We start from the raw sequence: 57,671 nt of genomic DNA, 5'->3' as shown, positions 1-57,671 counted from the left end.
GGCCGACATCGAGAAAGGCAACCTGCTGTGGGGCGTGGTCACCAACAAACCGGTGCGCTTCGCCGAACCGATCATGCAACGCCTGGGCCTGGCCGAGCGCTCGGCACTGCTGATCTGCCCGGACCACGTGAAGAACAGCAAGCCCGACCCCGAGCCGCTGATCCTGGCATGCAAGACGCTCGACCTGGACCCGGCCAGCGTGCTGTTCGTCGGCGACGACCTGCGCGACATTGAGTCCGGCCGCGACGCCGGCACCCGCACCGCGGCGGTGCGCTATGGCTATATTCATCCAGAGGACAACCCCAACAACTGGGGCGCCGACGTGGTGGTGGACCACCCGCTGGAACTGCGCAAGGTGATCGACAGCGCGCTGTGCGGCTGCTGATTTCAAGTCGCAAGCGTCAAGCTTCAAGCCTCAAGAAAGAGTAGCTCCAACACTGATCCGCTTTCTCTTGTAGCTTGCCGCTTACAGCTTGCAGCTCATATTCAAGGACAGACCTATGTTCGACTACACCGCCCGCCCCGACCTGCTCAAGGGCCGGATCATCCTGGTCACCGGTGCCGGCCGCGGTATCGGCGCCGCCGCCGCCAAGGCCTATGCCGCCCTGGGCGCCACCGTGCTGCTGCTGGGCAAGACCGAAGCCAATCTGAACGAGGTCTACGATCAGATCGAAGCTGCGGGCCACCCGCAGCCGGTGGTGATCCCGTTCAACCTGGAAACCGCCCTGCCCCACCAGTACGACGAACTGGCGGTGATGATCGAGGACCAGTTCGGCCGCCTCGACGGCCTGCTCAACAACGCCTCGATCATTGGCCCGCGCACGCCGCTGGAGCAGCTGTCGGGCGACAACTTCATGCGCGTGATGCATATCAACGTCAATGCCACCTTCATGCTGACCAGCACCTTGCTGCCACTGCTGAAGCTATCCGAGGATGCCTCGGTGGTGTTCACTTCCAGCAGCGTCGGGCGCAAGGGCCGCGCTTACTGGGGCGCCTACGGAGTGTCGAAATTCGCTACCGAGGGCCTGATGCAGACCTTGGCGGATGAACTGGAAGGCGTCGCGCCGGTGCGCTCCAACAGCATCAACCCGGGCGCCACGCGCACGGCGATGCGCGCCCAGGCCTACCCGAGCGAGAACCCGCAAGACAACCCGCTACCCGAGGACATCATGCCGGTGTACCTGTACCTGATGGGGCCGGACAGCAAGGATGTGAACGGGCAGGCGCTGAACGCACAGTAAAACCGACAAGACTGATCGCGGGGCAAGCCCCCACGCCTTGCTACGTGGGAGCGGCGGTGCGCCGATGCGACTTGCCCCGCAACGCTTCAGCCCGCCGCCAAGGCCGGGCGCAGACGCCCCTGCTGGCGCCCTTCGAGCTGCATGCAACGCTCCAGGAACAGGAACATGCAGTCGTAGCTCTTGCAGATTGCCCGGCGCAATTCGGTGCGCAGCCCCAGGGTCGGGCTCTCGCCCGCCAGGGTGCAGATGATTTCCAGCGCCTCCCACGGGTGCGCGTCATCATACTGCGCATGCATCTTCAGCCATTTCATAGCGCGCTTGCGGGTGTCCTCGGGGAAGCCCTGGGCATAGGTGTCCTCGGCGCAGACCACCGCTGACCACTCGCCGGTGGCCCCCTCGATGGCGTAGTTGGTGGCCGCCATGGCGATGGCCAGCGACTCGGTGGCGCACACTCGCCAACACCAGTCGTTCAAGCCATTGAGCTCGGGCGGCACTTCCTGTGATTGCAGTTCATGCAGGTGCACGCCATGAGCCTGGCACCAGTGCACCCAGTAGTCGGCATGGTTGAGCTCGACGCGGATGTTGCGCATCAGCCAGCGGCGCGCCATGTCCTCGCCGGGATGCCGGGCGTAACGGGTCTTGGTGAGATTGTGGGCCATATAGAGGGAGAACTGCTCAACCACCGGCCAGCCACCGATCAGGTACTGGCGGATGGTCGACTGCTTGAGCTGGTTATCACGCAGGCGTTGGTAGAACTCATGCTCCACCACCCGGCGCTTGCTTTCGCGGCAATCCTCTATCAGTTGTTGGGCCCACTGCGGATAACTGGCCGGATCCATCAATGGTCCGATCCTTACGAACGCGTCGATCACTGTCAGCTCCTTGATTCCCTGTGATTTCCGGGCGTTGTTCAGCGAAAGGTCCCCGGCGCCCGGTGCAGAAGGGGCCTCGCGGCAATCCGTTGGCGCTGCAGGCTGTCGCAGGTGAATACCTGCGGGCGTTCGATGAGGTATCCCTGGGCGTAATCCACGCCGATTTCCTGCAAGGCCTGCTCGATCAGCGGCGTCTCGACGAACTCGGCGATGGTTCGCTTACCCATGACGTGGCCGATGTGATTGATCACTTCGACCATCGCCCGGTTGATCGGGTCATCGAGCATGTCCTTGACGAAACTTCCGTCGATCTTCAGGAAGTCTACAGGCAAATGCTTCAAATAGGCGAATGACGACATCCCGGCGCAGAAGTCGTCCAGCGAGAATCTGCAGCCCAATCCTTTCAATTCATTGATGAACCGAATTGCACTGCCCAGATTGGCGATAGCGCTGGTTTCAGTAATTTCAAAACAGATCAGCCGCGGCGGGATATCGAACTCGCCAAACAGGCGCTGCAGGTACTCAAGGAACTTGTCGTCGCCGATGCTTGAGCCCGACAGGTTGATGGCGCACATGGCCAACGGTCCCTCCCGCCCCTCATCCAGGCATTGGCGAATCACCTGGAACACACTGCGCACCACCCAACGATCGAGCGCGGTCATCAGGCCATAGCGCTCGGCTGCAGGAATGAAGCTGTCGGGCAGGATGGTGCGCCCGCTTTCATCGTGCAGGCGCAGGAGGATTTCGATGTGCCCCGGGCCCTCGTGAGGATGCAGCGGGGCGATTTCCTGGGCGTAGAGGCAGAAGCGGTTCTCCTCCAGCGCCACGTGCAGGCGCTGGATCCAGGCCATTTCGCCGAAGCGCATGGAAAGCTCGCTGTCGTCGGCGTGATAGACCTGCACCCGGTTGCGCCCTTTCTCCTTGGCCATGTAGCAGGCCATGTCCGCCGCGCGCAACGACGCCTCCAGGGTGCTGGGCACCTGGGCGATATGTACCAGGCCGATGCTGACCGTTGTGACGAAGGGCCTGCCCTTCCACACGAAATGCAGGCTCTGCACGGCCTGGCGCAATTGCTCGGCGATGCGCTCGCCCTGCTCGGGGGGGCAGTTCTCGAGCAACACACCGAACTCGTCGCCACCCAGACGCGCCAAGGTGTCGCCCTCGCGCAGGCCCGACTGCAGCACCGCGCAGATATGCCGCAGCAGCTCGTCGCCAGCGGCATGGCCACAGGTGTCGTTGACCAGCTTGAACTGATCCAGGTCGAGGAACATCAGCGAATGCCGCCCGGCCTGGCGCGCCAGGCCATTGAGCGCCTGCTCCAGGCGATACTCGAACTCGCGGCGGTTGGCCAGCCCGGTCAGGGCGTCGTGGGTGGCCTGCCAGGAGAGGTTGGCGATGTACTGGCGCTCCTGGGTCATGTCGTGCAGCACCACCACGATGCCACTGACCTGCCCCTCGGTAAGAATGGGCGAGCCCACCAGGTTGACCGACACCGTGCTGCCGTCCAGGCGCTGGATCAGCCGGGCGTGCTCGGCGCCGCCCTTGAGGCTGCCGCTGAGCACCTGCTCGACCAGTGTCCGACTGTCGCCTTCGGCATTCTCGTCGAGCAGGCTGAACAGCGCCGCCAGCGGCAGGCCCTGGGCCTGCACCGCCTGCCAGTGTGTCAGTTGCTCGGCAGCCGGGTTCATGTAGCTGATGCAACCGTCGACATCGGCGGTGATCACCGCGTCGCCGATCGACTCCAGGGTGATCTGCGCCCGCTCCTTTTCCTCTTGCAACGCACTGGCGAACGCCTGGCGCTGGGACAGCAGCTTGCTCGAGCGCCGCCAGGCCATGGCAATGAGGAACAGCGCGGTGGCCAGGTTGGTAAGCATCAGCACTTTGAGCAGCATCCGCGAGCCTTCGCCCAGGGCATCGCTGAACGCCTTGGCGGCAGGGGTCACGCCATCATTGATGGCGACGATGCGCGCCTTCCAGTTGGCTATCTGCTGAGCGTCGGCCTTGCCGCCGGCAAACCCTTCGCGCATCTGCTGCGCCAGCACGTCGAGCTGGCGCAGGTAGTCATCACCGATGTCCCAATAATCGATGGCGGTTTCCATGTAGCTGATATGGCGAAAGTTGCGGTAGAACCAGATGATCCGGGCGACGTCCTCGGGATGGTTGCCACCCTGCAGCACGCCTTGGCGCGCTGCCTCCAGGTCCGGCTCGGGCCGATCCAGAGCCAGACGCAGATTGTGATCGCCCTGGGGCACCAGGATGGCCCGGCGATAGCGGGCATAGGTCAGCGGATCGCGATCATCGGCATAGAGGTTGAGGTAGTAGATGGCGTCCTTCTGCGCCTTGGACCACAGGCTCTCGCCCGCCACATAGGCGCGCACGGCGGACAATGCATAAAGACTCAGACTGCCCAGCAGTACCTGGAAAACCACAACGGCGACGAAGGGCCAGATGATACCCAGCAGCCTTGGCGCTTCGAGAGTCCGATTTCCCTTCATGTAATCCCTGTCATGGCGGCAGATAAGGCACGAATCGACCTAGACAAGCACAGCGTAGGCCATTTGCCATGAAGCAGCGACCAGGGAAAAGCGCCAAGCGGCAAGAAAAAGCCTGCTCGTTTCGACTTGCCGTTTGAACCTTGAAGCTTGAGGCGGTTTTTCAGGTTTGCTGCAGGTGGCCGTAGAGCTTGGCGTACAGGCCACCTTCGGCGATCAGCTGCTGGTGGTCGCCATCTTCGGCGACATGACCGCCATCGAACACCAGCACCCGGTCCGCCTGCTTCACCGCCGACAGGCGGTGGGCGATGATCAGCGTGGTGCGCCCGCTGAGGAAGCGCGCCAGGGCCAGGTGCAGGTTGTATTCGGTGGCCGCGTCCAGCGCAGAGGTGGCCTCGTCGAGGATGACCACCTTGGGTTCGGCCAGCACCATGCGGGCGATCGCCAGGCGCTGGCGCTGGCCACCGGACAGGCGCACGCCGGAGCGTCCGACGATGCTGTCCAGGCCCTGGGGCAGCGCGGCGATGGTGGCGTCCAACTGGGCAATGCGCAGCGCCTGCCAGCAGGCGTCGTCGCTGCAGTCACGACCCATGGTCAGGTTGGCGCGCACGCTGTCGTTGAACAGTGACGGGTGCTGCAGCACCACCGCGACATTTTCGCGCAGGGTCTCCAGGCCGATTTCCTGCAGGCTGGCGCCACCGAAGCGGATGGTCCCGGCCTGGGCGCTGTACAGACCCAACAGCAGTTGCACCAGAGTGCTCTTGCCACCGCCACTGGCACCGACGATGGCGACCTTCTCACCCGGGGCGATGGTCAGGTTGAGCTGGTCGAGCACCGGCTCGTCGGCATAGGCGAAGCGCAGGTCGCGCACCTCGATACCGACCGTGTCGCGCCCGGCGAACGGGTCGGCGGCCGCCGGATACTGCGGCTCGTCGGCCCGCGCCAGCAGCTCGTTCAAGCGGCTCAGCGCACCACCGGCGGCATAGTAGGCATATTGCAGGTTCAGCAACTGCTCCACCGGGCCGATCATGAACCACAGGTAGCTGAACACCGCCAGCATCTGGCCGATCGACAGGTCGGAAAACAGCACCGTGAGCATCGCAGCGGCACGGAAGATATCGATGCCGAACTGGAACAACAGGCCACTGGCGCGGCCACTGGCGTCGCTCTTCCACTGCGAGGCCACCGCGTAGTCGCGCACCTCGCGGGCGCGCAGACCCAGGCGGCCGAGGAAGTAGCCCTGGCGGTTGCCGGCGCGGATCTCCTGGATCGCGTCGAGGGTCTCGGTCAATGCCTGGGTGAAACGTGCGGTGCTATCGTTTTCGAGTTTCTTAAGGTGCTTGACGCGCTTGCCCAGCTGCACGGTGAAATAGATCACCAGCGGGTTGAACAGCAGGATCAGCAGCGCCAGCTGCCAGTGCATCCAGATCAGGATGGCCGCGGTGCCGGTCAGCGTGAGCACGGCCACCAGGAAGCGGCTCAGGGTTTCGCCGACGAACTTGTCGAGGGTGTCCAGGTCGGTGACCAGGTGGGTGGTCACCGTGCCGCTGCCCAGGCTTTCGTATTCCTTGAGCGAAATGCGCTTGAGCCGCTCGATCAGGCGGATGCGCAGGCGGTAGACGATGTCCTTGGCCAGGCCAGCGAACAGCTTGGCCTGGACCACGTTGAACGCCAGTGCCGCCAAGCGCAGACCCAGCGTGGCGCACAGCATCAGGCCAATGTAGCCGGCGGCCACCTGCCAGCCCGCGGGCAGGAAATTGTTCATCCACTTCAGCGCCGCGTCGCCATGCCCCAGCAGCACTTCGTCCACCAGCAACGGCAGCAGCAAGGGAATCGGTACGCTGCACAGGGCGGCGAGCACGGCCACCAGGTTGGCGGTCCACAGGGCTTTTTTGTGGTGCAGGGCCAGGCGGCGGATCTCCGCCCAGCTCAGGCGATCGGGCACAGCGGGGGACTTCCCTGGCACAGGGTCTGGCGACCCTGGCAGATCAAGCACAGGCGGCCTGCTGCAGCCAGCGGCCGAGCAAGGGTTGCAGGCTATCCAGCGGCTGGTAGCCATTGGTCAGCAGGGCCAGCTGGCCATTGCGCTCGGCCAGCAGCGTCGGGAAGCCAGCGATGCCCAGATCCTGCACCCAGGCGAAATCGGCACTGGTGGAAACTCGGGTGTCAGGGAGGGTGAAGCGCTGGGAGAACTGCTCGCGGTCGAAGCCGGCCTGCTCGGCCAGCTCCACCAGTTGCGGGGCGCGGGTGACATCCACGCCCTGCTCGTAGAACGACGCCTGGATCAGTTGCAGCAGGCGCCAGGCCCGCTTGTCGTCCAGCTCGCGTGCCGCCACCAGAGCGCGGCACGCCGGCTCCGTGTCGTAGACGAAACCGTCGGGCATGGCGCCATCGAAGCGAAACGGCTGCCCGGTGGCGTCATGCACCGCCTGCCAGTGCTCGAGGATGTACTTGCGGGTCGAGGCGTCCAAGGCGCTGCCACCGGTCCGCAGGCCTCCCGGCACCAGGCGGGTCTCGACACCCGCCTCACGGGCCTGGGCGATCAGCGTCTCGGCCACCGGGGCAAAGCCCCAGCACCAGGAGCACATCGGGTCCATCACATAGAGCAGGCGTGCGGACATGCATCAGGCCTCGGCTTTGTAGTTGAAACCGATCGGGTGCGGCTGGTTGCGCGCCTTGGCCAGCTCGATCTGCTTCTGGCGGTCGATGGCGCTGCGCCGGGTCTTCTCGCTCAGGCTGTCCCAGCAGTGCGGGCAGCTCACGCCTGGCGAATAGTGCTCCGACTCCCGGTCCTTCACGTCGATCGGGTGGCGGCAGGCATGGCACTGGTCGTACTCGCCCTCGGTCAGGTCGTGGCGCACCGTGACCCGGTTGTCGAAGACGAAGCAGTCGCCGTCCCAGAGGCTTTCTTCCTGGGGTACTTCCTCGAAGTATTTCAGGATGCCGCCCTTAAGATGATAGACCGCTTCGTAGCCCTCACTGAGCATATAGCTGGAGGCCTTCTCGCAGCGGATGCCACCGGTGCAGAACATGGCGACCTTCTTGTGCTTGCTCGGGTCGAAGTGGGTCTTGATGTAGTCGGGAAACTCGCGGAAGGTCTCGGTCTTCGGGTCGATGGCGCCCTTGAAGGTGCCGATGGCCACTTCGTAGTCGTTGCGGGTGTCGATCAGCAGCACTTCCGGGTCGCTGATCAGCGCGTTCCAGTCTTGCGGATCGACGTAGGTGCCGACCGCCTTGTTCGGGTCCACGCCCGGCACGCCGAGGGTGACGATCTCTTTCTTGAGCTTGACCTTGGTGCGGTAGAACGGCTGCTCGTCGCAGTACGACTCTTTATGGTCGACGTCCACCAGGCGTGGGTCGTTGCGCAGCCAGGCCAGCAGCGCGTCGATGCCTTCGCGGGTGGCCGAGACGGTGCCGTTGATGCCTTCGTTGGCCAGCAGCAGGGTGCCTTTTACGCCGTTGTCGAGCATGGCCTTGAGCAGCGGCTCGCGCAATTCGACGTAGTCTTCGAGGGTGACGAACTTGTACATCGCCGCCACGACGATCGGTTGGGTCATTGCGTTGAATCTCCAGGTGGTTGCCCTCGTAAGGGGCGGACCGGAATGACAAATGCAATCATGGCGACGCCATCGCGGGACAAGCCCGCTCCCACGCAGCGTTCAGTGGCTGGCGTGGGAGCGGGCTTGCCCCGCGATGGCGTCGACAGGATGTCTGTGAGGCGTGCAGTCTACCAGAATCCCGGAAAGGATTCAGTGCTTGCCGCCGCCGGCGCATACCGGCGAGGCCGGCGCCACACCGACCACAGCCCATTCCTCGGGTGTGTAGGTGTGAATCGCCAGGGCGTGGATCTGGCCCATCAGATCACCCATGGTGGCGTAGACCTTCTGGTGGCGCTTGACGCTGTTCAGCCCGGCGAACTGCTCGCTGACCAGCACCGCCTTGTAGTGCGTTTCCTGGCCACGGCTGTGCATGTGGCTTTCGTTGTGCACTTCGAGGTGTTGCGTGCCCAGCGGCGCCAGCTGCTGTTCGATACGTTGCTGCATGCTCATCGCTTCAGGCTCACTTCTTCGCCGGGGCCTTGCCGGCGCTTGGGTCGAGTTCCTTGGTCATGTCGTCGAGCAGCTTGTTCACCACCGGTACTGCCGGCTCAAGGCTCTGTTGGGTCAGCTGGGCGGACTGCTGGGTGACCTTGGGCATTTCACGCAGCACTTTCTTGCCCAGCGGCGATTCGTAGAACTTGACCAGGTCGTTCAGCTCGGCCTCGGTGAAGGTCGCGGTGTACAGGTTGACCATCTGCGGCTTGAGCTTCTTCCAGCCAATGGCGTTGTCCAGGGCCGCGTTGGCCTTGGCCTGGTAGCTGTCGAGCACGGTTTTCTTGGAGGCCGGCGCCTTGGTCTGCTCGAAGCGCTGGGCGAACATCTGCTGGACCTGCATGTACACCGGGGTGCCCAGCTTGTCGGCATTGGCCAGGGTCAGGAATTTCTCGGCGGCAGCGTTGTGCGCTGGAGTGGCGGCGAGTACCTGGCCGCTGGCGCAAACCAGGGCAACGGCGGCACAGAGGACACGGAGACGGGTCATTGCATTTCCTTCAAGAAAGGGAGGCGAGTACCTCAGAGTAGAGCATTCTGCGCTGTGATGGCGAAGTGCTCAAGTGGCACGACGAGCGACGGAACCGCTCTGTCGAATCAGGGCCTAAACTGCGATTTCGAACCACAAAGGAGTGAGCGCAGCATGAGCCGTATCGAGACAGACAGCCTGGGCCCGGTCGAAGTTCCGGAGGACGCCTACTGGGGTGCGCAGACCCAGCGTTCGCTGATCAACTTCGCCATCGGCAAGGAGCGCATGCCGCTCGCGGTGCTGCACGCCCTGGCGCTGGTCAAGAAAGCCGCTGCCCGGGTCAACGACCGCAACGGCGACCTGCCCGCCGACATCGCCCGCCTGATCGAACAGGCCGCCGACGAAGTGCTCGACGGCGAGCACGACGAGCAGTTTCCGCTGGTGGTGTGGCAGACCGGCAGCGGCACCCAGAGCAACATGAACGTCAACGAGGTGATCGCCGGGCGCGCCAACGAGCTGGCCGGCAAGGGCCGTGGCGGCAAGCTGCCGGTGCACCCCAACGATCACGTCAACCGCTCGCAGAGCTCCAATGACTGCTTCCCCACCGCCATGCACATCGCCGCCGCCCAGGCTGTGCACGGCAAGCTGCTGCCGGCGATCGCCGAACTGTCAGCGGGGCTGGCCGAGCTGTCGGCGCGCCACGTACACCTGGTCAAGACCGGGCGCACGCACATGATGGACGCCACGCCGATCACCTTCGGCCAGGAGGTCTCGGCCTTCATCGCCCAGCTGGACTACGCCCAGCGCGCCATCCGCGCGACCTTGCCGGCGGTTTGCGAGCTGGCCCAGGGCGGTACCGCCGTGGGCACCGGGCTCAATGCCCCGCACGGTTTCGCCGAAGCCATCGCCGCGGAGCTGGCGGCCTTGTCCGGCCTGCCGTTCGTCACTGCGCCGAACAAGTTCGCCGCCCTGGCTGGCCATGAGCCGCTGACCAGCCTGGCCGGCGCGCTGAAGACACTGGCCGTGGCCCTGATGAAGATCGCCAACGACCTGCGCCTGCTGGGTTCCGGGCCACGCGCGGGGCTTGCCGAGGTACGCCTGCCGGCCAACGAGCCAGGCAGCTCGATCATGCCCGGCAAGGTTAACCCGACCCAGTGCGAGGCCTTGTCGATGCTGGCCTGCCAGGTGCTGGGCAACGATACGGCGATCGGCTTTGCCGCCAGCCAAGGCCATCTGCAACTGAACGTGTTCAAGCCGGTAATCATCCACAACCTGCTGCAGTCGATCGAACTGCTGGCCGATGGCTGCCGCAACTTCCAGCAGCACTGCGTGGCCGGCATCGAGCCGGACGCCGAGCAGATGGCGGCGCACCTGGAGCGTGGGCTGATGCTGGTAACCGCGCTGAACCCGCACATTGGCTACGACAAGGCAGCGGAAATCGCCAAGAAAGCCTACGCCGAGGGCAAGACCCTGCGCGAGGCGGCGCTGGAATTGAAGTACCTGACCAACGAGCAGTTCGACCAGTGGGTAAGGCCAGAGAACATGCTGGCGCCCGGCGGCAAGGGCTGATCCGGCGGCCTCATCGCGGGGCAAGCCCGCTCCCACGCAGCGTTCAGTGGCTGGCGTGGGAGCGGGCTTGCCCCGCGATGGGACCCTCAATCAACCTGCACCCGACGCGCTTTCCAGCCAGCCACCAGCGCCGAGCCCAGTACAACGGTCACTGCCCCGACATACCCGAGGCCATTGATCTGCTCGGCATGCACGTAGTCCGGCCAAAGCCAGGCCGCCAGCGCTACCGCAACGAACGTCACCAGCGGTGTCAGCGCCAGGGTCGCGCTCACCCGCGAGGCCTCCCAATGCGCCAATGCCTCGGCGAACGCGCCATAGGCCACCAGCGTGTTCAGGCAGCAGGCCAGCAACAGCCAGCCCTGCAATGGGCTGAGCTGCAACGCCTCCAGCGGATGTACCCAAGGCGTCAGCAGCAGCGCGCAGCAGACGTAGATCACCATCATCACCTGCTGCGAGTTCCACACCGTCAGCAATTGCTTCTGGCTCAGGGCATAGAACACCCAGATGCTGGTCGCCAGGATGATGGTCAGCACACCGGTGGTGTAGGTGCCGAGTGACGTGAGCAGCTCTTCCAGACGCTGATTGAAGAACAACGCGAACCCCGCCAGCAGCACCAACAACCCCAGCCCCTGTCCCAAGCTGAAACGCTCTTTGAAGACAAAGACGCTGGCCACCAGCAACAGCACCGGCCCCAGCTGTACCACCAGTTGCGCGGTGCCGGGGCTGAGCAGCTTCAGCCCGACCAGGTACAACACATAGTTGCCCACCAGGCCGGCCACCGCGACGGCCACCAGGCCCTTGCCCTTGACACCGAGGCCGCTGAACGACGGCAGTCGCCGATTGGCCGCCAGCCAGGCGAACAGCAGGCCGCCGGATACGCTCAGGCGGTACCAGGTGACGGTCACCGGGTCCATCACCTGCAGCACCTGCTTGAGCTTGATCGGCAGGATGCCCCAGAGAAACGCGGTCAGCAGCGCCAGCAGCAGGCCCTGGACCCAGCGTCCGGAAGAAATGTGCATGGTGTCCTCGAATCAGGCCTTGGCGGGGGAAGCTGCAGTCTAAAGGCTTGCCGGGAAGGATGTGGCGGGAAAAGATTTCATCAGGTCATTCCCTGAATGCATGCTCGATGCGTGGGCGGGCTTTCGTGGGAGCTGGCTTGCCCTGCGACAGGGCCAAGCCAACACCCATACACGATCCGCCTACTTCTTGTCCTTGGCGAACGCCGCCTCCAACGCCTGGTTGATCGTACGCAGCACCTTGACCCGCGCCCAACGCTTGTCGTTGGCCTCCACCAGGGTCCACGGCGCGATCTCGGTGCTGGTGCGGTCGACCATGTCGCCCACCGCCTCGGAATAGACGTCCCACTTGTCGCGGTTGCGCCAGTCTTCCTCGGTGATCTTGTAGCGCTTGAACGGGATCTGCTCACGCTCCTCGAAACGCTCCAGCTGGGTCTGCTGGTCGATGGCCAGCCAGAACTTGACCACCACCACCCCGGCGTTGCTCAGTTGCTCCTCGAAGTCGTTGATCTCGCCGTAGGCGCGCATCCAGTCCGCCGGGCTGCAGAAGCCCTCGACCCGCTCCACCAGCACACGGCCATACCAGGAGCGGTCGAAGATGGTGAACTTGCCCCGCGCCGGGATGTGGCGCCAGAAGCGCCACAGGTACGGCTGGGCACGCTCTTCCTCGGTGGGCGCGGCAATCGGCACGATGCGGTACTGGCGCGGGTCCAGGGCCGCCGCCACGCGACGGATGGCCCCGCCCTTGCCGGCCGCATCATTGCCTTCGAACACCGCCACCAAAGCGTGACGGCGCATGCGCTTGTCGCGCAGCAGGCCGGCCAGGCGTGCCTGTTCGGTGACCAGCTGTTCCTGATAGTCGTGCTTGTCCAGGCGCAGGGTCATGTCCAGGGCGCCGAGCAGGCTCTTCTGGTCGATGCTGCGCCCCAGGGGCGCGACATTGCCCTGGTGCTTGCCCTTGGGATTGTTGGCCAGCGCGGCCAGCAGGCTTTCGAGCAGGATGCGCCCGACCGCCAGGCTGCGGTAATGCGGGTCGACGCCCTCGACCACATGCCAGGGCGCATAGTCGCGGCTGGTACGGCGCAGCACCCGCTCGCCGAAGCGCACGAAGCGGTCGTAGGTTTGCGACTGCTGCCAGTCCAGCGGGCTGATGCGCCAGTTGTGCAGCGGGTCTTCCTTGAGCGCCTTGAGCCGCGCCTTCATCTGCTTCTTGGACAGGTGGAACCAGAACTTGATGATCAGCGCGCCCTCGTCGCAGAGCATCTGCTCCAGGCGCTCTGCTCCGGCGATGGCCTGGTCGAGCACGGCGTCCTTGAACTGGCCGTGCACCCGGCCTTCGAGCATCTGGCTGTACCAGTTGCCGAAGAACACGCCCATGCGCCCCTTCGGTGGCAGCGCCCGCCAGTAGCGCCAGGCCGGCGGGCGGGCCAGCTCTTCGTCGGTCTGCTGGTCGAAGGTGCGTACCTCGATCAGCCGCGGGTCCATCCACTCGTTGAGCAGCTTGACCGTCTCGCCCTTGCCGGCGCCCTCGATGCCGTTGATCAGCACGATCACCGGAAAACGCGCCTGCTGCTTGAGTTCGTACTGGGCTTCGAGCAAGGCCTCGCGCAGGGCGGGCACTTCGGCTTCGTAGGTGTCCTTGTCGATGCTGTGACCGATTTCGGCGGATTCGAACATGGAGGGCTCCTTCAATGGACCAGCTACAAGCTACAAGCTTCAAGCTGCAAGAAAAAGCAGGTCGTGCGACTATTCACTTTTTACTTGCAGCTCGAAGCTTGCAACTTGCGGCTTAATACGACCATGTCCGACACCCTCCTCCCCACACAGGCCCAGATCGACTGGGATGACCAGGGCCGCCCCCACTCCCGGCAATACGACGATGTCTACTTCGCCATCAACGAAGGCATCGACGAGACCCTGCATGTGTTCATCGAGCAGAATCACCTGCGCCAGCGCTTCGCCGAGCTGCAGCCGCATGCCTGCCTGGTGATCGGTGAAACGGGCTTTGGCACCGGCATGAATTTCTTCTGTGCCTGGCAACTGTTCGCGGAGCTTGCGCCCGCCGACGCGCGCCTGCATTTCGTCAGCGTCGAGAAGTACCCACTGGCTCGCGACGACCTGGCCCGCGCCATGCAATTGTGGCCGGACCTGGCCGCCTTCACCCAGCCATTGCTGGAGCAGTACGTGGCGATCCACCCGGGCTTCCAGCAATTCAGCCTCGACGGTGGCCGCGTCACCCTGACCCTGATGATCGGCGACGCCCTGGAACAGTTGCCTCAGCTCGACGCCCGCATCGACGCCTGGTTCCTCGATGGCTTCGCCCCGGCGAAGAACCCCGACATGTGGACGCCGGGACTGTTCGCCCAACTGGCGCGGCTGTCGCATCCCGGCACCACTCTGGGTACCTTCACCACCACCGGCTGGGTGCGTCGCTCGCTGATCGAGGCCGGCTTCACCATGAAGAAAGTGCCGGGCATCGGCAAGAAGTGGGAAGTGATGCACGGGGTCTACAGCGGTGCGCCCGTCGCTCGCGCAGCGCCCTGGTACGCACACCCGGCACCCGCATCGGGGCCACGCGAAGCGCTGGTGATCGGCGCCGGCCTGGCCGGCAGCGCCACGGCCCGAAGCCTGGCCACACGGGGCTGGCAGGTCTGCATGCTGGAGCGCCACGACGGCCCGGCCCGGGAGGCCTCGGGCAATCCACAAGGCGTGCTGTACCTGAAACTTTCCGCCCACGGCACCGCCCTTTCGCAGATGATCCTTGCCGGCTTCGGCTATACCCGCCGCTGGCTCGAGCACCTGCAGCGTGGCCAGGACTGGGATGCCTGCGGCGTGTTGCAACTGGCTTTCGATGATCAGGAAAAGGCGCGCCAGGCCAAGCTGGCAGCGGCCTTTGACAACAGCTTGCTGCAGCGCCTGGAGCGCGCCCAGGCCGAAGCCATCGCCGGGGTCGCGTTGCCCAGCGGCGGCCTGTACTACCCCGAAGGTGGCTGGGTGCACCCGCCTGCGCTTTGCCAGGCACAGCTGGATCACCCGCGCATCCGCCTACTGACCCACGCCGATGTGCTGGAGCTGCGCCGTACCGCTGGCCTGTGGCAGGCCTGGGAGGGTGAGCGCCTGCTGGCCAGCGCACCGCTGGTGGTGTTGGCCGGCGCCGCCGATATCCGCCGCTTCCCGGCGTGCGCCGGGCTGCCGCTCAAGCGCATTCGTGGGCAGATCACCCGCCTGCCCGTGACCGAAAGCAGCCGTGAGCTGCGCACCGTGGTCTGTGCCGACGGCTATGTGGCGCCCCCGCGAGGGGACGAGCACACCCTTGGCGCCAGCTTCGACTTCAACAGCGAAGAACTGACACCGACGGTGGCCGAGCATCAGGATAACCTGGCGCTGCTCGATGACATCTCCACGGACCTCGCCGCCCGCCTGCGCACCGCCGAGCTGGACCCGGCGCAGTTGCAGGGCCGGGCGGCGTTTCGCTGCACCAGCCCGGACTACCTGCCCATCGTCGGGCCGATGGCCGATGTCGAGGCGTTCAACGAGGCCTACGCCATGCTGGGCAAGGATGCGCGGCAGGTACCAGATGTGGCCTGCCCGTGGCTGGAGGGGCTGTATGTGAACAGTGGGCACGGCTCACGGGGCCTGATCACCGCGCCGCTGTCCGGCGAACTGATTGCAGCCTGGGTCAGTGGCGAGCCGCTGCCGGTGCCCAGGGCAGTGGCCGAGGCGTGCCATCCCAACCGCTTCGCGCTGCGTCGGCTTATCCGCGGCAAGTAGCACCGGGATTGGGCGAAGCGCTCCCGAAAGCGCGCCCCTTGAACGCAAAAGGCCGCCGCATCGATTGGATGCGGCGGCCTTTTGCCTTGTGGTCAGCGCCGACGCGGCTGGCGCTTGCGCTGTTCTTCGTCGGTCGGGATCGGCACCGGCTGCAACGGTGGCGGGAGCAGGCCCAGGGCGACGGCGAGGTCATGGAGCCAGTTGTACATGCGTTCGTTCATATTGCCCCCTTGACGGGTCAGCCTCACGGTCAATCAATCTTGCGATGCGTCATACAGATCATAGTCCGATGTCTTGTATTGCGCATGCCTCTGTTCTTACAGATATGGGCGATTCTGACCCGGATCAAGCGCAGATGGCAGCTTCCGACGGTCGGTCAATCGTTTCGCTTTGTTGCAAATCGATCCAGGCCTGCAGATTGGCCCCCCGTTTGCCTTGGCGCCACATCAACCAGGTCATGGCATGATCGAACGGTGCCTGCAAGCAGTGGGCGCGCACCTGGTCACGCCCCGGCAGGCTGTCGAGCATGGATTGCGCCATGAGTGCCACCCCGGCCCCGGCGATCACGCAGGCCAGCATGCTCTGGTAGGACTCGATCTCCATCACCCTGCCCATGGGCGTGTGAGCATGGGCATACCAGGCCTCCAGGCGCATGCGGTACGAGCAGCCCTGGCGGAAGGTGAACACCGCCTTGCCGGCAACGTCACTGGCGCTGTGCACCTCCGGGTGTTCGGGGCTGGTGATCAGCACCAGCGTTTCCTCGCACAGTGGCACCCCATCCAGCCCGGCCAGGTTGAGCGGGCCGTCGACCAACGCCGCGTCCAGCCGATGGCTGAGCACGCCCTCGAGCAGTTCGGCACTAGGCGCCGCCTGGACCTGCAGGTTCACTGCGGGATAAGCCTGGTGGTAACGCGCCAGCAGCGCCGGCAAGTGGATGGCCGCCGTGCTGTACATGGTGCCCAGCACGAAATCCCCCGCTGGCTGGCCGCCCTGCACCGCCGCAAGCGCCTCGTCGCGCAGGTTGGACAGGCGGTTGGCGTAGTCGAGCAGCACCTTGCCGGCCGGCGACAGCTGCAAGCGCTGGCGCTCGCGCAGGAACAGTTCCACGCCCAGTTGCTCCTCGAGCTGACGCAGGCGCGTCGACAGGTTCGACGGCACCCGGTGCAGGCGCTCGGCGGCACGGGTCACCGAACCTTCCTCGGCCACGGCCTGGAAGATGCGCAGTTGGCTGAACTCCATACGACTCTCCAAAACAGAACAACTTGATCATCATTATTCAATTTTATTGAAAGTCAATGCGCCCTACCCTGCCATCCATCGCATCCCTTCGTGCAGGAGACTTTCCATGTCGCCCTTCGTGCAACTGCTGGCCAGCGCCGTGGCGCTGATGATGGCCATGGGCATCGGCCGCTTCGCCCTGACCCCGCAACTGCCCCGGCTGATCGCCGAGGGCCAGTTCGACCTGACCGCCGGCGGCCTGGTCGCCGCCGCCAACTACCTGGGCTACTTCCTTGGTGCGGTGGACGCCATGTTCGCCCGCCAGCCACGCCAGGTGCGCCTGCGCCTGAATGGCGGGCTGTGGCTGTGCGTAGTGCTGACTTTGGCGTCGTGGGCGGCCGACGGGTTCTGGAGCCATTTGCTGCTGCGCTTTGGCACCGGCGTGGCCAGCGCCTGGGTGCTGGTGATGATCGCCAGCCTCAGCCAGCAACTGGCCAGTGCCCATGGCCGCCAGCGCCTCGGCGCACTGGTGTTCGCCGGACCCGGTGTCGGGATTGCGGTGACAGGCTTCCTGGCCTTGGCTGCGCACATGTTGGGGCTGGATTCGGCGGCGCTGTGGCTGGTTTATGGGGTCGCCGCACTGGTCATGCTGCTCGCGGTGCTGCCCTGGCTGCCGCAAGCGCTCGAACCCGTCACCTTGCCCCCTGGCACCGACCGCGGCCACAACAATGGCATCGGCCGCCTGGGCCTGGTCTACGCGCTCTACGGGATCGGCTACATCCTGCCGGCCACCTTCCTGTCGCAGATGGCCAGCCAGCAGTTCCATGGGCAATGGCTGGCCGACCTGTTCTGGCCGGCGTTCGGCCTGGCCTCGGCGCTGGGTGTGATGATCGTCAGCCTGCGCCGCCCAGGCCGCACCTCGAACTGGCTGAGCATCACCCTGTGGTTGCAAGGGCTGGGTGTACTGGCCTGCCTGCTGGGCGGCGGCGTCGGCCTGGCATTGGGCGTACTGCTATGTGGCGGGCCGTTCCTGGCCTGCATGCAACTGGTGATGCAGCGCTCGCGGGAGCTGGCGCCCCATGCCACGCAGCGCAATGCCGGGATGTTGACCGCTTGTTTCGCCCTTGGGCAATTGAGTGGGCCGCTGCTGGCGGCGTTGAGCAGCCATTTCAGTGGGGGATTACAGCCAGCATTGGTACTGGCGGCGACAGGGCTGGGTCTGGCCGGCGTGCTGACTGTAGGCTCCTCACGGTCGCAACCTTGCGCCAGCGTTGAACAGGTGGGTTGAGCGTACCGGCCTGTCTTACGCTTACCCAACCACCCTGCGCAACTGCTGCCGCACCCACGCCTCGGCGCTGACCATGATCACCCCAAGCAGCACCATCACCGCGCCGATCACGAAGTTCAGGCTCAGCGGCTCGTCCAGCAGCAACACGCCAAAGGTCACCCCGAACAGCGGCGTGATAAAGGAAAACACCGCCAGGTTCGACGCCAGGTACTTGCGCAGCAACCAGAACCAGGTCAGGTAGCTCACGAACGACACCACGATCCCCTGGAACAGCACGCTGCCCACCGCCAGCGGGGTCAGCGAGAAGTCTGCGATCTGCCCGCTCAACAAGGCGATCAGCACCAACCCGACAAACCCCACTGCCAGCTGGTAGAACAGGGTCAAGGTCGCCGGCGCCTCGGACAACCGCGAGCCGCGCACCACCACCGTGGTCGCGCCCCAGGCCAGACCCGCGAGGATCGCCAAGGCATCGCCCAGCAACATGCGCCCATCGAGGTGTTCGAGGGAAACCCCACCGGCGAAAGCCAGGGCAATCCCCCCGAACGCCAGCAGGATCCCCAACCACTGCAACAGCCGCAGCCGCTCGCTGGGCATCATGAAATGCAGCCCCAGGGCGGTGAAGATCGGCGCGGTGTAGAGGAACACTGACATGTGTGCCGCCGAGGTCAGCTTCAGCCCTTCGGCGATGAACAGGAACTCCAGCCCGAACAACGCACCAGCCAGCAGCCCCGCGCGCCAGGTGCTGCCGACCTGGCTCCAGCCACCCCGGAAGCACACCAGCAGGCCCACCAGTACGGCAGCGATGCCATTGCGAAACGCCGCCTGCATGACCGGCGCAATGTCCACGGCGGCGGACTTGATCAACACTTGCTGGCAGCCCCAGACCAGGCACAACCCCAGCATGACCTGGAAAGCGAAGGCGTCGGGGTGCTTGCGGACCGCAGTCATAGGCGGCCCCGTTTCGAGTTGAGCGTCATGGCAAGGCTCGGCAGTGAGAATGGATCCCGATTATCGGGTGACCGGCCTTGCCGATGCCAGCCTAAATTGACCCGCCTGCGATCTGCGCCTTGGCCGAGACGTGCTCAAAGGTGGCTTCGTCCAGGGCATCGGCCTGTTCATCGAGCACCTGGCGTGGGTGTTCGAAGCCCGGAATGCTGCTGTCGATCAGGCTGAGCAGGCGCGAACCGCGCGGGCTGAGGACGAAATTCTCGCCGTTGCCGCCTTCCGCTTCAGGCCGGCTCTCGATGAACCCCCGTTTCAAGAGGATCTTTTCGTACTCGCAGGCCTGGGCCTTGATCTGGTTCAGATCGCCCGGTGCCTCGCCATCAGCGGCCAGCGCGGCGGCATGCTGCTCGGCATAGGGGCGTGGCGTGAAACTGTGACCGGCGCCGTTCTGCACTTCGTGCAGCAAGCGTTCGATCAGGTCCCAGTCGTATGTGCTCATGGGGTAAGCCTCCTGCTGTGAACAAGTAGGTACACAGCGTGGGACTGACAGAGGTTGCCAGGTGTTCAATCAGAAACCGAAGGGCTGCCCCATTGCTCTTCGAAGGCTACAAGTCGTTCAGCATTTCACGTATGTACTCGGAAAAACTGTCCGCCACTTGATTCGCCTCACGGCTTACCGGGTCGATATCGACAACCAGCCAGCCATTGTTCGTATCGAACCCCGAGCAGTACCCCTGCATGTCATCCCCGAACAGGAGGATGCCGTCCAGGGGGAGTTCATCATCTTCATCGTAGACCTGGTTTGGGGTCAGCAGGCCCTCATACAACATGTAGGCAGCCTCACCCACTTCACCCCAGCCAAGCTCCTTCATGAAGGCAACATAATCGGCCGGCACTTGCGAATGATCGGCAGTCAGTGCCGCGAGCACCTGTGCATTGGCTGTCTCCAGTTTTGCAAGCAAGCCGGATGCCTTGTCCGGCTGCAGATCTTCATACCTGTCCACGACTGCTCCTTCCATGTCACGAATCAGCCGAAACTCGATCACGACGACGCCGGGGTGGCGAACATGCTTTTTACCCCAGGCTTAGGCACTGTACGAAAAGTAATGTCGTAAACACCGCCGCCAGCAAGCCAGCGTGACCATCGCAGCAAAGCTTTCCGCTAGCTTGCAATAGCGCGTACCCAGGCGGCGGTGCTCCTTTAACCAACCAAATAGCCGTTCGATAGCGTTCCTCTGCCGATACTTGCGCTTGTCAAACAGACGCGGTAAGCCCGGCTCATGTGAATTTTCGTCGTCAACCCGCCCCGGCTTCGTACAAGTGCGTGGTCCGTTGGTTCTTCAGCCCCCCTTTTTTGCCTGCTCCGGCAGAGGCACGGGTGGCCCTCACGGCGGTTGAGTCGATGCACCAGGTGGTCAAATCAATCTGGCCCTGTGCATTGAGTTTGAGGTGTAACCGCTTGAGCATCTTGTTGAAGGTTCCTTGGTTTCGCCAGTCTCGAAATCGTTGATAGACCGTCGACCAAGGCCCGAACCGTTCCGGCATGTCCCGCCAGGTTGCGCCTGAGCACAGCACCCACAACACGCCGTTGAGCATCAGGCGATCATCGACTCTTGGGCGTCCTGTACGTCGATGTGCGGTGAAGAGGTCCGCGACTATTTCCCATTCTGCATCGGAAAGTTCGTATCGCTTGGACATGGCAGAATCCTTCGCCTAAAAAGCGAGAACTCTACGGAAAATCAGGCTTCCAGAGGCTCCGGTGAGGTTTCAAAGGTTTTCATACAGAACCTACACCCGGAGTATATTTCTTGAACTTTCATAACATGTAAAAGTGGCAACTTGGCCATTCTCATACCCGTAACGGGATAGGTACATAGACAGCTTCTACTATCGCACTCTTGCCACTTTCCAAATCTGGAGCATAGAGCCCGATCTCGAGACCATCCGTCAGCAATTTCATACCGGAGCCATCGTCCTCGAATTCATAATTTACATGTATCCGTTGGAAAAATCGCTCCAGCAAATCGACCGAAACCCCGAGAAGTGTCTGCCCCTGAAAGTCCAGAGTTGCTTCAGGATAGTAAAGTTGCACCCCGCTCAAGCTATCGTGCTGGTCATACCATGCCTTCATCAGAGCGTCACCAAAGACATCCGTCGAATTCTCGGAGAAAGCAGTCTTGGCAAACACCTTGTAGGGGAGCTTTAACTTGGCCCGGACTTCATCGCGCCCGCGCACCCCAGCAAATACATCAAGCCCATCTTTCGAACTATACGTGAAATGCATGCCATCACCTTTTGATGAAGTCGCTGGGATCCAGTGTGTTCGCGTACTTTAACATCTGTTCGATCGCCGCATCATATTCACTGCCAAAGCGAGAGCGGATGTCATCCACATCCATCTGGATAGCGTCCTTCAATCGCCCCTCCTGCAATAGTTCCTCTTGCTTCGCCCGATAGGCTTTGGCTTCCGAAGAACTGCCGTAGCTGGCAGTGAGCCGATGGTCAGACGGGTCCATCTTGATGGCGGGTCCGTCCATGCTGCTGATAGGCGCCGATGCATAGCAACATAAAGCAACATAAAGGGGACTGATCTATTTTCCATACTCTAATTTTGACGCCACCAGGATTTCCTTACCGACACCTTAAGCAACGGCCTTCAACGTCGTTTTGGCCATGCATAGACAGAAACTAGAGTAGAAAAATAAATCTGTCCCCTTTTCTCTTTTTTTCTCTTCACGCCAATGTGCATGATGATGAAAGAGGGACGAATGTATCCTGCATGTTCCGGTTCTTGCGCACACTGGCTCGACATACTTGGCATGTGCTTTGGAACGTTTGAGCGGGCGCCCTTCACATCTACCTCATTTCCCCTCATCTCTTCGCCGGACTGCGCCCTGGGCGACGGGATCGAATCCTGCCGGCCATCGGGTACTGTCGTCGAACATGGCCAACAGGAATGCAGCCTTCTCTATCCTGCACACGCGTAGATCAGCACCGCACAGATTGCTCCCATTGAATACCGCCCCTCCGATATCAGTCTCTGTCAGGTTTGCACCGCGCAGGTCGGCCCCACTGAAGTCGGCGAAGGCAGCCAGCGCCCGAGAAAGATCTGCATTGCGCAGCCGGGCGCCATTGAACAGGGCATTGGCCAACGTTGCTCCTCGCATGTCGGCTGCGCTCAGATCCGCCTCGATGAACGATGCGTTTCTGAGATCGCTACCAATGAACGTCGTCGCCCTTGCATCCAGGCGGTCGAACTCCGCCCGGTGCAATGAAAGGCCATCGAGGTTGGCGCCAGGCAATTTGTCTTGGTCAAACACCCTGCAAGTCCCCCGTTTCAAAGCACATCTTCATCGTCCCTGTAAAAATCCGAAATCAGAGCAGGTTAGATAGATCTTTCACTTTCCGCCCAACCCGCTTACCTGAGCCCTACCCATACAACTTAGGCGCTGCACGAAATCTATCTGGACTCGCCCATAATGCGTTGAAACGAGGCTCGGAATGCTCATACTCCAGCACACTGCACTTCCTCCCCCTTTTCTCTTTGTCTGGCCTTCGCGCAGACACATTCGTACAGACCCTAATCAGTTATCTGCTCCACAGCATAAGTCGTGAAACTATTTGTACCTTCCTCCAAATGCAATCGCCGGCATTGGGGGCAACGATAAACTGTCATAGCAGTTATTTCAATCGCCTCGTAAAACTGCTTCGAAGACATTGACTCTACATCCAGGCGCTCTGCAACCTGCTCTATAACTGACTCAGGCATTAGTGTCATTTCATAATCTGACCAGCCATGCGACAATTTCATGACGCACCCACACCTACACAAGAATTTTGGCATTCTGATTTTCCGAATTTTTATCTATCGGTACACGCCATGCCGTCCAGAAGCGCCTGAAACCTTAGTGAATCAGCAATGCAGCAAAACAATATTGCCCCCGCTTTTTCGACTGCTACAGTTCCATCAGCCCAGTGGATGCTCTCTGACATAGGCCCGCAAATCCTCAAGTGCTATACCCGGCGCGCCTGATGCCAACCATAGCTGGAACTCTGCGGGGTAGGGTGACAATACTTGGCCACCGGCGACCTGATGCTCCGTCACTGCTCCATACTTGGCGACAAATCTGAGATGCGTCACAACAAGCACCCAGATTCGTCTCAGCGCAGGTGATTCGGGCACCCCTTGTGAAGCATCGGTCAGGTATACCGACTCCCCCTCGACGAAAGCGAGAAGATCATCTGCCCTGCCCACTTGAATCAAAGCACGAATCAACTCACTCTTTTCCATATTGCTCTCTAATCACGAAATTCAACCGAGCAGTGTGATACCACCTCGACGCTCCTGAAACCGAGCAAGGATATTGCTTTAACTAACGGAGCAGCCCATAGCCGTCGTCTTGGCCATGCAACAGCAAAGAGTAGAGCAAAACAAATAAAACCGTCTCCTTTCCGCACCCAACTCAGCTATATATATTGAGCAGTCACATACCATCCAGAAGCACCTGGAGCTTTAGCGGGTCAGCGACAGTACCAAAGTAGTATACTCCCCCTCCAGTCGCCGAAAAATCCGGCGACTTCATCTTCAGATAAGGGACAAAATACTCAGCATCCAATAAATACTCCAATCTCTTGCAATCTTCAAGCCCTGCAATACGTACGAAAGGCCCCTGCTCCGGATCCAAACAAACTTGAATTTTTTCACCGATTATTGTATCGATCATAACCACCTTCGTTATCCGAACATCTCGAGAACCACCTACAACTCTATACTATCGAGCAGCTCTTGAAGCTTGATCGGATCAGCAACGGTACCAAAATAGTACTCGGTCCCACCATGAACACTAAGATCTGGGCACGGCCCCAGCCAATAGAGAACATTGAGCTCATCATCAAACAGATCCCTGAGCGCCCCACTGTCCTGAAAGGAAAAAATCCTTATATAAGGACCATAACGAGGATCAATAAGAACCTGAACTCGCTCCTTAGTAATGCAGTCAATCATTTTCCACCTCGCCGCTCACCACTACAAACTCAACCCGATTTATTTTGCACATATTCCAAGAACCAATTCAGCTCTTTCTCGGTTGGAGCTCTCTTCTTGCCGCTGTTGTCAAGGGCGTCATCGTACCTGACAGGTCGCGTTTTGCCAGGTACATAAGGGTTCGGCTCCGTTTCTTTCACTCGCGTGCGAGTCATATCAAAGCTGGTGCCATCCGCAAACTCAATATGCACCCCGGGCTCCCCCCCTTTGTCCCCCAGCCGAGTCTGGTTACTGGTAGTTCGTATAGTAGCTTTGGAGATTTCCTTATCTCCAAAGATGCTGAGCATTATGCCTGGATTAAGCTGGTCTATCGGTGTGACATACCCTCCAACGCCCCCAACGCCGTCCAACTGCTGACCGCCAGTATGCGTGATAATTTCATGTTGCCCATTTCCATTGTAGCCATCACTGACCGGATGCTTACCATCCCGCACGGCTGGATTTTCATATACCGTTTTGGTATCGAACGGGTTAATCGGGAAGCCTCCCCTGCCCTTGCCGTGAAGCCACAACCAAATGTCCACAGCCTGCTCGAAATCCTCAGTGGATTTCTCACGTAGTTCCCCCATGGCAGTCATGAAGGAAGCATTAGCTTTTTCCCACCCCTCCTGAGAGTTCGGCGCAGCCAGGTAAACCGATGAAGCCGCCGCCAACGCCACCAGCACTTCCGCCGTAGCGACTGCACCAGCATTGAAGTTCTGTCGAAGCGGATTCCCCCGGCTCAAACCAAGCAGTTTGAGCATGACCATCTGGGCCGCCTCTGGTGAGTCGGCAGACAACCGGTTGACCAACAGCTTGACCTGTTCCGCTTCAGGGCTCTCGTGTCCTCCTGTGACCTTTGTCATCAGGGCGGCGATACCTGCCTCGCGTGTTGCGGAGTCAAAGCTATCTAACCGGGTGAGACTCTTCGCGAACGCCAAAGCGTTCTGGCGATCTTCCTCATTGCTGGCGAGACGATCCACGACCGCGCGTGGCGACTCTCCTGTAGCCAACGCGGTCATCGACACTACCATGTCAAACAACTGGCTCGCGGTAGTAAAGGAACTTACCCCGTAATTACTGAGATCAACCTGCCATTTAGCCAAGGTCTCCTTAGGATGCAGCACATCGTTAACAGAGGTGTCCGACACATACAGATCGGTACGTGATTCCCTGTCCCGGGTGATTTCGTAGGCTTTGCTCAAATCCCTGTTCAGGCCAGATTTGGAGTCCTTGCCGTACTCAGCATCCTGGCGCACGTTAATCTCGCCGGCCCCCACCGTGGCACGGACAATCTGCTCACGGTCCTTTTCATATTCCCAGCCACTGAGGTTGCCGTGGGTTTCGGACTTGCCGCCGCTTGGCTGCGACCAACTGCCGCCAACGTTGAGGTAATAACCGTGCTCCTTGTCCTTGCCGGCGATATCGCTGTAGCCCAGCGTGCCGGTGTCGAGCTTGAGGTTGCCGTTGTCGGCGGCGATCAACGCGCCATCGAGCTGGGTGTGGTGTTCGGTGCGAATGTCGACCTTGCTCCCACCGGTGATGCGTGTCTGCTCCTGGACCCAGTTGGTCTTGCCGGTCGTCTGCCCGTAGCCCACCGAACCGCTGACACTGGCGCCGACGCCTACGGAGACCGTTGCACTCAGGTCGAACTCCTTGCCCTCGACCTTGCCGGTATCCGCTACGGAAGCAACCTTGAGATCGCCTCCCACACGGCCGATCACCTCATCGCCACGCAATTGCGCTCCGGCGATGGTGGTGTCCTTGCCACTGCTGAACTTCAGCTGGTCCCCGGCATACAGGTAGGCCTGTTGCTGCTGCTCGGCTTCGCGCTTCAGGTCGCCCTTGCCGATATCGACGCTGGCGTAGAAACCGACCTTGCCTTCGCCAAACGCCAACCCTGCCTCGCCACCACCGTTATGACGAGTGTTTTGGCTGTTGCTGTCGTTCTGCGCCGAGCGGATGTTGACGTCGTTGGCAGCAGCAACATCAATGTCGCGTCCGGCACGGACCTGCCCGCCGATGATGTTCACGTCATGGCTGGCATCGAGCTTGACATCACGACCAGCGTTGAGTTGGCTCGCTGACGAAGTACCCTGCATGCTGTCCTGATCAGCGACGCCATAACTGCCGCCCGCTCCCAACTTGATCCCGCCAGTGGTCCCGCCATGGATCCCCCCCCAGCTCTTGGTCTGCTGGTTTTCCTGGCTGAAGCTGCCCTTGGCTACATCAAGGTTGATGTCCCGACCGCTGATGCTGATGTCCCGCCCCGCCTGCAACTGCCCGCCCTTGATGGTGACATCGTTGCCGGCCTTGACGTTGACGTCGTGCCCGGCATCCAGGGTGGAACCACGCTGACTTTCCTCGACCACCCGCTCGCGGCTGCCTTGCTTGGTGGTACCCAGTTTCACATCGGCGGTAGGCCCGGCGAAGAACTGACTGACAGCGTCGACCGCGCGCAAGGTGCTGGAAGTCTGGCTGACACCGTTCTCACCTTTGCCAGCGCCTTCGAGCGCGTCCTTGGTGTTGCCCAGGTTATGGTTGATCGTGACCCCAAGCCCTTGGCTCTTCTGCTCGCGCTCGTGTTCCACCAGCAAGCGCTCGCGGGCGGCATCGATGTTGATGTCGCGACCGGCTTCAAGATTGATGTCGTGCTTGGCCTTGAAGTCGGAACCAGTCTGGTTGATGTCACGTCCGGCGCGAACATCCAGGTCCTGGCCTGCCTGGATCTGACTGGCGGCGGCCAGTTGCTGCTCCAGGCGATCCTTGGCCTTCTGCTGCTCGCTGCCGAGGAACAGGCTGACGCCATTGTCATCGCCGGAGACGCCGAAACCTGTGCGTTTCTCGCTCGACCACTGGTGCTCGCTGTGCTCGTTCTGCGCAGCTGCCACGTTCACATCGCGCCCGGCGTTAAGGCTGACATTGCGCCCTGCCGCAATGCCACTGCCGGTCACATTGATATCGCGTTCGGCGGTGAGGCTGGCATCCTGCACGGCTGTCAACTGGCTGCCCACACTGGTACTGCTCTGCGCCTCTTGGCCGGCCTTCTTCGCCGAGCCCACGGAGATGAAGCCCCCTGACACCGAGAGCCCGGTCTTTTTCTTGTACTGCTCCGAGTGGCTGTAGGCGGTATCGTTGGCCGACACCAGGTTGATGTCACCCTCCTTGTCGATCAACCCCGCACGCAGCTCGACGTCCTTGCCGGCATTCGCCTCGCTGGCGCGCAGACGCACATCGCTGCCTGCGGCGATGACGATGTCGTTGCCGGCATCGAGCTCGCTGCCGACCTGCGTGGCGCGGGTCTGCAACTGACTCTTGCCGCTCTTCGACAGACCCAGGAAGCCGGACTTGGTCTTCTTGCTGTACTCGCCGTGCTCCTCTACACCGGACAGCACCGCCACATCGCCGGTGGCACCGAGCATGACATCGCCGCCAGCCTTGAGCTGGCTACCGATCACCGAGACATCGCGGCCACCATCCAGGGCGATGCCGCCATCGTCCTTCTTGCTGACGTTGACGGTCAGGTCGCCACCAGCCTCGATCACCGAGGCGACGTTGGTGCTGTGGTAGCTCTCCTGCTGCTTGGAGCTGCCGCGCCCGAACGAGCCTTTGCTCTTCTTCAGGTAGTACGAAGCGCTTTCGTTCTGGTCGGAGGCAATGGTCAGGTCGCGCTCTGCGTCGATGTCGACATCGCCCTTGCCCTTGACCTGGCTGGCGACGATGGCCATGTCCTGGCCCGCGGACAACGACACATCGCCACCGGCCTTGAGCGTGGTCGAGACCTGGGTGACCTGGTCCTGGGACTGAGTGACCTTCTTGCTGCGGCTGAAACTGTGCGCTTTATTGGCGGCGGAGCTCAGGTTCAGGTCTTCTCCCGCAGCCAGGGTGAGGTTGCGGCCCGCGTCGATCTGGCTGGCCACGGCGGTGAGGTCACGGCCTGCGCCGACGCTCAGGTCGCGGCCGGCCTCAAGGCTGGCGCCATGTTGCTGCACTGTGCTGCTACGCTGTGATCCGGTATAGAACCCCTCACGCTGTTCGACCGCCAACAGGCTCACGTCGCGGCCGGCACTGAGCGACAGGTCCCCCTCGCTCTTGATCACGCTGCCGATGTTCTTGATGTCCTGGCTGGCCTTCAGGGTCAGGCCATTGGAGGCCTCGATACGCGCGGCATTGTCGAGATAGTCCCATTGATTGGTCACACCGCCATAGGACATCGCATGGCGCACTTGGTCGCGCTGGTTGATGATGTCGCCGCTGACTGCGGTCAGGCTTACATCGCGCCCGGTGATGATGCCGCCGGCGCTATTGCTCAGGTTGTTGCCGGCCAGCAGTTCCAGGCGTTCTCCCGCCTGGACCAGGCCGGTGTTGACCAGGTTGTTGCCGGCGGTGGCGGAGAGCTTGCGGCTGGCCTGCAGGATCCCGACGTTGGTCAGGTTCTCGCCGGCGATCAATTGCACGTCCTGGCCGGCGATCAACGCCCCGTTGGGCGCCAGGCGGTTGTTGGCCTGGGCTAGGTAAAGCACCGGAACCAGGACTTCCTCACCGTTGACCTGGTGTTTTTCCATCCACACGATGTCATGGGTCAGCGCCGCTACCTGGGAGGCCGTCAGACCCACGCCCAGGCTGAGCTGGAGCTGGTCCTTGCTGCGAATGGCGTTGTCCATCAGGTACTTGAACAGTTGCTCACCGGAGGTCTGGCCATCGATGAACTGCTGGCCGGTGCGGGCCACCACCGCTTGCTGAATCAGGCGCTGTTCGTAAAGACCATCACCCAGGCGCTTCCAGCTCTGGTCCGGGTCGTAGCCCAAATTGCCGAGCAGGTAGTCGGAACTCATGAACTGCTTGAGCTCGGTGAGGACCGGGTTGGTCTCGATCAGATACTTGTGCGGCTTGCTGACGTACTGATTGCCTACCGTCGGAGTCAGACCGGGAACTCGCGGCATGCCGCTGATACCCAAGTTGCTGGTAACGCTCAGCGCTTGCCCTGTGGCGCCGAGGGAACGTTGAGGCACCTGGACATCCACGGATCCACCAGCCGGTGCGAGAACAGCAATGCTGCTGGCTTGCCCGGCCAAGGTGCTGGCTTGATGGCCGACACGCTCGATCTGGGAATCGAAAATCCTTGTGGATACCGCATCGCCGGCTTGCAACGTTCCTGTCCCGACCACAGGCGTCAGCGCTTCACGCTCTCTTGTGGAAATCGCGGACGTCGCAAACGTCCAGCTTGGGGAGGAAGCCATTGCCGAGTTGCCGCTCACCCCGCTCAGTCGGAACATTCCATTCTGTCCGGTAGGTAACGTAAAGCTGCCTAACGTCAACGGATTGACCTGCTGGCGAGCGAGATCGGGAGGCAACTGCGCATGCAGCGAAACCAGGGCAGTGCCCGTGGCGCCAGGCAGCGCCGGATCGAAAGGCTTGGCCACCGGGCTACCGATGGCCTGGCTCTGTTGGATGACGCTGTTGGTCAGGTTCTGCGTGGCATTGATCTGCACGCGGCCACCCGCTTGCACGACCGCGTTGATCACGCCAGCCTGCCCAGGCAAGGCAACGGTACGCGTATCAAAGAAGTTCTGTACCTGCGCCGGCAGCGCAACGCGAGTGCCGCCGGCACTGTAAGCCGGAGCAACGTTCAGAAAGCTCACGCCGTGTCGCCAGCCCCAGCTATTGATCCAACCCAGTTTGAAGCTCTCTTCGTAGGCTTGAGGCGAACCGGAAATTCTCGGGACGGCAACAGACTCATTCCATCCGGCATCCCAGTGCCTGAAGTTGGCCACGGGCCCGCGGGCCCATCGGGAATTCAGGGTGGTCATGGAATAGCCGGGATCATTCGCGGCGTTGTACTGGGCAGCCGCAGCGAGCCAGTCCCGCCCGCCAACGCTTACGTTGAACGATTTGAGCGTCTTGAACGAACCGAAGCTCGTCCCGACGTTGTTGAAGGTAGCGAAGTCAGCGATCAGATCACCGCGCGCCGACATGACCGAGTTTGAGTTGGTGAGCGTTTGCCCCTGCATTTGCAGATGCCCACCCGCTGCAATCATCGAGGCGGGCGTATCGATTTCGAGCTTGGTCTCATAAGACTCCTGCAGGACGTAGTGGCCTGAGGCACGTCCGGTGGAGCGCAGGCCGATCGCACCCGAGATCAAACGGTCGGTAGTCTTGATGAACTCCTTCCTGTTATTGATCGTCGCAGCGCGCAAGGACATGTCTGCGGCACTTTCCAGACTGCCGGAAATGTTTTCCAGCAGGGTAGCCCTGTTACCCGCGCCATCCCGCGCCACCGTCAGCCCAGCCAGGCTGTAAACGTCGCCGTAGAAGTTGGTCAGGCTGTCGGTATACAGCTGCATGTCTGCACCGCTGAACAGCAGCCCATGGTCATTGCGCAGGCTGCCGGTGGTCACCCGCACCAACTGGTTGCCACCCAAAGTCCCCAGGTTGTTCACGCTGCCAGCGTTGACCAGCAGATCGCCCGCCGAACTCAGCCGCCCCTGGTTGGTCAGCAGGCCCGCCACATTGAACGTGGTGTTACCTACGCCCGTGATGCTGGCGTTGCTGCCCAGGTTCATCTGCGCTGCGCTCACCCCAAGGGTACCCAGGCTGTTCACCCGCCCATTGGCGCTGCTGTAGGTTCCCCCCAGGTTGAGGCTGAGCGCGCCGTCACTGGCGATCAGGCCTTCGTTGCTCCAGTTGCCGCCGTTGCCCACCAGGCTGTCGAATGCCAGCAACTGCCCGCCAGCGGTCTGGGCGAGGTTGTTGACGTTGACCGTCAGGCGCCCGGCCTGGATCACGCTGCCGTTGGTCCAGCTGTCGGCAGTCAGGGTCAGGCCGCCGCGGGTAATCAGGTTGCCACCGGCGCGGGTCAGGTTGAACGTGTCGATGTCGAACACGCCCTTGCCCGCATGCAGCACCTTGCCGCCGACGTTCTGCAGCAGGCCCGCGCCGAGAGTCAGGTCACTGTTGCCGATCTCCACCTGGCCATTGCGGTTGTCGAACAGCCCGCCAATGGCGAACTGACTCTTGCCACTGGTGCCCACGGCACGCAGTTGGCCCGCCTGGTTGTCCAGGCTGTCGGCCGTGATGGCGAGGGTACTGGCGCTTTCGATGATGCCGGAGCGGTTGTCTAACGCGTCGGTCAGTCCGATGTCGATACGCTGGCCGACCATCTCACCGCGCACGTCGCCACCGTTGAGCAGGCTGGTCCCGGTGACCTTGAGCAGGCCACTGGCGGAGATGCCGCCATCGCGATTGTCCAGTTGCCCGGTGCGGATCAGCGCGTCACCGCCCAGCGCGGCGATGCGTCCGCCGTGGTTGTCGAAGCTGGCGCTCTGCACGTCCAGGCTCAAGGCCTGGAGAATGCCGCGCTGGCCATTGGCGTCGCTGCCGTTGCGCAGCACGCCGGTGGTGTGCACCGTCAGCGCCTGCTTGAGGCTGGCAAGTATGCCGCCACGGTTGTCGAGGGTGTCGGCGGTCACGGTCAACGCGCCGTCCTGGGCGATCAGCTTGCCGCCCTGGTTGTCGAGCACGCCGGTTGCCTGCACGCTGATCGCGCCCTTGGCCTGCACGGTGCCCTTGGTGTTGTTCAGGCTGGCCGCCTGCAGGCCTACGTCAGCCTGCAGGCTGTAGATCAGGCCATCGCCCGTATTGCTGAGCGCCCCGCTGCTGTTGAGCACGAGCGCGCCAGTGGCGGCCAAGGTGCCACGCTGGCTGTTGTCGACGCTGGCGGCCAGCACCTTGAGCAGGCCTTGACTGGCGATCTGGCCAGCCTGGTTGTCGACCAGGCCGGCGCGCTGGACCAGCAGGTCCTTGCCGGCGAACAGCGTGCCCTTGCGGTTGAGCAAATCGCCGAGCAGGTCGAGGGTCAGCGCGCCCTGGGCGGCGAGGCTGCCCTCGTTATTGTTCAGGCTCGCGGCGGTCAGGCCCAGGTCCTGGCGGGTGGCCACGCGGCCGCCGTGGTTGTCGAAGGAACCGCTGGTGATGACCAGTTTTTCCCCGGCATCGATCAGGCCGCCGTCATGGTTGTTCAGTGCCGCCGTGATGGTCAGCTGCTGGCCGCCGCCGCTGGAGAGGATGCCCTTGACGCTGTTGTCCAGGCTGGCGGCCTTGACGTCCAGGCGCTGCTGGGCGACCAGCGCGCCGCCGTCGCTGTTGCGCAGCGCGCCGGTCACGGTCGCCTGCACGGCGCCGGCGCGGCTCGACAGGGTGCCCTGCTGGCGGTTGTCCAGGCTTTGGCCGGTCACGGTCAGGCCCTGCCAGCCCGAGATCAGGCCGTTGCGGTTGTCGATGGCGCCGCTGGTGATGCCCAGCGTCTGCTCGCTGATCAGCTTGCCGTCACGGTTGTCCAGTTCGCTGACGTCCAGCTGCAGGGCCTGGGCGGTGGAAATCTCGCCGCCCTGGTTGTTCAGTTTGGCCAGGTTGACCAGGGTCAGTGGCCCGGCGGTGGTGATCAGGCCCGCACCGTTGTCCAGGTCGGCGCCGCCCAGGTCCAGCGCGAGGCTGCTGCCGAGCAGCTTGCCGGCGTGGTTGTCCAGGCCCTTGCTGGTAAGTGCGAGCGCGTCCTTGGCTTCGATGCGGCCGCCGTCGCGGTTGCTCAGCGCGCCGGCATGAATCTCCAGCGACTGGGCGCCGATCAGGCCCTTGAGGTTGTCCAGGCGCTGGCTGACCCGCAGCAGCAGGCGCTGGTCGCTGAGCAGGCGGCCGTTGCCGTTTTCCAGTTGCTCGGCAGCGACGGTGAAGGCCTGGGCGCTGGACATCTCGCCGCCCTGGTTGGCCACGGTCTTGAGGTTGTCCAGCTGCAGCGACGGCGCATTGATCAGGCCGCCACGGTTGTCCAGGTCGCCGTGGCCCAGGTCGAGCTTCACCGAGGTGTCGCTGAACAGCTTGCCGCCCTGCTGGTCGAGGCCGGTGACCGTCGCGGTGAGTGCTTCGCGGCTGCCCACGCGGCCGCCGTCGCGGTTATCGAGCTGACCGGCCTTGAGATCGAGGCTACGGTTGCTGCTGATGCTGCCCTGGCGGCTGTTGTCCAGGTGGCCGGTGCTGAGGGCCAGCGCGCCCTTGCTGGAAACAACGCCCTTGTCGGTGTTGTCCAGGCGGGCGCTGGCCAGGGTGATGTCGCTGTCGCTGAGCAGCTCGCCGCCCTGGTTGAGCAGCGCACCGCCCGTGGTCAGTTTCAGGTTGCCGGCGCTGTCCAGTTTGCCGGTGCTGTTGTCCAGGCTTAGCGCGGCCAGCACCAGCTGACCCTCGGCGCTGATCAGGCCGAGGCGGTTGAGGGCCGCGCCGGTCAAGGTCAGGGTCATGTCCCGCTGGCTGGTCAGGCGGCCACCGTCGTTGTCCAGGGTCAGGCCGGTCAGGGTCAGGCCGGTCTGGGCCTCGAGGCGCGCCTTGTTGCGGTTGAGCAGCGATTGCAACACCAGGGTCATGCCGGTGCCGGCGACCAGCAGGCCGCCGTCGCTGTTGTCCAGCGAGGTGCCGGTGACCGCGACGGCGGCCTTGCCGGTGATCTCGCCACCACGGTTGTCGATGCGCTCGACCTCCAGGGTCAGCGCGCCATTGCTACCGAGCAGCCCCGCCTCGCGGTTGTCCAGCTCACCGCCCTTGATCCGCAGTTGCTCGAGGCTGACCAGCGAACCGGCGTTGTTGAGCAAGGTATCGGCCTGGATCTCGCCCTGGCCTTTGCCGGAGACCTTGCCCTTGCTGTTGTCCAGCGTCACGGCCACAAGGTTGAGGGCGGTGTCGCCCACCAGGGTGCCCTGGCGGTTGTCCAGGCGACCGTCGACGGTCAGCACCAGGCCGGCGCGGCTGCTGACGGTGCCCTCGCGGTTGTCGAGGCTGGCGGCATGCAGGTCCAGGCCCTTGGCCGAGACCAGGCCTTTGGTGTTGTCCAGCGCCTGGGCGATGCGTACCGTCAAGGCCTGCTCGCTGAGCAGCTTGCCCTGGCGGTTATCCAGGGTATTGGCCGCCAGGGTGAAGCCTTGCGGGCTGGTGATTTCGCCGTTCTGGTTGTCGACGCTGCCGAGGTTGTTCAGTACCAGCACCGGGGCCTTGATCAGGCCGTGGTTGACCAGCGCGCCCTGGCCCAGGTCGAGGGTGATCGAGGCCTTGCTCAGCATCCGGCCGGCCTGCTGGTCGAAACCGCTGGCGGTCAGTTGCATGGCGCCATCGCTGTCGATGCGGCTGTCGCTGCCCGCGTTGTTGACCTGGCCGGCCTTGAGGGTCAGGCGGTCGTTGCCGACCACATGGCCGCTGTCGCGGTTGTCGAGGGTGCCGGTGGCGATGTCCATGGCCCCCTGGGCGCCGACCTCGCCGGCGCGGTTGTCGAGGCTGGCACTGCGCAGCTCGAGGGCGCCGTCGGCGGTGATCGAGCCACGCTGGTTGTCGACCTTGCCAGTGGTGGCCAGGGTCAGCTTGCCGGCGCTGCTCAGTTCGGCGTCGCTGTTGTCGAGGCTGGCGGCACCGATATCGAGGTCGCCCTCGCTGGTCAGCAGGCCCTTGCCGTTGTCCAGCGCCTGGCTCAGGCGCAGGCGTGCGCCCTGCTCGGCGGAAACACGCCCGTTGCGGTTGTCCAGGGTCTGGCCTTCGAGGGTCAGCTGGCCCTTGCCGCGCAGCAGGCCCTGGGCCTGGTTGATGACCTCGGTCACGGTAAGCGACAAGTCGGTATCGGCAAGGACCTGGCCGCCACTGTTGTCCAGGCGCTCACCAGTGAGGCTGAGCACCTTGGCCGCGGACAGTTCGCCGCCGCGGTTGTCGACGTTGCCCACGGTCAGGCGCATGCCCTGCCCGGCGCCGATCACGGCGCCCTGGCGGTTGACCAGCGAGTCGCCCTTGAGGGTCAGCGTGCCGTCGGCGGACAGCTTGCCGCCCAGTTGCTCCAGGCGCGTGACCTGGCCATCGAGATCGCCGCCGCTGGTCAGGCTGCCACCGCTGTTGTCCAGGTGCGCGGCGACCAAGTCGAGGTTGCCCTTGGCGCCAAGGATGCCGAGCTGGTTGAGCAGTTCGCTGCCGCTGTAGCGGGCCCCGGCCTGGCCGCTGACCAGGCCCTGGTCGCGGTTGTCGAGGTGGTCGATGGTCAGTGTCAGTGCGCCGTCGGCCTCGATCTTGCCACCGCGGTTGTCCCAGCGCTGGCCCTGCAGGGTCAGCAGGTCCTTGCCCACCAGGCGGCCACCGCGGTTATCCAGCTGCCCCACGTCGATATGGGTGGCGCCCACGCCGTTCACCAGGCCCTTGGCCTGGTTGTCCAGCAGCCCGCTGACCTTGGCGGTGAGCGTGCCGTCGCTGAGCAGCTTGCCTTGCTCGCGGTTGTCGAGGCTGGCGGCGTTCAATGTCAGCGCCTTGTCGGCAGCCAGCACGCCTTGGCGATTGTCCACCGCCTGGGCGATGGCCAACTCCAGCGTCCCGCCAGTGACCGTACCCTCACGGTTGTCGAGGCTGTCTGCCGTTACCTGGCCGAGGCCAGTGCTGGAGATCTCGCCGTGGCGGTTGTCGATGGCTGCGCCCGTGACCAATGCCAGGCCCGACTTGCTGGTGACCACGCCGCCCTGGTTGTTCAGGGTCAGGGCCCGGATATCCAGGCCGTCGGCCGACACCAGGCCATCAAGGTTGTCGAGCAACTGGTCGAGGCGCACGGTCAGGGCCTGTTCGCTGTAGAACTTGCCGCCCGTGTTGTCGAGGCTGCGGCCCGCCAGGGTGAAGGCGCCCTTGCCGAAGATCTCGCCACGCTGGTTGTCGATATCGGCGATCTGGCGCAGGCGCAGCTGGTTGGCGGCGATCTTGCCGTCGCGATTGTCCAGCTGGCCATGGTTCAGGTCCAGGGTCAGCGCGGTGACGCTGCTCAGGTGACCGCCTTGCTGGTCGAGCCGGCCGACATTGACACTGACTGCCTGGTTGCCGCTGACATGGCCGCCCTGGCCGTTGTTCAGCGTTTGGGCGCTCAGGTCGAGGGTGGCCTGGCTGGCGATCCGACCGGTGCGGTTGTCCACCAGCCCCTGGCTGGTGACGGTGATGCCGCGGTTGGCCAGGACCTTGCCAGTGCGGTTGTCCAGGCTGCCGAGATTCAGGGCCAGGGTATCGAAGCTGGACAGTTCGCCGGCCTGGTTGTCCAGATGGGCCCAGGTGGCGTTCAGCGCGCCCTGGCTGGTGATCTGGCCACGGTCGCCGTTGAGCAACTGGCCACCGGTGAGAGTCATGCGCCCGTCGGCAAGGACCTTGCCCTGTTGGCGGTTGTCCAGGGTCGCGGCGTTGACGCTGAGGTCGCGCCCGGCACTGAGGCTGCCGCCCTGGTTATTCAGGTGGGTGCCGGTGGAGACGGTCAGGTCGCCGCTGGCAATCAGGCGTTGGTTGCGGTTGTCCACGGCACCGGCGCTGATCTTCAGGTCGGCGCCGGCCACGCGCTCGCCATCGATGTCGATACCCGCCTGGATACCGCCAAGGTTGCTCAGTTGGCCAGCCGCGTCTAGTTGTACCGAACCTGCAGCGGTCAGCCCCTGCCGGTTGACCAGCTCGCCGCGGCTGTCCAGCTGCAGTTGCTGGCCGGCATGCACCGGGCCCTGCGCATCAATACCAGCTGCCTGAATCCGCACATTGCCGTCCGCGCTGGCCTGGGCCATGCGCAACTGGCCGTTGGCCTCCAGCTGGATATCGCCGCCGCTGGCGATCATCCGCCCGTCCAGGCGCACGCCGACCCCGGCCTCGGTGCCCACCAGCCTGACCGCGCCGGCATACATGCCGCCCAGCGCGCTGGAGTCGATCGCCAGGCTCGGCTTGGCGCTGCCGTCATCAGCACGCGCGGTGGCCGCCAGGGTACGCGCATCGACGTCGTTGCGCCCGGCGACGATGGCCAGGTTACGCGCCTGGATCTCGGCGTTGATTTTCGTGCTGCGGGCAATCAGCTCAAAGCTGTCGACGTTGCTGGCGTTGACCCCCGCCCCTTCGATGGCGATGTGGCCCTGGTCGACCTGGTAACGGCTCAGCTGGCCGTTCTCGATTACCGGCTTGCCGGTGCTGAGCGTGGCCTGTGGCGTGTTGATGAAGCCGCAGCCATCGCAGGTGATGCCGTGGGGGTTGGCAACGATGACATGCGCCCCACGCCCGGCCACTTCGGTATAGCCACGCAGCTGGCTGGCGTTGGCGCCGTTGACCTCGTTGAGGATGACGCTGGCCGCGGTGCCCTGCAGGTTGGGGTTGCCGAAGATGATGCCGCCCAGCTGGGTGGCCTGGGTACGGTCGGTGGCGTTGTTGAGGATCAGCCCTTGGTGGCCGACGTTGTAGTCGCTGAACTGGTTGTGCGACAGGCCACTGCCGTTGGGCGCGGCGATATTGACGATGGGCACGCCGTTGCCCGCCTGGCCGAGGCTGGTGCCCGGCCCGCTGACCACCACGCCTTCGGCGGCCTGTGCCCACAGCGGCTGCCAGAACATGGCGTTGGCCAGCAGCAGCGCCAGGCCGCGCTTGGGCAGGCCGCAGAACTGCTCGCGCGGCTGAATTACGGCCGAGCGTTGGCGGGCCAGGAAGGCAAACAGGCGGACGTCCATGTCAGGTCTCATGAGTCAAGCGGCCAGGGGATCATGCTTGCCAGCAGACCGGCACGCATAAAAAAAAAAGAGTGAACGATATTATTTAGCCACCATATGGGCGTCAAATTAATATCGTCAAAAAAACATGTCGATAAAGCGACACCGGTTCCGCCAGTCGCCCGCGCTGAACTTCCGGCCAGCCAGCGATCTCCACCGCAGGAATCGACTGACAAGGGAACCAAAGGATGAAACCGCTACCCTGCATCCTCTGCGCGACAGCCCTGCTCTGCGCGCAGTCCATCTGGGCCTGCACACCGGAAGAGGCCACGCAGAAAAGAGAGCAACTGGCAGGCTTGGTGAGCCAGCTGACCGAGCAGAACGCTCAAAAGGCCAAGGAGATCAATGAGGAGCTCCAGCACATGGACCTCGGCACCGCCAGCAAGGACTTGCCGGACAAATGCCAGTTGATCGACAAGCGCATCCAGGAGCTGAAAGAAGCGGAAAGGAAAACCTGACGACGCCTGGATCAGCGCCGCTGCTGGGCCTGCATGTACTGACGAAGCAACTGGTTGATGCGGGTCTGGTAGCCGGCGCCCTGCTCCTTGAACCAGGCCAGTACGTCGGCATCCAGGCGGATGGTCACCGTCTGCTTGGCCGGCACCCGCAGCTCGGCGCGGCGAAAGAAGTCATCATCGAGCTCGGGGATGTCCGAGGTATCGACCGGGGCTTGGTCTTGCTCACAGCTTCTGGACGGTTTCGACATAGCGCGTTACCTCACGTCGAGTGGCTCTTCTGGCGGAAATGATGCGGATCACATCACCCTGCCGTTCGGTGTAGGCGACCACGCTGACCCAGGCATTGATCCAGCCCATGCCGATCCAGCGTGCCTCAGGGTACTCGAATCGCTCATCCCGCAGCGCCAGCATCGGCTGGCGAAACATCTCGGGCACATCGTTGAAGTCGATACCGTGCTTGCGGATGTTGAGCTGGTTCTTTTCCTCGTCCCATTCAAATCGCACGGGACAATCGTATTTACAGCTGTACATACGCTACTCCTCCTTGACTGCACATGCCAGAGGAGTGTGGCGGGCGAGCGACAAAATGCCCGGGCTGGAATACGGTTTGGGAAATGGGCTACGCGCCCCGGGGAAAGAAGTGAAGCAACCCGCCACCGTTGCAGTGGCGGGCTCGTTGCCGGAGGCGATTACTCAGCCGACGGCTTGCGCTTTTTCAGCGGTGCCAGGCCGTCGGCGCTGGCCAGAGGAGCATTGGCCTTCGGCTTGGCGGTAGGCTTTTTCTTGACGGCGCCCTTCTTGTCGGCGCCCGCCTTCTTCTCGGTCTTTTTCTTCTTGGTGCCAGCAGCCTTGCCCGACGCCTTGACCTTCTTCGGACCGTTGTAGGTACCCTTGACCTCCTTGATGACGCGGCGCTCGAACTGCTGCTTGAGGTAGCGTTCGATGCTCGACATCAGGTTCCAGTCGTTGTGGGTGATCAGCGAGATCGCCAGGCCTTCGCCGCCGGCGCGGCCGGTGCGACCGATACGGTGCACGTACTCGTCGCCGCTGCGTGGCATGTCGAAGTTGATCACCAGGTCGAGGCCGTCGATATCCAGGCCGCGGGCCGCAACGTCAGTGGCCACCAGCACCTTGGAGCCGCCATCCTTGAAGCGGTCGATGGCCAGCTTGCGGTCCTTCTGGTCCTTCTCGCCGTGCAGGACGAACGCCTTGACCTCCTTGGCCACCAGGTGGCCGTAGATACGGTCGGCCAGGGCGCGGGTGTTGGTGAAGATGATTGCCTTCTTGTAGGTCTCGTTGGCCAGCAGCCACTGCACGATCTGCTCTTTATGCTGGTCGTGGTCAGCGGTGATGATCTGCTGGCGGGTGCCTTCGGCGAGCTGCGAGACGCTGTTGAGCATCAGGTGCTCAGGGTCTTTGAGCACCTTGCCGATGATGTCGCGCAATGCCGCGCCACCGGTGGTGGCCGAGAACAGCAGGGTCTGCTTGCGGTTTTCGCACTCTTTGCACAGGCGCTCCATGTCTTCGGCGAAGCCCATGTCGAGCATGCGGTCGGCTTCGTCGAGGATCAGCACGTCAACGTGGGACAGGTCGAGGTTGCCGGCATTGAGCTGCTCGAGCAGGCGGCCTGGGGTGCCGATCAGCACGTCCGGCACCTTGCGCAGCATCGCCGCCTGCTCCTTGAAGTCTTCACCGCCGGTGACCAGGCCGGACTTGATGTAGGTGAACTGCGAGAACAGCTGTACCTGCTTGAGGGTCTGCTGGGCCAGTTCGCGGGTCGGCAGCAGGATCAACGCACGGATTTCCACGCTCGGGCCGCTGCGGTCGACCAGGCGGTTGAGCAATGGCAGCACGAAGGCGGCGGTCTTGCCGCTGCCGGTCTGCGCCGTCACCCGCAGGTCACGCCCTTGCAGGGCCAGGGGAATGGCCGCCGCCTGCACCGGGGTCGGCTCGACAAATTTCAGCTCGGCCACGGCTTTGAGCAGGCGTTCGTGCAGGGCGAATTGGGAAAACACGGGGTAACCTCGGGCAAGTGCGAAAAATTCAGTTGCATAGGGTAACGTTTTCCGTGACCAGAACCGAATTTCTTTTGGCAACTTTGCGCCGATCCACGCTCTAATAACGCTTCGTACCGCAACACAGACCGCTTTCACGCCCATGGACATCCAACGCTTCTGGCGCGACGCCCTCGACCTCTGGGGCACGCTCGACCAACACCCGCTGCTGCACGCCGCCCTCGGCCTGGCCGTGCTGCTGCTTGTCTCGCTGCTGATCGGCCGCCTGGCCCGCTTCCTGGTGCTGCACTCCAGCCGCCTGCTGGGGCGTCAGCAGGCGCTCAGGTGGCTTGACGACCTGCGCCACAACAAGGTGCTTCACCGTCTGGCCCAGACCACACCGTCGCTGGTGGTGCAGTTCGGCCTGAAGCTGGTGCCGGAGCTGTCGGCCGCCGCCCAGCATTTCCTCGGCAATGTCGCCCTGGCCGTGACGCTGCTGTTCATGACCCGCGCCCTGTCCTGCCTGCTCGATGCGCTGCTGGACATCTACGCCCGCACCGAACATGCCCGCACCCGCTCGATCAAGGGCTACATGCAGCTGGCCAAGATGATGCTGTGGATCTTTGCCGCCATCGTCATCGTCGCCACCCTGATCGATCGCTCGCCACTGTTGCTGCTGTCGGGTCTGGGCGCCATGTCGGCGGTGCTGCTGTTGGTGTACAAGGACACCCTGCTGTCGTTCGTCGCCAGCGTACAACTGACCAGCAACGACATGCTGCATGTCGGCGACTGGATCGAGATGCCCCAGGCCGGCGCCGACGGCGACGTGGTCGATATAACCCTGCACACGGTCAAGGTGCAGAACTTCGACAAGACCATTGTCTCCATCCCTACCTGGCGCCTGATGAGCGAGTCATTCCGCAACTACCGCGGCATGCAGCAATCCGGCGGGCGGCGGATCAAGCGCAGTTTGTTCATCGATGCCGCGGGCGTACGTTTCCTGACTCAGGAAGAAGAACAGCGCCTGGGCCAGGTGCGTCTGCTCGGCGACTACCTGGCCGGCAAGCGCCAGGAGCTGCGCGAATGGAACGAGGCCCAGGGCCACAACGCCGGGCTGTCGGCCAACCGCCGACAGTTGACCAATATCGGTACCTTCCGCGCCTTTGCCCTGGCGTACCTGAAGAGCCACCCCAACGTGCACCCGAACATGACCTGCATGGTTCGCCAGATGCAGACCACCGCTGAAGGCGTGCCGCTGGAGATCTACTGCTTCACCACTACTACGGTGTGGGCCGAATACGAGCGCATCCAGGGCGATATCTTCGACTACCTGCTGGCGGTGCTGCCGGAGTTCGGCCTGAGCCTGTACCAGCAGCCGAGTGGCAATGACATGCGCGCCGGGCTGGCGGCCAGGCCGCCTTTGGTGACCTCGATGCGGGAATTCGACAAAGCCTGATCTTGGCTGGACGTGGGAGCGGGCGTGCCCCGCGAAAAGGCTGACACGGCCATCGCGGGGCAAGCCCGCTCCCACGGATCGCTGACGAACGGAAAGTTTTTTCAGCTGTGCCCAATGGCCTTGTGTTCTCACAAAACATAGAGAAACAATTAGTTACAAGTATTTCAGAATTATTAAACGCCAGCCTTCGAGAAATACGAATACCCGCCTCTCCCCGCTTCTCCTAACCTGCAGCGAACAGGTCGCCCCCAATGACAGGCGGCACGGTATCGGCCAAAGGACTGCGAGCAAGCGATGCGTCAGGACATCTCCCTGGAAAAACCACTCGACGAACCGGACCGCAGCGACCCGGCCAACCGCCGCAAGGCACTGGCCGCCGGCAGCCTCGCCCATGGTGTGCACGATGGCCTGACCGATGTTATCTATGTGCTGCTGCCTATCTGGCAGGCCGCCTTCGGCCTGAGCTATGCCCAGGTCGGTCTGCTGCGCGGCGCCTACGCAGGGATGATGGCCGGCTTCCAGTTGCTGGCCAGCCGCGGCGCGCGCAAATGGGGCCGTGAAACCCTGCTTGTCAGGGGCACGGCCCTAGCGGGCTTCGCCTACCTGCTGGCGGCCCAGGCCACAGATATCAATCTGCTGCTATTGGCCCTGATGATCGGTGGCCTCGGCGCCAGCACCCAGCACCCGCTGGCTTCGGCGCTGGTGTCCGACGCCTACGAGGGCAGCGGGCGGGTCAAGCAGGCGCTGGCCCAGTACAACTTCGCCGGGGACATCGGCAAGGCGGTCATCCCCGGCCTGACCGGGCTGGTGCTGGTCTACATCTCCTGGCAGACCAACGCGACCCTGCTCGGCGTGCTCGGCATCGCCGCCGCCTTCGCCTTGTGGTGGCTGATGCCGAAGAACCAGGCCCACGAAAGCGCCAGCAAGAAGACCAAGGTGGCCGACGCGACCGGCACGCCAGCTGGCCTGATGGCGCTGATCGCCACCGGCAGCATCGACAGCGGCGTGCGCATGGGCTTTTTGACCTTCCTGCCGTTCCTGCTGCAGAGCAAGGGCGCCAGCACCGAGCACATCGGTCTGGCCCTGGCCCTGCTGTTCATCGGCGGCGCCTTCGGCAAGCTGTTCTGCGGCTACCTCGGCGCGCGCCTGGGGCCGGTGCGCACGGTGATCTGCACGGAAGTGCTGACCGCGCTGCTGATCTTGCTGGCACTGGTATTGCCCTATGGCGCCCTGATGCTGGTGATGCCGTTGATCGGCGTGGCACTCAACGGCACCTCGTCGGTACTTGGCGGCCTGGTTCCGGATTTCGCCCCACGGGACCGACGCGACCGAATATTCGCCTGGTTCTACACCGGCACCGTAGGGGGCGGCGCCATCGCCCCGGTGCTGATCGGCGCGATATCCGACCAGGCCGGCGTCACCGAAGGCCTGGTGGTGCTGGCCTGCGTGCTGCTGCTGACCTTGCCGCTGTGCCTGGTGATCTACAACGGCATGAAGGGACTGCCGCGCCGCTGATCCGCAACATCGGTCCAGATCAAGAACCAACAAGGACGTGAACCATGAGCAACGGACTGTCGCAACGATCCGCGCGTATCAGCGCGCCCGGCACCTCGAGCATGCGCAGCAAGGCCAACGCCCTGCGTGATGCCGGCATCAAGGTGATCAACTTCGCCGCCGGCGAGCTGTCCAGCGACGCCGCTCCAGACATGCGTCATGGCGCCATCGCGGCGGTCCACGAACAGTGGAACCGCTACACCCCGCCATTGGGCAATCCGCGGCTGCGCCAGGCCCTGGCCAGCAGCGTCAGCCAACGCCTGGGCGTCGACTACGGCGCCGATGAGATCGCGGTGTCCAGCGGTGCCAAGCAAGCGCTGTTCAACAGCGCGATGGTGCTGCTCGATCCGGGCGACGAAGTGATCATCCCGCGTCCCTACTGGGAAACCTTTCCCACCCAGGTCGAACTGGCCGGCGCCCGTCCGGTGTTCGTCGATACCAAAGGCGACAACCACAGCCTGCGCGGCGCGGCGGTCAAGGCCGCCGTGTCGCCGCGCAGCAAAGCGATCATCATCAACACTCCCAATAACCCCACCGGGGTGGTCTATGACCCGCGGGAACTGCTCGCCATCGGTAAGCTGGCCCTGGAACACAAGCTCTGGGTGATCTTCGACGAGTGCTACCGCAGCCTGCTGCGCAATGGCCAGCAACACCACAACCTGGTCGCGCTGCTGCCCGAGCTCAAGGCCTCGACCATCATCATCGACTCGTTCTCCAAGAGCCAGGCGGTCACTGGCTGGCGCCTTGGATATGCCTGTGCGCCGAAGGCGGTGGTCACGGCCATGCACAACTTGCAGGCCCACACCACCTCCAATCCCAGCAGCCTGGCTCAGTACGCGGCGCTCAACGCACTGGATGGCGACGGCGCGCGGCAGTTCGGTGCCGAGGTCAATGCCCAGCTCGATCGGCAGCTGGCTATCGCCACGGCGCTGCTTGGCAAGCTTGAGGGCATCCGCTTTTCGCCACCGCAGGGGGCGTTCTACCTCTACCTGAATATCACCCGCCTGCTCGGCAAGCGCTACCAGGGCGAGGCGATCCGCGACGCCAGCCACCTCTGCGAGCTGTTGCTGACCGAGGCGCGCATCGCCCTGGTGCCAGGCTGCAGCAATGGCGACCCGGGCGCCGTGCGGTTGTCCTACTCGGTAAGCCCGCAGGACCTCGAGGAGGGCTTGGGCCGCTTCACCGACTTTATCGCAACGCTTGCCTGACCCCGGACTTTCCACCACCCGCGAGAACATGACATGAAGAAAACGGATTTCATGCTGTCATTCGTCGACCAGGCCCTGACCGATGTGCAGGACAAACGGCTGGCCAGCGCCCTGAAAAAAGGCTTCGAGGTGCACGCCGACCTGCTGGAGGGTTACCTCGACACCTACCAGCGCATCACCGCCAAACCCTGGTCAAGGGAAAGCCTGTGCACCTTCTTCTGTGGCTGGCGTAGCCCGGACGGTGCCGCCCATGCGGTTTCAAGCATCATCGTACGCTTGCTGCAGGAGTCCGAGGCCATCGACGATCCCCAGGCCCGATTGCTGTTGCTGGACGCCGCCCGTCACTGCGGCGAGATCATCGTCGAGGACATCGGCCTGGGCGAGATGCACGGTCACCCGCACCACTCCAAGCTGTATGCGCGAATGGCCACCGCTATCTGCGGCTCGGAGGACTGGCGCCTACAGGACCGCCACCTGAACCCGGTGACCAAGGAATTCTCCGCCTGGGTGGGCAGCAAGCGGCCGCTCGCCCCACAACTGGTCGAGGCCATCGAGATGATGGCGATGACCGAGTTGTTCAACACCGGGGAGTACAACGTGATGACGCCCCTGTGGAAGAGCTGGCTCAAGGAGGCGCAAGGCAAGACGCCGGGCGAGGCGCATCGCATCGCCTCGTTCCTCAGCGTGCATTGCGGCGCGGTCGAGGCGCAGCATTTCTTCCATGCCACCAGCGCCCTCGAACTCTATTGCCGCGCCACCCGCCAGGCACTGGACCACGCGCGCATCGAGGCGCTGTCCTGCGAATACGTGAAAAGAGCCTGCGAGCACCTGAACAAGATGGAGTCGGTGCTCGCTGCCTGAAACACCTCACAACAGGGATGAGGCATATGAACGTGATCAAGCGTGACGCACGCATCGACCTGCGCCAGTTGTTCAGTGAAAAGACCTGCCTGCGGGTACTCGAGGCACACAGCCCGATCTCGGCCATGCTGGCCAAGAGCGTGCGCCTCGGCGCCGGCGACACCAGCCTGGGCTACGATGCCATCTGGTCCAGCTCGCTGACCGACTCGACCCAGCGTTGCCTGCCGGACATCGAGATCCTCTCACCCAGCGACCGCCTGGAACGGCTGAACGAAATCCTCGCGGTCTGCGACCTGCCGCTTATCTACGACGCCGACACCGGCGGCAAGATCGAGCATTTAGCCATCCATGTGCAGTGGCTGGCCCGCGCCGGGGTGTCGGCGATCGTCATCGAAGACAAATGCGGGCTGAAGAAGAACTCGTTACTGGGCCTGAGCGTGCATCAGGAACAGGAAACCGTGGAGCACTTCTGCGACAAGATCAGGGTCGGCACCCACCATCGCCTGGGTGGCTCGATGATGATCTTCGCCCGCTGCGAGAGCCTGATCCTGGAAAAAGGCCTGGACGACGCCCTCGCACGCTGTCGGGCCTACACCGAGGCCGGCGCCGACGGAATCATGATCCATAGCCGCAAGAGCACGGGCGAGGAGATCCTCGAATTCGCCCGCTGCTTCAAGCAGACCCACCCGCACATACCTCTGGTCTGCGTGCCGACCAGCTACCCGCAACTGACCTTCTCGTGCCTGGCCGATGCCGGTTTCAATGCGGTGATCTACGCCAACCACATGCTGCGCGGCGCCTACTCGGCCATGCGCCAGGTCGCCACCAGCATCCTCGAGCACGACCGGGCCTATGAGATCGAGCCGGCCTGCATGCCCATCGATGAAATCCTCAGCCTGGTGCCCGGCACACGATGACCACCCCATGGGGGCCGCAACGCGGCCCCTTTTCCTGGTTTGCTCAGGCGGCGCTCAGGTAGGAAACCAGTTCGGTGACATGCCGCGGCATGCGCTCGAAATGCCTGACCAGCATCATGTGCTGCTGGCGCGCCCAGGTTTCATCGAGGCGTCGGGCCACCAGGCCGCCCCCATCGAGATAAGGCTGCACCGCCACATCCGGCGCGATACCGATACCGACCCCTTCGGCAATCATCCGGCATAGCGACTCGGCGCCGGACACCTTGATCCTGAACAGGGCCGCTACGCCATCGATTTCGGCCTGCTGCTCGATCAGACGGCACAGTGCACTGTCGGTCGCCAACCCGACCTGCGGGTGGCGCAGCACATCGCCCAGGCGCAATGAGGCGCTGGCGGCCAATGCGTGATGCCTGGGCAGCACCGCCACATAGTTGAGCACCGGCAGGGCGATCGAGGCGCAACCCTCCACAGGCTCGCTGCCGACCACCACGCCCATGTCAACGGCCCCCTCGCGAATGCCGCGCACGATATCCCCGGCCGTGCGTTGCTGCAGGTCGATCGCGACATTGGCGTGATCGGCGAGGTAGCGTACCAGCCGGCGCTGGGTCGACTCGAATGCGCTGAAGCCTGCGACATACATACGCATGCTTGCTTCGTCAGCCTCCTCGCGGTGGTCGAATTCGGCCTTGAGCACTTCGAGCTGGCGCAGGATCTTGCGGGCATGGATCAACAACCGCTGACCTGCCAGGGTCAGCACCAGCCCTTTGTGCTGGCGATGAAAAAGCCCTTCGCCAAGCTCGGTTTCCATCGATTTGATGCGCATGCTGGCGGCCCCTGGCGAGAGGCATGCACGCTTGGCGCCCTGGGTCAGGCTGGGGGATTCGGCGATCTTGATGAACAGTTTCAGGTCGGTAAGGTCAAGGTTCACGGTCTCTTCCTTGTAGTGTCAGGCAAATCCATTGTCGGAACGGGCGATCTTGAGCCGCCTGCATCCATCTTGCCTGCCACCATCGGCCAGGCAAAGCCTGCCTTGGTATTGCCCCCGTGAATGACGAAGGCGCCCATGCTGGCGCCTTCTTCTCGTGCTGATACTTCAGCGCGACGAGGCGGCCCCCGGCAGCCCTGCACGCGGACCGCCCAAGCGGCTCAACCAGACCGACGCCAGGATCACCGTACCGCCAATGGCCAGGCGCCCCAGCGGTTCGTCCTGGTTCCAGATCAGCAGGTTGAGCAGTAACCCCACCGGCACATGCAAGTTGTTCATCACCGCCAGGGTGCCGCCGGAGACCAGGCAGGCGCCCTTGTTCCACCAGTACAACCCCAGCGCCGTCGGGCACAGGCCGAGGAACAGCAGCACCAGCCACTGGGTGTCGGTGCTCGGCAGGTGCTGGGCATTGCCGAACAGCAGAAATGCCGGCAGTACCACCAGCAGCGCGCCCAGGTAGAAATAGCCGAACCGGCGGTAGTGCGGCAGGTCGCTGGGGTGGCGGGCCACCAGATGGCGGTACAGCACCTGCCCGGCGGCGTAGGTGAAGTTGGCCAGCTGCAGCAGCAGGAAACCGATGAAGAACTCGCCGGTGACCGTGTCGAAGCGGATCACCGCCGCGCCGGCCACCGCCACCAGGGCCGCGAGCAATGCCCAGGGGTTGAAACGGCGGTTCAGGGCATCCTCGATCAAGGTGACATGCAGCGGGGTGAGGATGGTGAACAGCAGCACCTCCGGCACCGTCAGCACGCGGAAGCTGAGGTACAGGCAAACATAGGTGATGCCGTATTGCAGCGCGCCGATCAGCAGCATCGAACGCATGAAGCGCGGTTCGACCTGGCGCCAGCGGGTCAGCGGCAGGAACACCAGGCCGGCCAGCAGCACTCTGGCCAGCACGGCGAAATAGCTGTCGACATGGCCAGCCAGGTATTCGCCGATCAGGTTGAAGGAGTACGCCTGGATCAGCGCGACGATTATCAGGTAGCCCATGGTTGGCCCTCGTGGATCAAGGCGGGGACCTTAGCGGTTTGGGTCAGGCCAGTTCAACCATGAGTATTGTGGGGCTGCTGCGCAGCCCATCGCCGGCAAGCCAGCTCCCACACCGACCGCGCAATTCTCAAGAACTGCGCTACATCCATGAGCTGGCTTGTCGGCGATCACGCCAGCACCGGATGCGCACTTTCTGCGAGCAAAAAAAACCCGGCCATGAACTGGCCGGGCAGGTACACCCAAAGGAGCAACAAGGTGTCAGGGTTGGGAATTCGTCGCGGCTCAGGCCACCGCGGCCAATCTGGCCTTGGCCTGGTTCAGGCCTTTCTCGTGGAACTCGCCGCTCATGTTCAGGCCTTCGGCATGGATGAAGTCCACATCGTGGATACCGATGAAGGCCATCACCTGGCGCAGGTAGGGTTCCTGGTGGTCGCTGCTGGCACCGGCATGGATGCCGCCACGGGCGGTCAGGACGATGGCGCGCTTGCCGTTGAGCAGCCCCTGCGGCCCGGTCGGGGTGTACTTGAAGGTGATGCCGGCGCGCAGCACGTGGTCCAGCCAGGCTTTGAGGGTACTGGGGATGGTGAAGTTGTACATCGGCGCGGCCATTACCAGCACATCGGCGGCCAGCAGCTCGTCGGTCAGCGCGTTGGAGCGCTCGAGAGCATCACGCTCGGCGGCGCTGCGCTGCTCTTCGGGTTTCATCCAGCCGCCGAGCAGGTTGGCGTCCAGGTGCGGCACGGGGTTCACCGCCAAATCACGCACCGTGATCTCGTCGGCCGGATGCGCCGCTTGCCATTGCTGGATAAAGTCCAGGGTCAATTGGCGAGAAACGGAATCCTGCTGGCGGGCGCTGCTTTCGATGATGAGTACGCGGGACATGGATGCCTCCATCGGCGGTAAGGGGTGGCGATTCGATGGAGGTGAGATTAGTGGTTGACCTATCGATAAAAAAGCGTAAAAAGTGGGATCAACCTATCGATTTATCCGTTTATTCCGCTTTGCAGTCCAGGGCAATGCGTAGCCTGATGATCTGCCGGTTGAACTTGGCGGTGACATCCACGCTCCGGCCTGCCGGCACATTGACCCGGCGCACCCGTGGCGCCTCGGGGCCGTTGCGGAAGGTAACCTTGCATGCGGCCGGGACCTGCCCATAGTTGTTCAGGCTGATCGAGCCGATGTCGTAGGCAGTGTCGTAGGCGGTGTAGTCGACCTTGACCCCGGTCAGCTCCTTCTCCACGTCGATCGGGTAAGCCATGGCCCCGAGGGGCAGGCACAACAGCAAAGCCGCACAACATTTCTTCATACGGGCGCTCTCCTTGGGAAGAGCGCAGCTTAGGACAACAGGAGCCATAGATGAAAGCGCCGCGCGTAACCCTGGATCAGTGGCGGACCCTGCAGGCGGTGGTCGACCATGGCGGGTTCGCCCAGGCCGCCGAGGCCCTGCATCGCTCGCAGTCGTCGGTGAGCTACACCGTGGCGCGGATGCAGGAGCAGTTGGGCGTGCCGCTGCTGCGCATCGATGGGCGCAAGGCGGTGCTGACCGAGGCCGGCAGCGTGCTGCTGCGCCGTTCGCGGCAACTGGTCAAGCAGGCCAGCCAGCTGGAAGACCTGGCCCATCACATGGAGCAGGGTTGGGAAGCCGAGGTGCGCCTGGTGGTCGACGCCGCCTACCCCAGTGCCCGTTTGGTGCGCGCCCTGGCAGCGTTCATGCCGCAGAGCCGCGGCTGCCGGGTGCGCCTGCGCGAAGAGGTGCTGTCCGGGGTCGAGGAGGTGCTGCACGAAGGCATCGCCGACCTTGCCATCAGCAGCTTCAACATCGGCGGTTACCTGGGCACCGAACTGAGCCCGGTGGAATTCATCGCCGTCGCCCACCCCGAGCATGCCCTGCACCGCATGGGCCGCGAGATCACCTTCCAGGACCTGGAAAGCCAGCTGCAGGTGGTGATCCGCGACTCCGGTCGAGCCCAGCCGCGCGATGTCGGCTGGCTCGGCGCCGAGCAGCGCTGGACGGTGGGCAGCCTGGGCACCGCGGCGACCTTTGTCGGCAGCGGCCTGGGCTTTGCCTGGCTGCCCCGGCACATGATCGAGCGCGAGCTGCGCGAAGGCGTGCTCAAGCCCCTGCCGCTGGATCAGGGTGGCAGCCGCCATCCACTGTTCTACCTTTACTCGAGCAAGGAAAAGACCCTGGGCCCGGCCACGCAGATCCTCATCGAACTGCTGCGCAACTTCGACACCGCGCCGCTGGACGTGCCCTTCGCAGCCCCCCCGCAAGCCTGAGAGGACCGCGCCCATGGCCTGTTTCGAACACAACGGATGCCTGCTGCATTACGAGGAACACGGCCAGGGCGAACCCCTGGTGCTGCTGCACGGGCTGGGCTCGAGCAGCCAGGACTGGGAACTGCAGGTGCCCGAGCTCAGCCGCCAGTACCGGGTAATCCTCATGGACATCCGCGGCCACGGGCAATCGTCCAAGCCTCGCTCGGGCTACCAGATAAAGACCTTCAGCGAGGATCTCCTGGCCCTGCTCCGTCAACTGGACACCGGCCCGGTGCACTTCGTCGGCCTGTCCATGGGCGGTATGGTCGGCTTCCAGTTCGCCGTCGACCACCCCGAGTGGCTGCGCAGCCTGTGCATCGTCAACAGCGCCCCCGAGGTCAAGCGCCGCACCCGCAGCGACTGGATCTGGTGGCTCAAGCGCTGGGGCCTGGCACGCCTGCTCAGCGTCGAGACCGTCGGCAAGGGCCTGGCCGTGCGGCTGTTCCCCAAGCCGGAGCAGGCCGAACTACGGCGCAAGATGGCCGAGCGCTGGGCGCGCAACGACAAGCGCGCGTATCTGAGAAGCTTCGACGCCATCGTCGACTGGGGCGTGCAGGAACGCATCGGCCAGATCCGCTGTCCCACCCTGGTGGTCGCCGCTGACCACGATTACACACCGATACAACTGAAGGAGCGTTACGTCGCCCTGATGCCCAACGCCAGGCTGGCGGTCATCGACGATTCGCGGCACGCTACGCCCCTGGATCAACCCGAAGTCTTCAACCGTACCCTGCTGCAGTTCCTCGCAGCCGCTTCCACCTCTCAAGGATCTTTGAGCCCATGCTGAAAAAACTTCTGCTCACCGCCTGCTCGGTCGCCTTCGCCACCAGCGTCATGGCCTCCGACAAGACCCCGCACGTTGAGCTGGTCACCAGCTTCGGCAAGATCGAGATCGAGCTGAACGCAGAAAAAGCGCCGCTCAGCACCAAGAACTTCCTCCAGTACGTGGACAGCGGCTTCTACAACAACACCATCTTTCACCGCGTGATCCCGGGCTTCATGGTCCAGGGCGGCGGCTTCACCGCCCAGATGGAGCAGAAGCAGACGAAGGATCCAATCCGCAACGAGGCGAGCAACGGTCTGGAGAATACCCGTGGCACCTTGTCCATGGCCCGCACCTCGGACCCGAACTCGGCCACCAGCCAGTTCTTCATCAACGTTGCCGACAACGCCTTCCTCAACCCGGGCCGCGACCGTGGCTACGCGGTGTTCGGCAAGGTCACCAAGGGCATGGAGGTGGTCGACCAGATCGTCAACTCGCCGACCACCGTCAAAAAAGGCATGCGCGATGTGCCAGCGGATCCGGTCTACATCAAGTCGGCCAAACGCATCGATTGATCCCGCGCCGCACAGGGACGTGAGTCGGGTCGAACAGGAGTGTCGTCACCCATGCTGTACCGTCGTTTCGAGCAGTTGATCGACATCTTCCGCGAGGCGCCCAGCGAGGCGCCTCCCGGCAAGGTCTGGCCCTTCTATCTCTATTACCTGCGCCAGGTGTGGCCGAGTTTCGTTGCCCTGCTGATCGTCGGCCTGGTCGCCTCGCTGATCGAGGTGGCGCTATTCAGCTACCTGAGCCGGATCATCGACCTGGCCCAGGGCACGCCCAACGCCAACTTCTTCAGCGAGCACAGCGGCGAGCTGATCTGGATGCTGGTGGTGGTGCTGGTGCTGCGGCCGGTGTTCTTTGGCCTGCACGACCTGCTGGTGCACCAGACCATCAGCCCGGGCATGACCAGCCTGATCCGCTGGCAGAACCACAACTATGTGCTCAAGCAGAGCCTGAACTTCTTCCAGAGCGACTTCGCCGGGCGCATCGCCCAGCGCATCATGCAAACCGGCAATTCCCTGCGCGACTCGGCGGTGCAGGCGGTGGACGCGCTGTGGCATGTGCTGATCTATGCCATCAGCTCGCTGGTGTTGTTCGCCGAGGCCGACTGGCGGCTGATGCTGCCGCTGCTGGTGTGGATCGCCGGCTACATCGCCGCGTTGTACTACTTCGTGCCACGGGTGAAGGAACGCTCGGTGATCTCCTCCGACGCCCGCTCCAAACTCATGGGGCGCATCGTCGACGGCTACACCAACATCGCCACGCTCAAGTTGTTCGCACATACCGACCACGAGCAACAGTACGCCCGCGAGGCGATCAGCGAACAGACCGAAAAGACCCAGCTGGCCTCGCGGGTGATCACCAGCATGGACGTGGTCATCACTTCGCTGAACGGCCTGCTGGTGGTCGCAACCACTGGCCTTGCCCTGTGGCTGTGGAGCCAGTCGCTGATCAGCGTCGGTGCCATCGCCCTGGCCACCGGCCTGGTGATCCGCATCGTCAACATGTCCGGCTGGATCATGTGGGTGGTCAACGGCATCTTCGAGAACATCGGCATGGTCCAGGACGGCCTGCAGACCATCGCCCAGCCGGTCAGCGTCAGCGACAAACCCCAGGCCCCGGCGCTCAAGGTCAGCCGCGGCGCGGTGCGCTTCGACCATGTCGACTTCCACTACGGCAAGGGCGGCAAGGTGATCGATGCCTTGAACCTGGATATCCGCCCCGGCGAGAAGATCGGCCTGATCGGCCCGTCAGGTGCCGGCAAGTCGACCCTGGTCAACCTGCTGCTGCGCCTGTACGACATCGACAGCGGGCGTATCCTCATCGATGGTCAGGATATCGCCGAGGTCAACCAGGCCAGCCTGCGCGCACAGATCGGCATGATCACCCAGGACACTTCGCTGCTGCACCGCTCGATCCGCGACAACCTGCTGTACGGCCGGCCGGATGCCAGTGACGAGGAAGTCTGGGAGGCTGTACGCAGGGCACGGGCCGACGAGTTCATCCCGCAGTTGTCCGATGCCCAGGGCCGTACGGGCTTTGACGCCCATGTCGGCGAGCGCGGCGTGAAGCTCTCCGGCGGCCAGCGCCAGCGCATCGCCATCGCCCGGGTGCTGCTGAAGAACGCGCCGATCCTGATCATGGACGAGGCGACCTCGGCGCTGGATTCGGAGGTCGAAGCGGCGATCCAGGAGAGCCTGGAGACGCTGATGCAGGGCAAGACGGTGATCGCCATCGCCCACCGGCTGTCGACCATCGCCCGTATGGACCGGCTGATCGTGCTGGACAAGGGTCATATCGTCGAGAGTGGCAGCCACGCCGAACTGCTGGCACACCGCGGGTTGTATGCGCGGTTGTGGCATCACCAGACCGGGGGGTTCGTCGGCGTCGATTGAAACCGGTCTGATGGGGGGGCGGACGCTATCGCGGGGCAAGCCCGCTCCCACGCCCCCGATTTCTTGTGGAAGGGCAATCAGCCCTGGCGATACGGCAACATCCCCCGCGCCTCCTCGGCGTAGGCCATCACCCCTTCGCGCTCCTGGTGCAGGAAGTCCGCGACCGCCCGGCGCAACCCTGGATGCAGTAGGTAATGCCACGACCGCGTGATTACTGGCTCGAAGCCACGAATCAGCTTGTGCTCGCCCTGGGCGCCGGCATCGAAGCGCTGCAGGCCTTCGCCGATCGCGAAGTCCATGCCCTGGTAGAAACAGGTCTCGAAATGCAGGCGGTCGAATTCGTCCAGGCAACCCCAGTAGCGGCCATACAGGCTGTCGCCTCCCACCAGGCTGAAAGCCATGGCCACCTCGCGCCCTTGCTGCCGGGCAATCACCACGCGAATCGCCTCGGGCATACGCTCGGCCACCAGGCTGAAGAATTCACGGGTCAGGTATGGCGAGCGTCGGCGCACGGCGTAGGTGTTGGCGTAACACAGATAGACAAAATCCCACTGCGCCTCGCTCAGCTCGTCGCCCCGGTACCAGGCGAAATCAATCCCCTGCCCAGCCACCTGTTCGCGCTCCTTGCGCATCTGCTTGCGCTTGCGTGAGCTGAGGGTGTCGAGAAAGTCCTGGAAGTCCCGATAACCCCGATTGCGCCAATGGAACTGGCAACCCAGGCGCTCCATCCAGCCTGGCAGACCGGCAAGGGCCTCATCCAGCGCAGTGTCGGTGAAGTTGATATGCGCACCCGACAGTCCGCCCTTGTCCAGGTACTCGGGGATGGCCTGCAACAGCAACAGGCCATCGCTCGGGTCGGCGGCCAACAGGCGTGGGCCGCTCACCGGACTGAACGGTACGGCACCCAGCAGCTTGGGGTAGTAGGCGATACCTGCGCGCTCGCAGGCATCGGCCCAGCCATGATCGAACACGTACTCGCCGAACGAATGCCACTTGCGGTACGCCGGCAGCAGCGCACGCACCTCACCGTCGCGTTCCAGCACCAGGTGTTCGGCGGCCCAGCCAGTGTCAGGCACCACGCTGCCACTGTCCTCCATGGCCGTGAGGAAGGCATGGCGCAGAAACGGCTGGGCGCCGGGCACCATGGCGTCCCAGGTGGTCGCCGGCAGGTCGCGCAGGTGGGCAAGGCTGTGGAGGCTGATCACGTTTCCGACTCGCTGAAAAGAGAGTGCCAGTATTGCCAAGTCGACCCTGACACTCAAATGACGGCCGCTTTACTTAACAACAGTGCCACTGTTTAGACATTATTCTGTCATTCGCCCCCGCAATACTTGCGCCTGTTTTCCGGAACCCCAGAACCTGTCTAGTCAGGCCTTTCCGAAGACATGCCAACTTGGGGGCGGGCGCTCGAGCCTCCCCACTTTTTCCAACAGGGAGAACCTTATGCGTCTTGTTTCTACACTTACCGGAGTGAGCCTCACCGGCATGATGCTGGCTCTGAGTACTCCGGCCAGTGCTGCTGTCGACGCCAAGCTGCTCGAAATGCTCCGCGCCAATGGCTCGATCAACCAGGCGCAGTACAACGAACTGCAGGGCGACCTGGCAAAGGAAACCAAGGAAAAGGCCGACCAGAAAGCCCAGTCCGAGCGCATGAGCTCGTTCGAACAGAAAGTGGCGTGGGCCGCCAAGACCCAGATCAAGGGTGATGTGCGCCTGCGTTACGAAGACGTCAACGTCGACAACCCGATCTCGCGCAGTGGCAACCAGGACCGTGAGCGCGTCCGCGCCCGTGTCGGCTTCTACAGCGAGATCAACCCGCAGGTGGATGCCGGCGTGCGCGTGGCCACCGGCAGCAGCGCCGATGCCCGCTCGACCAACCAGAGCCTGGACAACTACTTCGAGAAGAAATCGCTGTGGGTCGACCTGGCCTACCTCGACTGGCACCCAACCGCCATCCCCAACCTGCACCTGATCGGCGGCAAGATGGCCCAGCCATGGGTGAGCATGGGCGACATCATCTGGGACAGCGACATCAACCCCGAAGGCGTTGCGGTCACCTACAAGACCAACCTGGGCGCCACCGAACTGTTCGGCAGTGCCGGCCACTACACCCTCAAGGACAACGTCGACGGCGACGGCGTGCAGTTCAAGCACGACGCGCAGCTGTACCACGGCCAGCTGGGCGCCAAGTTCAACGCGGCCGACACCCTCAAGTTCACCGTGGGCGGCAGCATCTACGGCTACGACAACGACAAGGAGTCGACCGTCCTGCGTGCCCTGGGCAACACTACCAACGAGTTCAACCTGGTGGAAGGCTTCGGCCAGGTGGACTTCACCGGCTTTGCCATCCCGCTCTCGGCCTATGGCCAGTTCGTCAAGAACACCGAAAGCACCGATGGCAAGGACAAGGCCTGGCTGGCCGGTTTGAAGACCAAGGTCGGCGCCTGGAGCCTGGACTACAACTACCGCGACGTGCAGCGTAACGCAGTGGTCAGTGCCTTCACCGACTCCGACTTCGGCAACGGCTTCACCGGCTCGCGTGGCCACAAGTTCAAGGTCGGCTACGAGATCGACAAGAACTTCTCGCTGGGCGCGGCCTACCTGATGGCCAAGACCGACTTCTCCAACCTGCCGAACAGCGATGCTGACGTAGACACCCTGCAGGTGGATCTGGAAGCGAAGTTCTAAGCACCAGGCTCCTTTGCTCCACCCTGAAGCGGGAAATGCTGACCCCATCCAGCATTTCCCGCTTTTTTTACCTGCAAAGAACGTGGGCGCGGGGCAAGCCCGCTCCCACGAGTTGGGCAAGCATCAATGCTTGCGCAGGATCACGCTGCCAATCGAATAACCCGCACCGAACGAGCTCAGTACGCCAAGCGAGCCCTTGGCCAGGTCATCCTGGTACAGGTGGAAGGCGATCACCGACCCTGCCGAACTGGTGTTGGCATAACGGTCGAGAATCACCGGGGCCTCTTGCTCGTCCACTTCCCGGCCCAGCAGCTTCTTGACGATCAAGTGGTTCATGCTCAGGTTGGCCTGGTGCAGCCAGAAGCGCTGGACGTCGCTCGGCTGCTGGCCGTTTTCATCCAGGTGCTGGCCGATCAGCTCGGCGACCTTCGGGCAGACTTCCTTGAATACCTTGCGGCCTTCCTGCACGAACAGCTTGTCGCGCGCGCCGATGCCCTCTTCCGCGGCGCGGTTGAGGAAGCCGAAGTTGTTGCGGATGTTATTGGAGAACGCGGTCCACAGCTTGGTGCTGACGATATCGAACTGGTGCGCGGAGGTGGCCAGGTCGGCACGCTCGATCAGTACCGCGGTGGCGGCGTCACCGAAAATGAAGTGGCTGTCGCGGTCGCGGAAGTTCAGGTGGCCGGTGCAGATTTCCGGGCTGACCACCAGCACGGCACGCGACTGACCCAGCTGTACGCTGTTGGCGGCGGTCTGGATACCGAAAGTGGCCGACGAGCAGGCCACGTTCATGTCGAAGGCGAAGCCTTCGATGCCGAGGGCCTGCTGCACTTCGATGGCAATGGCCGGGTATGGTCGCTGCAGGTTGGAGCAGGCGACGATCACCCCGTCGACATCGGCGGCGGTGCGGCCGGCACGCTCCAGGGCCTGGCGGGCGGCGGCCACGCCCATCTCGCAGAGGATCGATTGCTCGTCGTTGGCGCGCTCGGGCAGGCGCGGTTTCATGCGCTGCGGGTCGAGAATGCCGGCCTTGTCCATGACGAAGCGGCTCTTGATACCCGAGGCCTTTTCGATGAAGGCGGCGTCGGACAGCGGCGCCGCCTCGACCTCGCCACGCTCGATGGCGGCGGCGTTGTCACGGTTGAAACGCTGTGCCCAGGCGTTGAAGGACTCCACCAGTTCTTCGTTGGAAATGCTCTGGGCCGGGGTGTACAGGCCGGTGCCGCTGATGACGACGTTGTGCACGGTCGTTCCTCTGGTCAAAGGCCATCGCCAGGCGGCGCAGGCCGGAAAAAGGGCAACATAATGGCACCTTGGTACCAATTCACAGACGAGGGCTGCGCCCTCGAACGCTGGCAAGCCAGCTCCCTCAGTTCAATGCGTCCCCTGTGGGAGCGGGCTTGACCCGCGATGGGCCGCAAAGCGGCCCAAATTCCGTCAAGTTTGCCACAAGTTGCAACGGTTAGGC

General features: G+C 63.3%; 46 protein-coding genes and 1 pseudogene (2 of these 47 running past the window's edge). 16 read left to right on the top strand and 31 right to left on the bottom strand.

Going from position 1 to position 57,671, the window contains the following annotated elements; genetic code table 11:
- Window positions 1-385, top strand: partial view of an N-acetylmuramic acid 6-phosphate phosphatase MupP gene (mupP, locus tag ABZO33_RS12375; RefSeq protein WP_102684341.1) — the 3' portion only. It extends 287 nt beyond the left edge of the window; the window shows 385 of its 672 coding nt (coding positions 288-672); its start codon lies beyond the left edge, outside the window; it ends in the stop codon at window positions 383-385.
- 115 nt (window positions 386-500) lie between these two features.
- Complete coding sequence (locus ABZO33_RS12370; RefSeq protein WP_414536250.1) at window positions 501-1,241, top strand: YciK family oxidoreductase; 741 nt, start codon at window positions 501-503, stop codon at window positions 1,239-1,241.
- 86 nt (window positions 1,242-1,327) lie between these two features.
- On the opposite strand, the gene ABZO33_RS12365 is transcribed toward ABZO33_RS12370, so the two are convergent.
- From ABZO33_RS12365 to ABZO33_RS12335, 7 genes are all read right to left on the bottom strand, one after another.
- The gene (locus ABZO33_RS12365) at window positions 1,328-2,113 is read right to left on the bottom strand and encodes a TenA family transcriptional regulator (protein ID WP_414536249.1); all 786 of its coding nucleotides are present in this window, start codon (window positions 2,111-2,113) and stop codon (window positions 1,328-1,330) included.
- 38 nt (window positions 2,114-2,151) lie between these two features.
- On the bottom strand, window positions 2,152-4,608 hold the full coding sequence (locus ABZO33_RS12360; RefSeq protein ID WP_414536248.1) for an EAL domain-containing protein: 2,457 nt from the start codon (window positions 4,606-4,608) through the stop codon (window positions 2,152-2,154).
- Between the two features lie 160 nt (window positions 4,609-4,768).
- Window positions 4,769-6,601 carry an ABC transporter ATP-binding protein gene (locus tag ABZO33_RS12355; RefSeq protein WP_414536247.1) on the bottom strand — a complete coding sequence of 611 codons (1,833 nt, stop codon included), beginning with the start codon at window positions 6,599-6,601 and terminating at the stop codon, window positions 4,769-4,771.
- The gene (locus ABZO33_RS12350; RefSeq protein ID WP_414536246.1) at window positions 6,594-7,226 is read right to left on the bottom strand and encodes a DsbA family protein; all 633 of its coding nucleotides are present in this window, start codon (window positions 7,224-7,226) and stop codon (window positions 6,594-6,596) included. Before ABZO33_RS12350 ends, ABZO33_RS12355 begins: the two co-directional genes overlap by 8 nt.
- 3 nt (window positions 7,227-7,229) lie before the next feature.
- Window positions 7,230-8,162, bottom strand: coding sequence for a rhodanese-related sulfurtransferase (locus ABZO33_RS12345; protein WP_414536245.1), 933 nt, complete (start codon window positions 8,160-8,162; stop codon window positions 7,230-7,232).
- A gap of 192 nt (window positions 8,163-8,354) precedes the next feature.
- Window positions 8,355-8,654, bottom strand: coding sequence for a BolA family protein (locus tag ABZO33_RS12340; RefSeq protein WP_414536244.1), 300 nt, complete (start codon window positions 8,652-8,654; stop codon window positions 8,355-8,357).
- Window positions 8,655-8,664: 10 nt separating this feature from the next.
- Window positions 8,665-9,183, bottom strand: coding sequence for a DUF2059 domain-containing protein (locus tag ABZO33_RS12335; RefSeq protein WP_414536243.1), 519 nt, complete (start codon window positions 9,181-9,183; stop codon window positions 8,665-8,667).
- A 153-nt stretch (window positions 9,184-9,336) separates the two neighbouring features.
- On the opposite strand from ABZO33_RS12335, the gene ABZO33_RS12330 reads away from it, so the two are divergent.
- Entirely contained in the window at window positions 9,337-10,731 is a 1,395-nt protein-coding gene (locus ABZO33_RS12330; protein ID WP_414536242.1) for a class II fumarate hydratase, read from the top strand.
- An 86-nt stretch (window positions 10,732-10,817) separates the two neighbouring features.
- Here the strand turns inward: ABZO33_RS12330 and ABZO33_RS12325 are convergent, their stop codons facing one another.
- Both ABZO33_RS12325 and pap read right to left on the bottom strand, forming a co-directional pair.
- Window positions 10,818-11,750 (bottom strand): DMT family transporter, encoded by a 933-nt coding sequence (locus ABZO33_RS12325; protein ID WP_414536241.1) that lies wholly within the window; start codon window positions 11,748-11,750, stop codon window positions 10,818-10,820.
- Window positions 11,751-11,930: 180 nt separating this feature from the next.
- Complete coding sequence (pap, locus tag ABZO33_RS12320; RefSeq protein ID WP_414536240.1) at window positions 11,931-13,424, bottom strand: polyphosphate:AMP phosphotransferase; 1,494 nt, start codon at window positions 13,422-13,424, stop codon at window positions 11,931-11,933.
- 123 nt (window positions 13,425-13,547) lie between these two features.
- Here pap and mnmC point away from each other — a divergent pair, with 123 nt between their 5' ends.
- Window positions 13,548-15,518, top strand: coding sequence for a bifunctional tRNA (5-methylaminomethyl-2-thiouridine)(34)-methyltransferase MnmD/FAD-dependent 5-carboxymethylaminomethyl-2-thiouridine(34) oxidoreductase MnmC (mnmC, locus tag ABZO33_RS12315; RefSeq protein ID WP_414536239.1), 1,971 nt, complete (start codon window positions 13,548-13,550; stop codon window positions 15,516-15,518).
- Between the two features lie 92 nt (window positions 15,519-15,610).
- Here the strand turns inward: mnmC and ABZO33_RS12310 are convergent, their stop codons facing one another.
- Entirely contained in the window at window positions 15,611-15,739 is a 129-nt protein-coding gene (locus ABZO33_RS12310; RefSeq protein ID WP_256206021.1) for a PA1414 family protein, read from the bottom strand.
- 124 nt (window positions 15,740-15,863) lie between these two features.
- Entirely contained in the window at window positions 15,864-16,757 is an 894-nt protein-coding gene (gene ptrR, locus ABZO33_RS12305) for a putrescine utilization regulator PtrR (protein WP_414536238.1), read from the bottom strand.
- A 106-nt stretch (window positions 16,758-16,863) separates the two neighbouring features.
- On the opposite strand from ptrR, the gene ABZO33_RS12300 reads away from it, so the two are divergent.
- The gene (locus ABZO33_RS12300; protein WP_414536237.1) at window positions 16,864-18,024 is read left to right on the top strand and encodes an MFS transporter; all 1,161 of its coding nucleotides are present in this window, start codon (window positions 16,864-16,866) and stop codon (window positions 18,022-18,024) included.
- A 21-nt stretch (window positions 18,025-18,045) separates the two neighbouring features.
- Here ABZO33_RS12300 and ABZO33_RS12295 read toward each other — a convergent pair whose 3' ends face one another.
- From ABZO33_RS12295 to ABZO33_RS12250, 10 genes and pseudogenes are all read right to left on the bottom strand, one after another.
- A complete protein-coding gene (locus tag ABZO33_RS12295) occupies window positions 18,046-18,972 on the bottom strand; it encodes a DMT family transporter (RefSeq protein ID WP_414536236.1) in 927 nt (308 codons plus the stop codon).
- A 91-nt stretch (window positions 18,973-19,063) separates the two neighbouring features.
- Window positions 19,064-19,468, bottom strand: coding sequence for a transcriptional regulator (locus tag ABZO33_RS12290; protein WP_414536235.1), 405 nt, complete (start codon window positions 19,466-19,468; stop codon window positions 19,064-19,066).
- 106 nt (window positions 19,469-19,574) lie between these two features.
- A complete protein-coding gene (locus ABZO33_RS12285) occupies window positions 19,575-19,973 on the bottom strand; it encodes an SMI1/KNR4 family protein (protein WP_414536234.1) in 399 nt (132 codons plus the stop codon).
- Between the two features lie 81 nt (window positions 19,974-20,054).
- Window positions 20,055-20,667 (bottom strand): annotated as a pseudogene (locus ABZO33_RS12280) (IS5 family transposase).
- A 151-nt stretch (window positions 20,668-20,818) separates the two neighbouring features.
- Window positions 20,819-21,253, bottom strand: a complete 435-nt coding sequence (locus ABZO33_RS12275; RefSeq protein WP_414536233.1) for a hypothetical protein — start codon at window positions 21,251-21,253, stop codon at window positions 20,819-20,821.
- A gap of 4 nt (window positions 21,254-21,257) precedes the next feature.
- Window positions 21,258-21,485 carry a hypothetical protein gene (locus ABZO33_RS12270; protein WP_414536232.1) on the bottom strand — a complete coding sequence of 76 codons (228 nt, stop codon included), beginning with the start codon at window positions 21,483-21,485 and terminating at the stop codon, window positions 21,258-21,260.
- A 345-nt stretch (window positions 21,486-21,830) separates the two neighbouring features.
- Window positions 21,831-22,289 carry a pentapeptide repeat-containing protein gene (locus tag ABZO33_RS12265; protein ID WP_414536231.1) on the bottom strand — a complete coding sequence of 153 codons (459 nt, stop codon included), beginning with the start codon at window positions 22,287-22,289 and terminating at the stop codon, window positions 21,831-21,833.
- Between the two features lie 647 nt (window positions 22,290-22,936).
- Window positions 22,937-23,260, bottom strand: coding sequence for a hypothetical protein (locus ABZO33_RS12260; protein WP_414536230.1), 324 nt, complete (start codon window positions 23,258-23,260; stop codon window positions 22,937-22,939).
- Between the two features lie 193 nt (window positions 23,261-23,453).
- Complete coding sequence (locus ABZO33_RS12255; RefSeq protein ID WP_414536229.1) at window positions 23,454-23,693, bottom strand: hypothetical protein; 240 nt, start codon at window positions 23,691-23,693, stop codon at window positions 23,454-23,456.
- 310 nt (window positions 23,694-24,003) lie between these two features.
- Entirely contained in the window at window positions 24,004-37,512 is a 13,509-nt protein-coding gene (locus tag ABZO33_RS12250) for a hemagglutinin repeat-containing protein (protein WP_414536228.1), read from the bottom strand.
- 227 nt (window positions 37,513-37,739) lie between these two features.
- On the opposite strand from ABZO33_RS12250, the gene ABZO33_RS12245 reads away from it, so the two are divergent.
- The gene (locus ABZO33_RS12245; protein WP_414536227.1) at window positions 37,740-38,009 is read left to right on the top strand and encodes a hypothetical protein; all 270 of its coding nucleotides are present in this window, start codon (window positions 37,740-37,742) and stop codon (window positions 38,007-38,009) included.
- An 11-nt stretch (window positions 38,010-38,020) separates the two neighbouring features.
- On the opposite strand, the gene ABZO33_RS12240 is transcribed toward ABZO33_RS12245, so the two are convergent.
- From ABZO33_RS12240 to ABZO33_RS12230, 3 genes are all read right to left on the bottom strand, one after another.
- On the bottom strand, window positions 38,021-38,257 hold the full coding sequence (locus tag ABZO33_RS12240) for a BrnA antitoxin family protein (protein WP_023631177.1): 237 nt from the start codon (window positions 38,255-38,257) through the stop codon (window positions 38,021-38,023).
- Window positions 38,232-38,513 (bottom strand): BrnT family toxin, encoded by a 282-nt coding sequence (locus ABZO33_RS12235; protein ID WP_031315381.1) that lies wholly within the window; start codon window positions 38,511-38,513, stop codon window positions 38,232-38,234. The genes ABZO33_RS12240 and ABZO33_RS12235 overlap by 26 nt, the downstream gene beginning before the upstream one ends.
- A gap of 185 nt (window positions 38,514-38,698) precedes the next feature.
- A complete protein-coding gene (locus ABZO33_RS12230; RefSeq protein ID WP_414536226.1) occupies window positions 38,699-40,024 on the bottom strand; it encodes a DEAD/DEAH box helicase in 1,326 nt (441 codons plus the stop codon).
- Between the two features lie 142 nt (window positions 40,025-40,166).
- Here ABZO33_RS12230 and ABZO33_RS12225 point away from each other — a divergent pair, with 142 nt between their 5' ends.
- The 5 genes from ABZO33_RS12225 to aepX all read left to right on the top strand — a co-directional run bounded on the left by ABZO33_RS12225 (window position 40,167) and on the right by aepX (window position 45,999).
- Window positions 40,167-41,459: a mechanosensitive ion channel family protein gene (locus ABZO33_RS12225; RefSeq protein ID WP_414536225.1), complete on the top strand. Its 1,293-nt coding sequence runs from the start codon at window positions 40,167-40,169 to the stop codon at window positions 41,457-41,459.
- Window positions 41,460-41,753: 294 nt separating this feature from the next.
- Window positions 41,754-42,974 (top strand): MFS transporter, encoded by a 1,221-nt coding sequence (locus tag ABZO33_RS12220; protein ID WP_414536224.1) that lies wholly within the window; start codon window positions 41,754-41,756, stop codon window positions 42,972-42,974.
- A 44-nt stretch (window positions 42,975-43,018) separates the two neighbouring features.
- Window positions 43,019-44,221: a pyridoxal phosphate-dependent aminotransferase gene (locus ABZO33_RS12215; protein ID WP_414536223.1), complete on the top strand. Its 1,203-nt coding sequence runs from the start codon at window positions 43,019-43,021 to the stop codon at window positions 44,219-44,221.
- 33 nt (window positions 44,222-44,254) lie between these two features.
- The gene (locus tag ABZO33_RS12210) at window positions 44,255-45,082 is read left to right on the top strand and encodes a hypothetical protein (protein ID WP_414536222.1); all 828 of its coding nucleotides are present in this window, start codon (window positions 44,255-44,257) and stop codon (window positions 45,080-45,082) included.
- A gap of 26 nt (window positions 45,083-45,108) precedes the next feature.
- Complete coding sequence (gene aepX / locus ABZO33_RS12205) at window positions 45,109-45,999, top strand: phosphoenolpyruvate mutase (RefSeq protein WP_414536221.1); 891 nt, start codon at window positions 45,109-45,111, stop codon at window positions 45,997-45,999.
- A 43-nt stretch (window positions 46,000-46,042) separates the two neighbouring features.
- Here aepX and ABZO33_RS12200 read toward each other — a convergent pair whose 3' ends face one another.
- The 4 genes from ABZO33_RS12200 to ABZO33_RS12185 form a co-directional block, all read right to left on the bottom strand.
- On the bottom strand, window positions 46,043-46,927 hold the full coding sequence (locus tag ABZO33_RS12200) for a LysR family transcriptional regulator (RefSeq protein WP_414536220.1): 885 nt from the start codon (window positions 46,925-46,927) through the stop codon (window positions 46,043-46,045).
- Window positions 46,928-47,092: 165 nt separating this feature from the next.
- The gene (locus ABZO33_RS12195; protein WP_414536219.1) at window positions 47,093-47,974 is read right to left on the bottom strand and encodes a carboxylate/amino acid/amine transporter; all 882 of its coding nucleotides are present in this window, start codon (window positions 47,972-47,974) and stop codon (window positions 47,093-47,095) included.
- Window positions 47,975-48,256: 282 nt separating this feature from the next.
- Complete coding sequence (locus ABZO33_RS12190) at window positions 48,257-48,856, bottom strand: FMN-dependent NADH-azoreductase (RefSeq protein ID WP_414536218.1); 600 nt, start codon at window positions 48,854-48,856, stop codon at window positions 48,257-48,259.
- 109 nt (window positions 48,857-48,965) lie between these two features.
- Complete coding sequence (locus ABZO33_RS12185; protein ID WP_414536217.1) at window positions 48,966-49,280, bottom strand: 3-phosphoglycerate kinase; 315 nt, start codon at window positions 49,278-49,280, stop codon at window positions 48,966-48,968.
- A gap of 50 nt (window positions 49,281-49,330) precedes the next feature.
- On the opposite strand from ABZO33_RS12185, the gene ABZO33_RS12180 reads away from it, so the two are divergent.
- The 4 genes from ABZO33_RS12180 to ABZO33_RS12165 are packed head-to-tail and all read left to right on the top strand — an operon-like array spanning window position 49,331 to window position 53,515.
- Window positions 49,331-50,254: a LysR family transcriptional regulator gene (locus ABZO33_RS12180; protein WP_028693074.1), complete on the top strand. Its 924-nt coding sequence runs from the start codon at window positions 49,331-49,333 to the stop codon at window positions 50,252-50,254.
- A 13-nt stretch (window positions 50,255-50,267) separates the two neighbouring features.
- A complete protein-coding gene (locus tag ABZO33_RS12175; RefSeq protein ID WP_414536216.1) occupies window positions 50,268-51,080 on the top strand; it encodes an alpha/beta fold hydrolase in 813 nt (270 codons plus the stop codon).
- Window positions 51,074-51,631 (top strand): peptidylprolyl isomerase, encoded by a 558-nt coding sequence (locus ABZO33_RS12170; RefSeq protein ID WP_414536215.1) that lies wholly within the window; start codon window positions 51,074-51,076, stop codon window positions 51,629-51,631. Before ABZO33_RS12175 ends, ABZO33_RS12170 begins: the two co-directional genes overlap by 7 nt.
- Before the next feature lie 51 nt (window positions 51,632-51,682).
- Complete coding sequence (locus ABZO33_RS12165; protein WP_414536214.1) at window positions 51,683-53,515, top strand: ABC transporter ATP-binding protein; 1,833 nt, start codon at window positions 51,683-51,685, stop codon at window positions 53,513-53,515.
- A gap of 77 nt (window positions 53,516-53,592) precedes the next feature.
- On the opposite strand, the gene ABZO33_RS12160 is transcribed toward ABZO33_RS12165, so the two are convergent.
- Window positions 53,593-54,720, bottom strand: a complete 1,128-nt coding sequence (locus tag ABZO33_RS12160) for a GNAT family N-acetyltransferase (RefSeq protein WP_414536213.1) — start codon at window positions 54,718-54,720, stop codon at window positions 53,593-53,595.
- Window positions 54,721-54,958: 238 nt separating this feature from the next.
- Here ABZO33_RS12160 and ABZO33_RS12155 point away from each other — a divergent pair, with 238 nt between their 5' ends.
- A complete protein-coding gene (locus tag ABZO33_RS12155) occupies window positions 54,959-56,203 on the top strand; it encodes a putative porin (RefSeq protein ID WP_046856651.1) in 1,245 nt (414 codons plus the stop codon).
- 123 nt (window positions 56,204-56,326) lie between these two features.
- On the opposite strand, the gene ABZO33_RS12150 is transcribed toward ABZO33_RS12155, so the two are convergent.
- Window positions 56,327-57,448, bottom strand: a complete 1,122-nt coding sequence (locus ABZO33_RS12150; protein WP_414536212.1) for a beta-ketoacyl-ACP synthase III — start codon at window positions 57,446-57,448, stop codon at window positions 56,327-56,329.
- 217 nt (window positions 57,449-57,665) lie between these two features.
- Window positions 57,666-57,671, bottom strand: partial view of an ATP-dependent RNA helicase HrpA gene (gene hrpA, locus ABZO33_RS12145; RefSeq protein WP_414536211.1) — the end only. Its footprint extends 3,900 nt past the window's final position; only the last 6 of its 3,906 coding nucleotides appear in the window; the start codon falls outside the window, past its right edge; it ends in the stop codon at window positions 57,666-57,668.

Source organism: Pseudomonas sp. CAM1A (assembly GCF_047501685.1).
In the GTDB taxonomy this organism is placed as follows: domain Bacteria; phylum Pseudomonadota; class Gammaproteobacteria; order Pseudomonadales; family Pseudomonadaceae; genus Aquipseudomonas.
This window is presented reverse-complemented; position numbering and strand designations above follow the sequence as displayed.

Bases quoted from the DNA above. Each gene is read 5' to 3' on its own strand.
- ABZO33_RS12360 (WP_414536248.1), bottom strand. From the start codon at position 4,608: ATGAAGGGAAATCGGACTCTCGAAGCGCCAAGGCTGCTGGGTATCATC.
- pap (WP_414536240.1), bottom strand. From the start codon at position 13,424: ATGTTCGAATCCGCCGAAATCGGTCACAGCATCGACAAGGACACCTAC.
- ABZO33_RS12245 (WP_414536227.1), top strand. From the start codon at position 37,740: ATGAAACCGCTACCCTGCATCCTCTGCGCGACAGCCCTGCTCTGCGCG.
- ABZO33_RS12210 (WP_414536222.1), top strand. From the start codon at position 44,255: ATGAAGAAAACGGATTTCATGCTGTCATTCGTCGACCAGGCCCTGACC.
- ABZO33_RS12325 (WP_414536241.1), bottom strand. From the start codon at position 11,750: ATGCACATTTCTTCCGGACGCTGGGTCCAGGGCCTGCTGCTGGCGCTG.
- ABZO33_RS12295 (WP_414536236.1), bottom strand. From the start codon at position 18,972: ATGACTGCGGTCCGCAAGCACCCCGACGCCTTCGCTTTCCAGGTCATG.
- ABZO33_RS12190 (WP_414536218.1), bottom strand. From the start codon at position 48,856: ATGTCCCGCGTACTCATCATCGAAAGCAGCGCCCGCCAGCAGGATTCC.
- ABZO33_RS12170 (WP_414536215.1), top strand. From the start codon at position 51,074: ATGCTGAAAAAACTTCTGCTCACCGCCTGCTCGGTCGCCTTCGCCACC.
- ABZO33_RS12220 (WP_414536224.1), top strand. From the start codon at position 41,754: ATGCGTCAGGACATCTCCCTGGAAAAACCACTCGACGAACCGGACCGC.
- ABZO33_RS12260 (WP_414536230.1), bottom strand. From the start codon at position 23,260: ATGGAAAAGAGTGAGTTGATTCGTGCTTTGATTCAAGTGGGCAGGGCA.
- ABZO33_RS12270 (WP_414536232.1), bottom strand. From the start codon at position 21,485: ATGGACCCGTCTGACCATCGGCTCACTGCCAGCTACGGCAGTTCTTCG.
- ABZO33_RS12225 (WP_414536225.1), top strand. From the start codon at position 40,167: ATGGACATCCAACGCTTCTGGCGCGACGCCCTCGACCTCTGGGGCACG.
- ABZO33_RS12215 (WP_414536223.1), top strand. From the start codon at position 43,019: ATGAGCAACGGACTGTCGCAACGATCCGCGCGTATCAGCGCGCCCGGC.
- ABZO33_RS12370 (WP_414536250.1), top strand. From the start codon at position 501: ATGTTCGACTACACCGCCCGCCCCGACCTGCTCAAGGGCCGGATCATC.
- ABZO33_RS12180 (WP_028693074.1), top strand. From the start codon at position 49,331: ATGAAAGCGCCGCGCGTAACCCTGGATCAGTGGCGGACCCTGCAGGCG.
- aepX (WP_414536221.1), top strand. From the start codon at position 45,109: ATGAACGTGATCAAGCGTGACGCACGCATCGACCTGCGCCAGTTGTTC.
- ABZO33_RS12255 (WP_414536229.1), bottom strand. From the start codon at position 23,693: ATGATCGATACAATAATCGGTGAAAAAATTCAAGTTTGTTTGGATCCG.
- ptrR (WP_414536238.1), bottom strand. From the start codon at position 16,757: ATGGAGTTCAGCCAACTGCGCATCTTCCAGGCCGTGGCCGAGGAAGGT.
- mnmC (WP_414536239.1), top strand. From the start codon at position 13,548: ATGTCCGACACCCTCCTCCCCACACAGGCCCAGATCGACTGGGATGAC.
- ABZO33_RS12175 (WP_414536216.1), top strand. From the start codon at position 50,268: ATGGCCTGTTTCGAACACAACGGATGCCTGCTGCATTACGAGGAACAC.
- ABZO33_RS12185 (WP_414536217.1), bottom strand. From the start codon at position 49,280: ATGAAGAAATGTTGTGCGGCTTTGCTGTTGTGCCTGCCCCTCGGGGCC.
- ABZO33_RS12310 (WP_256206021.1), bottom strand. From the start codon at position 15,739: ATGAACGAACGCATGTACAACTGGCTCCATGACCTCGCCGTCGCCCTG.
- ABZO33_RS12195 (WP_414536219.1), bottom strand. From the start codon at position 47,974: ATGGGCTACCTGATAATCGTCGCGCTGATCCAGGCGTACTCCTTCAAC.
- ABZO33_RS12340 (WP_414536244.1), bottom strand. From the start codon at position 8,654: ATGAGCATGCAGCAACGTATCGAACAGCAGCTGGCGCCGCTGGGCACG.
- ABZO33_RS12350 (WP_414536246.1), bottom strand. From the start codon at position 7,226: ATGTCCGCACGCCTGCTCTATGTGATGGACCCGATGTGCTCCTGGTGC.
- ABZO33_RS12290 (WP_414536235.1), bottom strand. From the start codon at position 19,468: ATGAGCACATACGACTGGGACCTGATCGAACGCTTGCTGCACGAAGTG.
- ABZO33_RS12330 (WP_414536242.1), top strand. From the start codon at position 9,337: ATGAGCCGTATCGAGACAGACAGCCTGGGCCCGGTCGAAGTTCCGGAG.
- ABZO33_RS12250 (WP_414536228.1), bottom strand. From the start codon at position 37,512: ATGGACGTCCGCCTGTTTGCCTTCCTGGCCCGCCAACGCTCGGCCGTA.
- ABZO33_RS12300 (WP_414536237.1), top strand. From the start codon at position 16,864: ATGTCGCCCTTCGTGCAACTGCTGGCCAGCGCCGTGGCGCTGATGATG.
- ABZO33_RS12275 (WP_414536233.1), bottom strand. From the start codon at position 21,253: ATGCATTTCACGTATAGTTCGAAAGATGGGCTTGATGTATTTGCTGGG.
- ABZO33_RS12155 (WP_046856651.1), top strand. From the start codon at position 54,959: ATGCGTCTTGTTTCTACACTTACCGGAGTGAGCCTCACCGGCATGATG.
- ABZO33_RS12335 (WP_414536243.1), bottom strand. From the start codon at position 9,183: ATGACCCGTCTCCGTGTCCTCTGTGCCGCCGTTGCCCTGGTTTGCGCC.
- ABZO33_RS12240 (WP_023631177.1), bottom strand. From the start codon at position 38,257: ATGTCGAAACCGTCCAGAAGCTGTGAGCAAGACCAAGCCCCGGTCGAT.
- ABZO33_RS12165 (WP_414536214.1), top strand. From the start codon at position 51,683: ATGCTGTACCGTCGTTTCGAGCAGTTGATCGACATCTTCCGCGAGGCG.
- ABZO33_RS12345 (WP_414536245.1), bottom strand. From the start codon at position 8,162: ATGACCCAACCGATCGTCGTGGCGGCGATGTACAAGTTCGTCACCCTC.